Origin of the sequence: Streptomyces africanus (genome assembly GCF_002150735.1) — a bacterium.
GTDB lineage: Bacteria > Actinomycetota > Actinomycetes > Streptomycetales > Streptomycetaceae > Streptomyces > Streptomyces africanus.
The window spans coordinates 1-54,572 of record NZ_MUKA01000076.1 but is presented as its reverse complement, the minus strand read 5'-3'; the positions used below and the strand labels follow the sequence as shown (position 1 = coordinate 54,572).

Below are 54,572 nucleotides of genomic sequence, written 5' to 3'. Positions count from 1 at the left end.
CCCCTCCCCCTCCGCTCGCCCGAAAGGCATGCCACATGAAGGACATACGGCAGCCCGCACACCGCCGCAGACGCGGCCCCGGCCGCCTGGCCGGCCTGCTGATGGTGCTGCTCGTCATCCTGGGTCTGTCCGGCAGCACCGCGCTCGCCGCGCCCGGCGGCACGGCACAGCAGGCAGGCTCCACCGTCGGGGTCCCGGCCCGCGCCATGGACGCCGTCGCCGCGATGCAGCCCAGCTGGAACCTGGGCAACACCCTGGACGCGATTCCGGACGAGACGTCCTGGGGCAACCCCAAGGCCACCCGGGAGCTGTTCAGGACCGTCCGGGTGGAGGGCTTCCGCAGCGTCCGCATCCCGGTGACCTGGAGCGCACACCAGTCCGCCACCGCGCCCTACGCCGTCGACGACGCGTACATGAACCGCGTCAAGCAGGTGGTCGACTGGGCACAGGCCGAGAACCTCTACGTCGTGCTCAACGTCCACCACGACTCATGGCAGTGGATCTCCAAGATCTCCACCGACCACGACAACGTGCTCGCCCGCTACAACGCCCTGTGGACCCAGATCTCCGCCGCGTTCCGTGACGAGCCGCGCACCCTGCTCTTCGAGAGCGTCAACGAGCCGGGCTTCGACAACGCCACGGCCGCGCAGAAGACCCAGCTCCTGAACGAGCTGAACACCTCGTTCCACAAGGTCGTCCGCGCTTCGGGCGGCGCGAACGAGGACCGCCTGCTCGTCCTGACGACACAGAGCGGCACCCCGTCCCAGGACCTCATGGACGACCTGTACACCACGATCAAGTCGCTGAACGACCGCCGGCTGGTCGCCACCGTGCACTACTACAGCTGGTACCCGTTCAGCGTGAACGTCGCGGGCGGCACCCACTACGACGACGACGCCCGGAACGACCTCGACGACGCCTTCGCCCGCATGCGCGACACCTTCGTCGCCCGGGGTATCCCCGTCTACGTCGGCGAGTACGGCCTGCTCGGCTACCCCGACCACAACCATCCCTCCCGTGTGGAGCGGGGTGAGGCGATGAAGTACTACGAGCACCTCGGACACGCGGCACGCCTCGCCGGAGTCACCACCGCGCTGTGGGACCCCGGAACCTGGGCCTACCTGAACCGCGAGACCCAGAAGTGGACGGACCCCGTCCTGTTCGCCTGGATCAAGTCCAGCTGGACCACCCGTTCGGGCACGGCCTCCTTCGACAAGGTCTTCGTGCCGAAGTCGGAACCGATCACGGCCAAGGGGCTCACCCTGAATCCGAACGGCACCAAGTTCCGGGGCCTGTGGCACGGCGACACCAAGCTCGTCGAGGGCCGGGACTACACCCTCTTCGACAAGAAGCGGCTCGTCCTCACGGCCGGCGCGCTGACCCGGCTGACCGGCGACCGCGCGTACGGGGTCAACGCCACGCTCCAGGCCCGGTTCTCGAGCGGCCTGCCCTGGCCGATCGAGGTGGTCACCTACGACACCCCGGTGCTCTCCGACGCCACGGGCAAGACCGACGCGTTCACCATCCCCACCAAGTACCGGGGTGACGTGCTGGCCACCATGGAGGCCACGTACGCCGACGGCGGCAACGCGGGCCCGACCAGCTGGACTCCGTACCAGGAGTTCAACGTGGCCTTCTCGCCGGACTACCCGAAGGGCACGGTCATCCTGACCACCGCATTCCTCAAAGCCCTGCGTGACGGCGAACCGGCGACGCTGACCTTCCACTTCTACAGTGGCGCCAAGCTCACGTACAAGGTCACGAAGACCGGAGACTCGGTCACCGGTACCGCCGTCGAGGAATCCTGACCGACCGGCCCTCGCCCTGGTTGCCCACCTCCCCGGGCAACCAGGGCACTTCTCACACAGCGGTCCCTCACGCGCGGGTCCACTTCTGGCCCGCCTGGCCGTTGCAGGTCCACAGGACCAGCGGGGTTCCGTTGGTGGTGCCGGACCGGTCGGCGTCGAGGCAGAGGCCGGCGTGGGCGTTGCGGATCGTCCCGTCGGAGCCGACGGTCCATTTCTGGTTGTTTTGGCCGTTGCAGGGCCAGGTGATGACCCGGGTGCCGTTGGTGGTGCCCTGGTTGTAGGCGTCCAGGCACTTGTCGCCGAAGACGCGGATCTCGCCGCCGGCCCAGGTGGTCCACAGTTGGTTGGCGGCCGTGTGGCAGTCCCAGAGCAGCACGCCGGCTCCGGCGGCGGTGGAGGCGTTGTCGACGTCCATGCAACGGCCGGAGGCAGTGCCGCGCAACCGCGAGGTGGTGGCGGGCAGCGGGCCGCCCCCGCTCACCCGGAACACGGCCACACCGTGCGCGGGGACGTTCGCCGAGATCTGTCCGGAGGTGTTCGCCGTGCTGCCGCTCCACAGGTCGGTGAGGGTGAACGGCCCGCCGGAGAGGCCGACTTGCGCCGCTGTCGTGGTGACCGTCGCCGTGCCGTCGCCCCGGTTGAACAGGCCCACCGCGACCGAACCGTCGGACAGGGGTTTGGCGAACACCTCGGTGTTGCCGTCGTCACGCACCCTGCGCCCGCCCGCGCCCAGCGCATCCTGGTTCACCGCCAGCAGACGCGGGTTGCGCAGGATCGCGCTCACGTCGGCGGACATGGTGCGGATGTCGTTGCCGGCCATGAGCGGTGCGCTCAGCAGTGCCCAGAGGGCGAAGTGGGAGCGGGACTCGGTCAGGGACAGGCCGGGGCGGCCGACGACGAGCATGTCGGGGTCGTTCCAGTGTCCTGGTCCGGACTGCGCTGCGAGCGGTGCGGTGACGTCCAGGACGTTGCCGACGCCCATCGGGTAGCTGTTGGTGTTGCCGTTCTGCCAGATGTCGAGCAGGTCCTCGGTCGTCCGCCACAGGTCGGCGACCTCGCCCCAGTTGTACGTGGCGCCGGTGATGGCGTGGAAGCTGTTGGGGTTGATGCTGTAGACGATCGACCGTCCGGTGGCGCGCAGGGCGTCGCGCATCAGCTTGAACCGCGCGACCTGCTCGTCGCGGGTGCCGCTGGAGGAGCACCAGTCGTACTTGAGGTAGTCGACGCCCCATGAGGCGAAGGTGTTGGCGTCCTGGGTCTCGTGGCCCTTGCTGCCCGTCGATCCGGGATAGGCGCCGCTGGTCTGCGCGCAGGTGCGTTCGCCGGGTACCTGGTAGATACCGAACTTCAGGCCCTTGCTGTGGATGTAGTCCCCGAGGGCTTTCATTCCGCTGGGGAACTTGGTGGGGTTGGCGCGCAGGTTGCCCGCCGCGTCGCGTTGTGGGTCGAACCAGCAGTCGTCGACCACGACGTAGCGGTAGCCGGCGTCCTTCATGCCGGAGGAGACCATCGCGTCGGCGGCCTGGCGGACCTGCGCTTCGGTGATCCCGCAGCCGAAGCTGTTCCAGCTGTTCCAGCCCAGGGGCGGGGTGAGTGCCGGGCTGCCGGGTGCGGCCGAGGCGGTGGACGGAGCGGAGGCCGTCACCGACGCGGTGATGGTCAGCGCGGCGGCGGCGAGGAGACGGAGCAGTCGTCTGCCTGATCGTCTGGGCACCGTGGGGTCCTTTCGTCGGCAGGAGGTCGGCACAAGACAAGGGATGGCTGCTGTACAGCCGTCGATCTTCGGCAGGTGCATGACATTTCTGGTCACGCGAAATTTCGACCTGCTTTCGATCGTCGACGCCACGGATACTAGGGAGGTAGCCGGGCTTGTCAACTCCGACGACCGTGCGGGATTCCTTCCGGCATCCTCAGGGCAGACACCGAGTCAGCGAAAATTTCGGAGAGTTGCACGAATCATGCGAGACGTATTGACGGGAGCTCTGAACCCCCTAGCATCCAGGATGCTCACCCGTCGATAACCGTTCACCATCTCGAACAACAGAGGGAGCGACCCATGGATATGTCATGCCCTCGTCAACCCGTGGGGCGTCGCCGGGTGCTGGCCGCCGGCACCGGCCTGGTCACCGGTGCCCTCCTGCCGCTGGCCGCAGCCACCCGGAGCGCCGCGGCCGCCCCGGCCTACACCAACCCGGTCATCTGGCAGGACTTCGCGGACATCGACGTCATCCGCGTCGGCGCCACCTACTACGCCTCCGCTTCGACGATGCACTACTCACCGGGCGCCCCTGTCCTGCGTTCGTACGACCTGGTGAACTGGGAGATCGCCGGTCACTCGGTGCCCGTCCTCGACTTCGGCGCCAAGTACGACCTGAACGGCGCCCGAGGCTACGTCCGGGGCGTCTGGGCGTCGTCGCTCGCCTACCGGCCGAGCAACAGGACCTTCTACTGGCTCGGCCAGATCGACTTCGCCAGGACGTACATCTACACCGCCACCGACGTCGAGGGCCCGTGGAGCCGGCTCACGACCATCAGCACGCCCTACTACGACGCGGGGCTGCTCGTCGACACCGACGACACCCTCTACGTGGCGTACGGGAACACCACCATCAGCGTGGCCCAGCTCTCGCGCGACGGGCGCACCCAGGTCCGCACGCAGCAGGTGTTCAGCACACCGTCGAGCGTCGGCACCCTGGAGGGCTCCCGCTTCTACAAGATCAACGGGCAGTACTACATCTTCCTGACCCGACCGGCCAACGGCCAGTACATCCTGAAGTCGTCGAGCGGCCCCTTCGGTCCGTACACGATGCGGCAGGTCCTCCTCGACCTGCGCGGGCCGATTCCCGGCGGCGGCGTCCCGCACCAGGGTGGGTTGGTCCAGACGCAGAGCGGCGCCTGGTACTACATGGCCTTCGTGGACGCCTACCCCGGCGGCCGGATGCCCGCCCTGGCGCCGGTCACCTGGACTGCGGACGGCTGGCCCATGGTGCAACTGGTGAACGGCGCCTGGGGCACCTCGTATCCCAGTCCGGCCGTGCCCACTCCGCCCCGCCAGGTCACCCCCATGGTCGGTGTCGACACGTTCGACGGCACGACCCTCAAGCCGAGGTGGGAGTGGAACCACAACCCGGACAACTCCAAGTGGTCCGTCGGCGACGGACTGACCCTGCGGACCGCGACCGTCACCAACGACCTGTACTGGGCCCGCAACACCCTCACGCACCGCATCCAGGGGCCCACCTCCACCGCGACGGCCCTGCTCGACTTCTCGGCGATGCGGGACGGAGACCGGGCCGGACTCGCGCTGCTGCGTGACTCCTCCGCCTGGATCGGCGTCAAGCGCGACGGCGGCGCGACACGGGTGGTGATGGTCAACGGGCTGACCATGGACGGCAACTGGAGCACCACCGGCACCGGCACCGAGGTCGCGAGCGCGCCCGTCTCCGGCGGCCGCGTCTGGCTGCGCGCGAGCGCGGACATCCACCCCGGAGCGGCACGCCCCGGCACCTTCTCCTACAGCACGGACGGCACCCACTTCACCCGCCTCGGGCCCGCCTTCTCCCTGGGCAACGACTGGCGGTTCTTCATGGGCTACCGATTCGCCCTCTTCAACCACGCCACGCAGGCGCTCGGCGGCGCGGTCCGCGTCCCGCGGTTCGAGCTGTCGACGCCCTGATCCGATCCCACCGACCGCACCACCCAACCCCCCACCAACACGAGGAGAACCATGAACCCGCTGAAACGGCTCGGCCGTCGCCGAGCGTCGGTGTTAGCCCTGCTGGCCTTGGGCGCCCTGGTGACGCCCGGTGCCGCGACCGCCGCACCCGACGCGCCCGACGGCGTCCGGGCCTCCACGCTCGGGGCTCAAGCGGCCCAATCCGGACGGTACTTCGGGACCGCGGTGGCCGCCGGACGGCTCGGCGACGGCACGTACACCGGCATCCTGGGCCGCGAGTTCAACTCGGTCACACCCGAGAACGAGATGAAGTGGGACGCGACCGAGCGGTCCCGCGGACAGTTCACCTTCGGCGCCGCCGACCAGATCGTGAACGGCGCGACGTCCCGCGGACAGCGCGTGCGGGGCCACACGCTGGTGTGGCACTCCCAGTTGCCCGACTGGGTCAAGGGCATCAGGGACGCGAACACGCTGCGCGGCGTGATGAACAACCACATCACCACGGTGATGAACCGCTACAAGGGCCGGATCCACTCCTGGGACGTGGTCAACGAGGCCTTCGCCGACGGGGGCAGCGGCCAGATGCGCGGCTCGGTCTTCCGGGACGTGCTGGGCACCGGCTTCGTCGAGCAGGCCTTCCGCACCGCGCGGGCGGCCGACCCGGCGGCCAAGCTCTGCTACAACGACTACAACATCGAGAACTGGAACGACGCCAAGACCCAGGGCGTCTACCGCATGGTCCGCGACTTCAAGGCCCGCGGCGTGCCCATCGACTGCGTCGGCCTCCAGTCCCACTTCGGCGCCGGCGGTCCCCCCGGCAGCTTCCAGACGACGCTGTCGAACTTCGCCGCGCTCGGCGTGGACGTCCAGATCACCGAGCTGGACATCGCGCAGGCGCCGCCGAACGCGTACGCGAACACGGTCAGGTCCTGCATGAACGTGGCGCGCTGCACCGGCATCACCGTCTGGGGCATCCGCGACAGCGACTCCTGGCGCAGCGGGGAGAACCCGCTGCTGTTCGACCGCAACGGCAACAAGAAGCCCGCCTATCAGGCAACGCTCACCACGATGGGCGGCACGGCCGCGGCACAGCGGCCCGACACCCGTTCGGCCCGGTCCGCCGCGGCACTCCCCTCCTCCTTCCGCTGGAACTCGAGCGGATCCCTGATCTCCCCCAAGCCGGACGCGACCCACAGGATCGCCGGGATCAAGGACCCGTCGGTCGTCTACCACAACGGCAAGTACCACGTGTTCGCGAGCACCGCGAGCTCCTCCGGGTACAACCTCGTGTACCTGAACTTCAGTGACTGGTCGCAGGCGAATTCGGCCACGCACCACTACCTCGACCGCACCGCCATCGGCACCGGCTACCGGGCCGCGCCGCAGGTCTTCTACTACGCGCCGCAACGCCTGTGGTACCTCGTCTACCAGACGGGCAACGCCTCGTACTCCACCAACCCCGACATCAGCAATCCGAACGGGTGGAGCGCCCCGCGCAACTTCTACTCCTCGATGCCGGACATCATCAAGCAGAACATCGGCAACGGCTTCTGGGTCGACATGTGGGTGATCTGCGACAGCGCCAACTGCTACCTGTTCTCGTCCGACGACAACGGGCACCTGTACCGCTCCCAGACGACCGTCGGCCAGTTCCCGAACGGCTTCACCAACACCGTCATCGCGGCGCAGGACTCCAAGTACGCCATGTTCGAAGCGAGCAACGTCTACAAGGTGCAGGGCAGTAACCAGTATCTGCTGCTCGTCGAGGCCATCGCCTCGGACGGCCGGCGTTACTTCCGCTCCTGGACCTCGAACAGCCTCGCCGGCTCGTGGTCACCGCTGGCCGCGTCCGAGGGCAACCCCTTCGCCAAGTCGAACAACGTGGCGTTCCCCGCCGGTACCTGGACCCGGGACATCAGTCACGGTGAGATGATCCGCGCCGGCAACGACCAGACGCTCACGATCCCGGCCTGCAAGCTGCAGTACCTGTACCAGGGCAAGGATCCCAACGCCGGCGGTGACTACAACAGCCTGCCGTGGCGGCTGGGCCTGCTCACCCAGACCAACTCCACCTGCTGACCCGTTGACGACGTGGGCCCCGCCGCTCGTGCGGGGCCCATGGCTGGCAGAGCACGTTCTGCAGCGGCAGCATCTCCGTCGATCCTACCCGGTCGAGGCTATCAATCGTTAGCTCCCCCCGCCTACAGCTCGATCCCTGCTTTCTGGGCCACCCTCTTGACATCCCGACTCAGTCCCTCTGTGATGGCTAATAGCCAGTAGCCGACGTCAGGGGTCAACGTGTCGATCGGGTTCGAGACCGACGAGAGGGTCGCCGACATCGCGCGGCGCACCACGGAGTTCGTCCGGGACGTCGTACTGCCGGAGGAGCAGGCGTGCGACGGGAACGTCCATGACGGGCCGGAGCCGCTGCGGCGCCGGTTGCAGGAGGCGGCAAGGGCCGCAGGGGTGTTCGCTCCTCATGTGGGTGTGGAGTGGGGCGGGCTCGGGCTCGATCTCTGCGGCCAGGCAGCGGTGTTCGAGGCGGCCGGCTACTCGTTGCTCGGCCCTCTCGCGCTCAACTGCGCGGCGCCCGACGAGGGCAATACGCACCTGCTCGAAGTGGTCGCCACCGAGGAACAGAAGGAGCGGTATCTGCGCCCGCTGGCGGCCGGCGAGGTGCGCTCCTGTTTCGCGATGACCGAGCCGGCACCGGGCGCGGGGTCCGACCCTCGTGCGCTGGCCACCACGGCGACCAGGAGCGGGGACGGCTGGCGGCTCGACGGCCGCAAGTGGTTCATCAGCGGCGCCGACGGCGCCGGCTTCGCCATCTGCATGGCTCGCACGAGCGGCGCCCCGGGTGACGCGGGCGGCGCGACGATGTTCCTCGTCGACGCGGGCAACCCGGGCATGAAGGTCGTCCGGAACATCGACACCCTGGATCAGGGCCTGTTCGGCGGGCACAGCGAGGTCGTCTTCGACAACTGCGAGGTCGGCGACGGTGCCGTGCTGGGCGAGGTGGACCAGGGTTTCGCGTATGCGCAGGTGCGTCTGGGGCCCGCGCGTATGACGCACTGCATGCGCTGGCTCGGAGTGGCGCGCCGGGCGCAGGACATCGCCCTGGAGCGTGCCGTGGATCGCTCGGCCTTCGGTAAGCCGCTGGCCGAACTGGGGATGGTGCAGCAGCTGCTGGCCGACTCCGAGATCGACATCGAGACCGGTCGCGCGGTGCTGCTGCGGGCCTGCTGGGAACTGGACCAGGGGCGCTCGGCCGCCCAGCACACCTCGATCGCGAAGACGTACGTCTCCGAGGCGGTGAACCGCGTGGTCGACCGGGCCGTGCAGGTGTGCGGCGCACTCGGAATCTCCGGGGACGCCCCGCTGTCCCGGCTGTACCGGGAGGTGCGTCCGTTCCGGATCTACGACGGCCCGTCCGAGACCCACCGCTGGGCCATCGCCAAACGCGCGGTGCGGGCGGCGCGGGAGCGGAGGGCGGCGCGATGACCACGGCCGTGGCCGGCATCGACGGCTCCGCCCTGCAGAGCTACTTCGCCCAGCATGTGCCGGAGTGCTCGGGCCCGTTGCGGGTGGAGCTGCTGCACGGTGGTCGCTCCAACCTCACCTACGAGGTGACCGACGGGACGCACCGGTGGGTGCTGCGCCGGCCACCGCTGGGCGTGCTCACGCCGACCGCGCACGACATGGACCGCGAGTTCCGCGTCGTCGCAGCGCTCGGCGGCACCGGAGTGCCGGTGGCCCGCGCTGTGCTGTCGTGCACGGACCCAGGCGTGATCGGGGCGCCGTTCTGCGTCGTCGACTTCGTGGAGGGCGCCGTACTGCGCGATGGTGACGAGGTCGCCGCGCTGCCCCCGGCCGACGCACGGCGCAGCGCCGACGCGCTGGTCGACGCCCTGGTGGCACTGCACTCGGTCGACGTCCGCGCTGTCGGGCTCGACGGCTTCGGCCGTCCGGACGGCTATCTGGAGCGCCAGGTGCGGCGGTGGCGCAGCCAGTGGGACAAGGTCGCCACCCGTGCCCTGCCCGATGTCGAGGCGCTGCACCTCCGGCTCGCCCGCGCCCTGCCCGTGAGCGGCACGGCGACGATCGTGCACGGCGACTACCGCCTGGACAACACCATCCTGGAATCCGGTGACGTCGGGCGGATCGCCGCGATCGTCGACTGGGAGATGGCCACCCTCGGTGATCCTCTCGCCGACCTCGGGATGCTGCTCATGTACTGGGACCCGGTCTGCGAACCGGTGCTCGGGGCGCGCCACGTGCCCACGGCCAACCCGGGCTTCCCCTCGGGCCACGAGCTGGCCGAACGGTACGCCACGCGCTCCGGCCGGGACATCGAGGCGCTGGCCTTCTACCAGGCGCTGGGCTGCTTCAAGCTCGCGGTCATCGCCGAGGGCATCCACGCCCGCTATCGCGCGGGTCAGACCGTCGGCCCGGGCTTCGAGCGGGTCGGTTCCGCGGTCCCGGCGCTTCTGCGCTCGGGGCTGGAACTGCTCTCCTGACCGCGGCACTTGACCCACTCGGCCCGCGCCCCCGACACACCACCCGACGAGAACCGAGGAGGACCCGTGCGAGACCGGCTGTCCGGAATGATCGCCCTGGTGACCGGCGCGACCGGTGGCATAGGAGACGCCGTCGTACGCCGACTGGCCGCGGAGGGTGCCGCGGTGGCGGTGACCGACGTGGACGCCGACCGGTGTGAGGCACTCGCGAAGGAGCTGACCGACGACGGGGCGCGAGCGATCGGCCTGGCCCTCGACGTCCAGGACGAGGAGACGTGGCGCCGCGCGGTCGAGTCGGTGGTCGCCGAGCTGGGCGGGCTGTCCGTGCTCGTCAACAACGCGGGCATCGCCGAGATGCGAACGGTGGAGACGGAGACCCGCGAGTCCTGGGACAAGGTCATCGGCGTGACGCAGACCGGTGTCTGGCTCGGTATGAAGTACGGCGGGCCCGCGATCGAGCGCTCCGGTGGTGGCTCGATCGTCAACATCGCGTCGATCTTCGGTACGGTCGGCGGCTTCGGGAGCCAGTTCTCCTACCACGCGGCCAAGGGCGCGGTCCGGCTGATGACGAAGAACGCCGCGCTGCACTGGGCCACGCGCGGGGTGCGCGTCAACTCGGTCCACCCCGGCTTCATCGAGACGCCCCGCTCCCGCGACCTGTGGCGGGGCACGGCCCGGCACGCCGCGATGGTCGAGGGCACCCCGCTGGGGCGGCTGGGCCGGCCCGACGAGGTCGCGGGAGCGGTGGCGTTCCTCGCCTCACCCGACGCGAGTTTCGTCACCGGCTCCGAGCTGTACGTGGACGGGGGGTGGACGGCACGCTGACGGTCGGTTCCCCGCGCCCGCCCTTCGCCGGCGACATCACCGCACGCGCGTGTACTGGTCCACCCCGCCGACGGATGCCACGGTCACCCGGCCCTCGAGCACCAGCACATCCAGGTGCGCCGCCGTCTCGTTGACCGCGAGCATCTGGTTGAAGGCGTTCAGCTCGCCGAACGGCACCGCCCGGCGCGTCCAGCCGAGCTTGCGTGCCACCGCGTGGGCGTCGAGCGTGTCGTCGCCCAACGCCGTCAGGCTCTGGGCCAGCCGGTCGTCGTGATGGGCGAGCAGCTCGGCGACCCGGGTGTGCGTGCTGTCGGATACCGGGCCGTGCGCGGGCAGCAGGCGGGCGTCGGCGTACCGGTTCATCAGCCGCAGCGAGTCCAGGTAGTCGGCGAGTGGCCGGCCGCCCGGCTCGGACAGTTCGAAGCCGATGGACGGAGTGATGTGCGGCAGGACGTGGTCCCCGGAGAACAGCAAACCCCGCTGTTCGTCCAGGAAGACCACATGTCCCTTGGTATGTCCGGGAGTCGGTACGACGCGCAGCTCGCGGTCGCCGAAGCGGAGGGTCTCGGCGGCGAGCCAGCGGTCGGGGGCCTCCCACACGCTCGGGTCGAAGCCGCCGTGGTTCATCGCCCGGATGAGGTCGGCCAGTTCGCCGGCGCCGGCCCTGCGCAGGGTCTGAAGTGAGCTCACGGGTACGTCGCTGCGCAGCCGGCCGAGCTTCTCCAGACCCGGGCGTTCCCCGGCGCCGAGGTAGACGCGCGAGCCCAGCAGCCGGCGCAGTTCCACCGCCTGTGTGTAGTGGTCGCGGTGGATGTGGGTGACCAGGATGTGGCTGATGTCGCCGAGGTCGCGGTCGATGGCGGACAGGGCCTCCTCGAGCGCCTTGCGCGCCTCGGGGATCGCCCAGCCGCCGTCGATCATGACGATCCCGCCGTCGTCGGCGAGGTCCTCCAGGAGGTAGACGTTGACCGCGTGCAGGCCGTCGTTGGGAAGGGGCAGAGGAACGCGGTGCACCCCGGGCTGTACGGTCTGCACTCCGGCTGCGGCCCACGGGCCCTGGTCGAACCGCGTTGTCATGATCCTCCTTGTGGTGTGCGCCCCGGCATCATGCCCGTGGGCACGCGTGACGGCACGTCGTGCGGATGGTCGCCTCGTCAGGCGTGGTCGCCGGTGGTCCGGGCATGCAGTCTGACGGCCAGGTCCCGGGCCCCGCTCCGGTCGAGCTTGCCGACCTTGGTCTGCGGCAACTCCTGGATACCGTAGACGAATTCGGGCCATTTGGTCTTGGACAGACCTACGCTCTCCAGGTGCCCGGTCACCTCGGCCAGGCCGATGTCGCCGCCGTCCTCGGTGACGACGAGCAGTGCGACGCGTTCACCGAGCACGTCATCGGGAACCGCCGCGACACAGACCCTGGCCACGCGGGGGTAACTGGCGACGGCGCGTTCTATCTCGGTGATGTCGATGTTCCGGCCGCCTCGGATGATGATGTCCTTCTCGCGGCCCATGATGCTGATGGTGCCGTCTTCGTGGGTCATCAGCAGGTCGCCGGTGGGCAGGTAGCCGTCCTCCGTCAGGGCCGCCGGCGCCACCTCGCCGTCGCGGGCGTAGCCGAGGAAGAGGGAAGGCCCGCGCACCTGGGCCCGCCCGGTCACCCCTGGCCCGGCGGTCCGTCCGTCGGGGGTGAGGGCGCGGATGTCCGTGCCCGGGAAGGGGCGGCCGTCTCTGCCGAGCCGGATCTCCTCGGGGTCATCCGGGCTGGGCGAGGTGTGACCGAGGCACTCGGACATGCCGAAGACGCGCAGGATCTTGGTTCCCAGGGACTGCTCCGCCCGGGCCAGTGCTCCACGGTCCATCGGCCCACCGCCGACGGTGATCGACCGGACTCCGCGAAGGACACCGGATCCGGCCGCCTCGGCGCCCATCTGCAGCGCCATGGTCGGGACGCACATGGTCCAGCGGACATCGGCGTCGGCCATCCGCCGCAGCGCGACGGCCCTGTCCCACTTCCCCGTCATGACGAGCGGCCCGCGCAGCAGCAGGGAGAGGTAGACACCGAAGCAGTACGCCGCGGTCGACGACAGCGGCACGATCGCGGCGACGGCGTCGCCGGGTGACAGGCCGTTGACGGTAATGGTGCAGGTGGCGGCGTAGCGCAGGGCCGACTCGGACTGCACGACGCCTTTGGGCCGCCCGGTCGATCCGGAGGTGAGGCCGATCAGGGCGCCGCCCGACCAGCGTGACATGTCACGAGTGTGGGGCGTGGCCAGGCACGTCCAGCCGTCGAGCACCTGCTGCGGCCCGCCCGGCAACCGGTCGGCCACCGCCCATTCGTCCATCGCTGAGGGCTCGGCGACCACGGCGTCCGGGCGGATGTCCTCCCAGGCAGCGGAGAACTCGGCATGGGTGGTGTGCCGGTTGACGACCGCGATGACACCACCGCTCAAGCCGACGGCGAGGGTGGCGGCGACGGTACGCCATGAGTTGTCGGCCTGGACCATGACGGTGCCGCCAGCTCCGTCGGCCCTTCCGGTGGACAGCGCCGCGGCCATCTGCGTGGCCTCGTCGAGCAGCTGTCGTGCCGTATGGCTGCCCGCGTCGTCGATGACGGCGACGAAGTCCGCCTCGTGCGCCTTCTGTTGGAACTCCCGCACTACCTGTCGCATCCTGTCCCTCACTGCGCTGTGCCGAACGTCAACGTCAGGCGGCGAACATCTCCGCCTCGTGCCCCATGACCGCGATGCGGCGGCCCTTCATGTCGCCGACCTGTGCGACGGCCTCGGCCCACTCGGGGCTCGCCAGGGCCTTCCTCAGGTCCTCCGGGGAGTCGAAGCTGAGCACGGAGATCCCGTCCCAGCCTTCGGAGCGCGGCTCCAGCGCGGCGTCGATCTCGGTGTGCCGCCAGGCCCGAAGTCCTGGCAGTCGGTAGGTCAGCTCCGCGTGGTCGCCGCGCCACCACGTGATGAACTGCTCGTGCGTCCACTCCGGGGGCCGAGCTGCCAGCAGGACGAGGTTGTACATGACGGTCCTCCGTGCATGGTCGCGTACATGGTCGGTCGTGCGCTCAGGTGAAGCGGATCTCCGACGAGCGGCCGATCAGCAGGCGCTGCAGCCGGCCCTCGTCGTTCACCCGCCCGGCGGCGACGAAGGTCGCCTCGGGGACACCCGCGCGTCGGACCTCGCCGAGGAAGAGCTCGTCCTGGCCGAGCGTGGTCGCCGACAGGCGGTGGTGGGTGCGGGTGCCCTTCTCGCGCTGTTCGAGGTAGCCCACGAGCGCGGCCCGGTCGCCGGCGAAGTCGGTGGCCTTGCCGTCGCCGGTGGAGAAGAGGATGGACAGCGAGAAGTCGTCGCTGATCAGGTCGAGGATCCGGGACGGCTCGTCCCCGTCGAGGATCTCGAACCACGCGGTGAGGAAGGGGGCCGCGGCGGAGGTGTCGGTCATGCCCGGCTCCTGTCGTTCGCGACCTGCCCGGCCCAGTCGACGAGCTCGAAGGACGGGGTGAAGAAGGACTGGTAGCGGGCCAGGAGTCCGCCGGGCGAGATCACCGCGGCCGAGAGGAAGGAGCCGGTGTACCGCCCGCCGTCCGTCACCACTCCGTAGACCGTCTCGAGGTCGCCGTCCCTGCTGTACCGCAGGATCTCGTGCGACCGGTCCACGGCACCGCGGCCGGCGATGTACGCCGCGAAGTCCTCCCTGGACATGCCGACGACCTCCTTGCCCGGCAGGGCGATGAGGAAGCGGAAATCGGGTTCGAGCAACTGAAGCGTACGCTCCGGGTGCCGGCTGTCCATGCTGGCCATGTACGCGCGCAACGCCATGAGTGAGCCCTTTCGGTCGGCGGCGCTTCCCTGATGATCAACCTGAGCCAAGTTCAATTCAGTTAGGATGGTAATCCGGTGGAAACACGTCTGGCAATAGCACGAAGCCCCCGGCGGAATCCGCCGGGGGCTTGGAAGCCGGGACGCTCAGGGCGTCACGTGGCGACCATCCGCACGCAGGCATCCTCGATCAGTTCGCTGACGTCCGACAGCGGCGTCGGCCCCGACGGCCGGTACCACCGCCAGACGCTGACGATCAGCCCCAGCACGCTCGCGCCCAGCAACTGCGCGTCCCGCAGCGGGAACGCACCCTGGGACATGCCCTTCACCAGCAGGTTCGTCCAGTCCCGCTCGACGAGCTGGACCAGCTGGCGGGCCGCGACGCGCTCGGCCTCCTCGCGCTTGGACTTGCGCGGGCCGGAGAGCAGGTCCATGTGGTTCTGCAGGATGCGCATCTGCAGAACTTCCTGGTCGGAGACATCGTACGCCGCGCGCACGGCCGCCCGGAGCGCCTCCACCGGCTCCGCGACGTCCGCCGTCGCCTCCGTGAACTTGTCGTGGGAACGCTGCAGCTCCAGCCGCATGATGGTGAGCAGGCAGTGGGTCTTGGACTCGAAGTAGTGGTACAGGGCGGTCTGCCCGATGCCGACCCGCTCCGCCACCGTGGACCACTTGGTGGCCTCGAAGCCCGCCTCGCCGAAGTGGTCGACGGCGGCCGCCAGAATGGCAGCGCGCTTGGACCTCGGCCCCGCTTCCGGTTCAACGATCTTTGTCGCCATGACTGACCCGTCTCCTGGCTGCCGCCCACCTCGTGCGTACCCGAGAGTAGCCCCAAGCTGAACTCAGTTGCCAATCGACTTCCGGTCAGAGGCGCTCCAGCACGGTCGCATTGGCCATGCCGCCGCCCTCGCACATCGTCTGCAGACCGTAGCGTCCGCCGGTCCTGCGCAGTTGGTGGACGAGCGTGGTCATGAGCCGGGCGCCGGTGGCGCCGAGCGGATGCCCGAGCGCGATGGCGCCGCCGAAGGCGTTGACCCGCTCCGGGGCGGCGCCGATCTCCTTCTGCCAGGCGAGGACGACCGAGGCGAACGCCTCGTTGATCTCGACCAGGTCGATCTCGCCGATCGACAGCCCGGCCTTCTTCAAGGCCTTCTCGGTGGCGGGGACCGGGCCGGTCAGCATCTGGATCGGGTCGGAGCCGACCACGGTCATGGTGTGCACGCGGGCCAGCGGGGTCAGGGCGTGACGGCGTACCGCCTCCGCGGAGGCGATCAGCAGCGCGGCGGCGCCGTCGGAGATCTGGCTGGAGACGGCCGCGGTGAGCCGGCCGCCCTCGGTGAGGGTCTTCAGGCCTGCCATCTTCTCGAGGGTGGTGTCGGCGCGCGGCCCCTCGTCGGCTGCGAGCCCGAAGGCCGGGGTGATCTCGTCGTCGAAGGCGCCGTCGGCCTGGGCGGCGAGGGCCCGCTGGTGGCTGGTGAGCGCGAACCGTTCCATGTCGGTACGGGAGACGCCCCAGTTCTCGGCGATCAGCTCTGCCCCGCGGAACTGCGAGACCTCCTGGTCCCCGAAGCGCTCACGCCAGCCGTCCCCCGCGTACGGGCTGCCCATGCCGGCCTGCTCGCCGACGAACATCGGGCTGGCGATGGGCACCAGACTCATCACTTCCACCCCGCCCGCGACCACCAGGTCGGCGGCGCCGGAGCCGACCGCCTGCGCGGCGAAGTGCACGGCCTGCTGGGAGGAACCGCACTGGCGGTCGATGGTGGTGCCGGGGACGTGCTGCGGCAGCCCGGCCGACAGCCAGGCGGTGCGTGCGATGTTCCCGGTCTGTGCGCCGAGCTGGCTGACGCACCCGAAGTAGACGTCGTCGACGGCGTCCGGGTCGGCGCCGGTGCGTTCCAGCAGCGCACGCAGCACATGGGCGCCGAGATCGGCGGGGTGGACGCCGCTGAGTGCGCCCTTGCGGCGGCCGACGGGGGTGCGGACGGCTCCGACGATGAATGCTTCCGGCACGAGGAGCTCCCTCATTCGGGTAGGTGATCAGGGCGTGGGCGGGATGCGCGTGAAGTCGGGGGCGCGCTTGCCCAGGAAGGCGGCGACGCCCTCACGGCCGGCGTCGGAGACGGCCGCGGCGGCGAGCGCACGGGCCTCGCGGTCCAGGTGCGGCCCGAGGTCGGCGGTCAGTCCGGCGGCGACGAGCCGGCGCGTGGCCCCGAAGGCGGCGGTGGGTCCATCGCGCAGGGCCTCAGCCGTGCGCGCCGCCTCGGCGGCCAGTCGGTCGGGGGCCACGACCCGGCTCACCAGTCCGATCGACGCGGCTTCCGCCGCCGGTATGCGGCGGTTGGTCAGCAGCAGGTCCAGGGCCCGCTTGGGGCCGACGAGCCGGGGCAGGAACCAGCTGACTCCGGCGTCCGGTGAGTAGCCGATGCCGGTGTACGCGGCGGTGAACGAGGCGTCCTCGGCGGCGAGCGTCACATCGGCGGCCGCGGCCAGACCGATGCCCGCGCCCGCCACGGCACCCTGCACGGCGGCCACCATGGGCGCGTCGATCGCGGCGAACGTACGCAGGGCGTCGTGCAGCGCGTCGGTGACCGCGGTGAGGTGCTTCTCCAGTGCCTCGCCGGAGAACCGGGAGAACTCCCTGAGGTCGCCGCCGACGCAGAACGACTTTCCCTCCCCGGTGAGCAGCACGGCCCGTACGGCCGCACCCTCGCAGGCGCGGGCCGCGTCGAGCAGCCCGCGCGCCAGGTCCAGGTCGACGGCGTTGCCCGCCCCGCCCCGGCGCAGCCTGACATGGGCCAGACCATCGTCGTGGATCTCTGTGCCGACGCTCATCGCGCCGTCCAGCCGCCGTCGACGGTCAGCACCTGTCCGGTGCAGTACGAGGAGGCGCCCGAGGCGAGGAACAGCAGCGCGCCGTCGAGTTCGTGGCCGTCGCCGCCCCGCCCCAGCAGGGTGTTGCGCTCGACCCAGCGGCTGGAGCGCTCGTCGCCGAAGAGGTCCGCGGTCATCTCGGTGCGGAACCAGCCCGGGGCGAGCGCGTTGACGCGGATGCCGCTGCGGCCCCACTGTCCGGCCAGCTCCCGGGTCAGCCCGATCAGTCCGGCCTTGGACGCGGAGTAACTCGCGCCGCCCAGGGGCGCGGCGGTCACCAGCCCGAGGATGGAGGAGACGTTGATGATGCTCCTGCCTTCGGTGTCACCGGGTGCCTCGGCGGTGAGGCGGGCCAGGTGGTAGGGCGCGGTGAGGTTGACGCCGAGGACGTCGGCGAAGGCATCCGGCGATTCGTCCTCGGCGCGGGTCTCGCCCGAGCTGGCCGCGTTGTTGACCAGGATGTCGAGACGGCCGGTCGCGGACAGCGCGGTCTCCGCCAGCCGCGTACGGTCGGCGGCGAGCGAGACGTCGCAGGCCACGGGGTGGATACGCGCGTCGGAGTCGGCGAGTTCCTTCAGCCGGTCGATGCGGCGGGCCGCGGCGAACACGGTGGCGCCGGCCTCGGCGAGGACGGCGGCGAAGCGGGCGCCGAGCCCTGCGGAGGCGCCGGTGACCACGGCCGTCCTGCCCTGGAGCGAGAACAGCTCGGCGGCGGATGGCGGCGCGCTCACTCGTCCACCCCGATCGGCAGGGCGGTCGCGCCGCCGTCGAGCACCAGGGTCTGGCCGGTCATCCAGGAGGAGGCGTCGGAGGCCAGGAACAGCGCCGCGTTCGCCACGTCCTCCACCGTGCCGAGGCGCCGCAGCGGCAGCTTCGCGGTGAGGATCGGTTCGCGCACCTCCCATACCGCCCGCGCCAGTTCGGTCTTGATCAAACCGGGGGCGATGGCGTTCACCCGTGCCTTCGGCCCGAGTTCGTAGGCGAGCTGCCGGGTCATGTGCAGCATGGCGGCCTTGGTGGCGTTGTAGTAGCCGATGTGCGGGTCGACGATCAGCCCGCCGACGGAGGCGATGTTGACCACCGCTCCCCCGTGCTCGGCCATCCAGGCCCGCCAGGCGTACCGGGTCCAGGCGATCATGCCGTACTGGTTGACGCGTACGGTCTTCTCCGCGCGCGGCAGGTCCAGGTCGAGCAGATCGCCGTGGTACGGGTTGGTCGCCGCGTTGTTGACGAGGATGTCGACCCGGCCGAAGCGGGCCATGGTCTCGTCGACACAGGCTTCGGCCTGCTCGGGTTCGCCCGCGTTGGCCACGACCGTGTGCAGGTCGCCGTCGCCCTTGACGCGCAGCAACTCCTCGCGTGCCTCGGCGAGTCCGGCCGCCTTGCGGGCCGCGATCACCACGTGCGCGCCGGCCGCTCGGTAGGCGGTGGCGATGCCCAGCCCGATGCCGCGGGATCCGCCGGTGATGACGGCGACCTTGCCGTCGAGGGTGTTGGCGCTCACGCTGCCCCTGCCTTCGTGTCGGTCTTCTTGTACTTGGCGAGTTCCTGGCGGGCCACCGTCCGCAGATGCACTTCGTCGGGGCCGTCGGCGATGCGCAGCGCCCGCGTGATGGCGTACAGCCGGGCCAGTACGGTGTCGTCGCTGACCCCCGCCGCGCCGTGCGCCTGCACCGCGCGGTCGACCACCTGGTGGGCCACCTCCAGGGCCGCGACCTTGATCGCGGCGACCTCCATGCGGGCGGCGGCGTTGCCGACGGTGTCCATCAGCCAGGCGGACTTCAGGACGAGGAGGCGCAGTTGCTCGATCTCGATGCGGCTGCGGGCGATCCACTCGCGCACCACGCCCTGGTCGGCGAGCGGCCCGCCGAAGGCGGTGCGTTCGGTGACGCGCTCGCACATCAGCTGCAGGGCGCGCTCGGCGAAGCCGACGGCGCGCATCGCGTAGTGCATCCGCCCCGGGCCGAGCCGCCCCTGGGCCAGGGCGAAGCCCTCCCCCTCGCCCCGGAGGATGTTCTCCACCGGCACGCGGACGTCCTCGAAGAGCACGTCACCGTGTCCGAGCCGGTCGGTGTAGCCGAACATCGGCAGGTCGCGCAGGACCGTGACGCCGGGGGTGTCCCGGGGGATGAGCAGCATGCTCTGCTGCCGGTAGGCGGGCGCGTCCGGGTCGGTCTTGCCCATCAGGATGATCAGCTTGCAGTCCGGGTCGAGGATCCCGGAGGTGTACCACTTGCGGCCGTTGACGACGTAACTGTCGCCGTCCCGGGTGATACGGGTACGGATGTTGCGGGCGTCGGAGCTGGCGACCTCCGGCTCGGTCATGGCGAAACAGGAGCGGATCTCCGCCTCCAGCAGGGGCCGCAGCCAGCGTTCTTGCTGCTCGGGTGTGCCGTACAGCGCGAGCAGTTCCATGTTGCCGGTGTCGGGCGCCGAGCAGTTGAACACCTCGGGGCCGATGATCGAGCGGCCCGCCAGCTCCATGAGGGGCGCGTATTCGAGGTTGGTGAGCCCCGCGCCCCAGTCGCCGTGCGCCATGAAGAGGTTCCACAGCCCCTCGGCGCGCGCCTTCTCCTTCAGCTCGGCCATCACCGGCGGCAGGGCGTGCGGGTCGTCCGCCTCGGCCAGCTGCCGGTCGTAGACCGCTTCCGCGGGGAAGACGTGCTGCTCCATGAACGACCGCATGCGGTCCTGGAGTTCACTCGCGCGGGGTGAGAATCCGAAATCCACGAGGTGCTCCTCATGCTGTGGTGTGCCTGGCGGGTGCGGATCAGCCGAGGATGTCGCGCGCCGTGCGGATCATCGCGGCGATGGTGGGCGGCAGTCGCTCCTGGTCCGGGTCGTGGTGCTTGCCCTCACGGTGCCGGCGCAGGTTGTGGCCCATGATCGCGGCCATCTTCATGCGGCCGAGCGCCCGGAACCAGTCCATCGCGGGCAGCGCGGGCCGGCCGTCGAGATAGGCGTCCAGCAGTTCGGCCTCGCCGGGCAGGCCGGGCACGGCACGCCCCAGCTGGGGAAAGTTGCGGTGGTCGGCGAAGAGCAGGAACCAGCCGAGGTCGATGCGCGGGTCGCCGATGCTCCAGATCTCCCAGTCGACGACGGCCACCGCGCGCTCGTCGACGCACAGCACGTTGCCGAGCCGGAAGTCCCCGTGCAGCAGCACCGGGGGGAGGCCGTCGGGCACATCACGGGCAAGGCGTGCGAGCAACTCCTCTCCACCAGGGCGCAGTTCGGCGGGGACGGCGTGCAGGGTGCGGCTCCACCGTTCCAGCTCCCCCGCCGCGTCGAGCGGTTCGGGCGGATCGAGCCCGGGTGTGCGGGTGTCGGTGGCGTGCAGCCGCCGCAGCACGGCGGCGATCTCCAGCATCCGGGCACGGGCCGTCGCGGCAGGCACCTCGGGCTCGTCGAGGACCGGCTCGACGGCCTCCCCGGCCGCGAAGTCCATGGCGAACCACGCCGGTTGTGTCCCGTCGACGGCGGCGACGCCCGGCACCGGCACGGCGGACCCGGCCAGCGCGCCCAGCACCCGCGCCTGGCGCAGCACGTCATTGCGCCCGACGGGGCGCTGCCCCGGAGGAACCGCCTTGACGACGTACCGGGCGTCCCCCGCGGTGACGGAGTACGTCAGCCCCGAGTGTCCGCCCGGCAGCACCTTCAACTCGCCGACCGGGGCACCCGGATGGAGGCGGGTGAGCCGGTCACGCACCCGGACGGACAGCTCCGACCCCTGCGTGGCCGTCGTGCTCATCGGACGGGCTCCTTGGGCAGGCCGAGCACGCGTTCGGCGAGGATGTTGTGCTGGATCTCGTCGGTGCCGCCCGCGATGCTGTAGCCGGGGGCGCCGAGCAGGTGCTCGGTCCAGGCGTAGGTGCCCCACTCGCCCGTGTCCGCGACGAGGCGTGACCCCAGCAGCTCGGAGACCAGATCGCTGGTGCGCCGCATGGTCTCGGTGGCGTAGAGCTTGCCGACCGAGGCTTCCGCGCCGGGCTCTCGTCCGGCGACGAGGGCGGCGGTCACGCGCAGCCCGATGAGCCGCTGGACGAGCGTGCGGATGTGGAGGTCGGCGGCCCGCTGCTGCTCGCTGCCGGTGAGCGGGCGGGGCAGGTTCCCGGCGAGTTCCAGTGCCTGGTCGGCGTTGTCCAGGCCGAGGTTGCCGGAGTCGAGCCGTTCGGCGGCCAGCACACTGAGCGTCACCCGCCACCCCTCACCGACCGGTCCGAGCCGGTCGGTGTCGGGCACCACCACGCCGTCGAGGTAGACCTCGTTGAAGCTGGTGCCGCCGGTCATCTGCTGGATGGGCCGTACGGTCACGCCCGGCGCGTCCATGCGCACCAGGAAGACGGTGATGCCGGCGTGCTTGCGTACGTCCGGATCGGTACGGCACACCGCCACGCCCCAGGTCGCGACGCGCGCCCCGGAGGTCCACACCTTGTGCCCGGTCAGCACCCAGCGGTCGCCGTCACGCACCGCCCTGGTCCGCACGGCGGCGAGGTCGGAGCCGGCCTCGGTCTCCGAGAACAGCTGGCAGGCCAGTTCGTCGGTGCGCAGCATGGGCCGCAGCCAGCGTTCCTTCTGCTCCTCGGTGCCCCAGATGCCGATCGCGGGGGCGACGAGCTGCTGCGTCACCGGGAAGACCTCGGTGCGGTGCGGCACGTCGAAGGCCGCCTCTTCGGTGCGGTAGAGCTGCTCGTAGTACGCGGGCAGGCCACGCCCCCCGTACGTCTCCTGCCAGTTGAGCGCACCCCACCCCTGGTCGTAGCGGATGCGTTCCCACTCCTGGGTGCGGGCGGTGTGCTCGCGCTCCTGCTCCTCGGTCCAGTTCTCGAAGACGGCGACGGAGTCGGAGCCGCTGCCCCACTCGCCGTCGGCGGCGCGCGGCCGGGCGACGGTGGCGAGCCACTGCCTGGCCTGGGCACGGAACTCCTCGGGTTCCGGGATGGCACTCATCTCTTCCTCCACCTCCGTTCAGCGGGACAGCACGGTGCAGGCGCTCACGCCCGGGGCGCCGTACACGTGCGTGAAGCCGACCCTGGGCTCGCCCGGGACCTGGCGTTCACCGGCCCGTCCGCGCAGTTGCTGGACGATCTCGTAGACCTGGCGCAGCCCGGAGGCACCGATGGGCTCGCCGTTGGCGATGCAGCCACCGTCGGTGTTGACCGGCAGGCTCCCGCCGATCCCGGTGGCACCGGAGGCGACCAGGCGCTCCTGCTCGCCGTCCTCGCAGAACCCGCACTCGGCCATGTGCATGACCTCGGCGCCGCTCTCGGTGTCCTGGAGCTGGCAGACGTCGACGTCGCCCGGGTCGACCCCGGCCTCCTCGAAGGCGGCGGCCGAGGCGTCACGGCTGACGCTGGTGAGCGGGCCCCCGGGGATCCAGGGGCTGAACACCTCGAAGGAGCCGAAGCGCCGGGTGCGTACGGCCGCCGAGCGCAGGGTGACCGGCGTACCCTCCAGGCCGCGTGCGGCCTCGGGTGAGCACAGCACCAGGGCGGCCGCGCCCGCTCCCGGGGAGCAGAACATGTAGCGCGTCAGCGGATCGCTGACCATGCCGGAGTCGAGGATCTCGTCCGCGTCCACCGGCTTGCGGCGCCACGCCTCGGGGGTCAGGCCGCCGTTGCGGTACGCCTTCTCGGCGACCAGGGCGAGGGTCCGCGGCGTGATGCCGTAATCGTGCATGTAGCGCTGGATCTTCATGCCGAAGAACTGGGTCGTCACCATCAGCCCGTCGCTGCCGTACTCCGCCCCCAGCCCCCAGTCCTCCGGCCGCGGGTCGAAGGCGCCGCGCGGGTGTTTGTCGAAGCCGACGGCGAGGACGACGTCCGCCATGCCGGAGCGGATCGCGTTCACGGCCGAGATCAGCGCGCTGCCGCCGGTGGCGCAGCCGTTCTTGACGTTCACGAACGGCAGTCCGGTCAGGCCGAGTTGGGCCACCAGCGTGTCGGCGAGGCCGGCGCTGTCGCTGCCGCCGAACGCGGCCTGGACCCGCGACCACTCGATCCCGGCGTCCGCCAGCGCGGCGTTCACCGCGCCGATGGCCAGTTGCCGGCCGCTCGCCTCCGACCGGCCGAACGGGGTGCGTCCGGCGCCGCAGATCAGGACGTCGGTGCTCATGAGCCCTCCTCGCCGGCGCTCGTGGGCCTGGCCCGCGGAACGCCGTGCTCGGCGGTCACGGTGAGGGGCATGCCGATGCGGATGTCGTCGAGGTCCTCGACGTCCAGGACAGCGGCCACCCGCACGCCTTCCGCCAGCTCGACGTAGCCGAGCGCGAACGGTTCGAAGCCGCCGGGCGGGGGCTGATAGGGCGGCGACTTGGGGGCGTACCGCTGCACTGTCCAGGTCCACAGCGTGCCCGCGCCCGGGAGGAACTCCGGGTCGGCCGGTCCCCCGCAGCGCGGGCACGCGTCCTCCGCGGGGTAGGCCGTCACCGAGCAGCCGGAGCAGCGTGAGCCCTGGAGCCCGACGGTGACGGTCGGACTCCGCGGATCCGTGGCCATCCGGATCAGCGTCCCTGCCACTTGGGTTCACGCTTCTCCAGGAACGCCGACACGCCTTCGTTCGCGTCCTCGGAGTTGAGGGCCACGCCCACGGCGAGGTGCTCCATCACCATCAGCGACTGGGTGTCGGCGTCCAGGCTGCGGTCGATCGTCATCTTCGTCAGCCACATCGTGAAGGGGCTCTTGTCGACGAGGTCACCGATGAAGTCCTCGACCGTCGCGTCCAGCTTGTCGGCCGGCGCGGACTTGTTGATCAGCCCGAACTCGGCGGCCTCGACACCGGAGAGGAGCTTGCCGGTGAGCATCAGCTCCTTGGTCTTGCGGATGCCGATCATGCGCGGCACCCGGTAGATCGGGCCGGCCCCGCCGAACAGCGCGCGGCGGATGTGGAAGTCCCCGATCTTGGCGTCGTCCGCGGAGATGGCGAAGTCGCAGGAGATCATGATCTCGAAGCCGCCGGCGGTGACGTGGCCCTCCAGGACCGCGACCGAGGGGGTCTTCATCGAGTAGAGGCGGTCGCACACCTTCGCGGACTTCACCGCGACGTCGATCGCGTTCGACTTGCCGACGTACTCCGCCTTCAGGCTGTCGAGGTCGAAGCCCGAGCAGAAGGTGCCGCCGCGGCCGCGCACCACCAGGACCCGCAGCTCGGGGTCCTCGTCGACCTCGGTGATGATCTCGTCGAGCCGGTCCAGGATCGGCACGGTGACACAGTTCTTCTTCCACGGGCGATTGAGCCACACACGGGCGACGTGGCCGTCGCGCTCGAACTGGATCTCGTCTTCCACTGCCATCTTCCAACCCTCCAGGCCCGAACTGAACTGAATTCACTCCGAGTCTGGAAGGCATGAAGGGCCCTGTCAACCCTTGCGATCAACCAAACCGAATCTGATTCAGGTCCGAGAGGGACGGAGAACGCCGTCAGATGACGTTGACGGCGTCGAGGAAGCGGGCGGCGAGGTCGGTGTCGCCGGTGATCGTCACGTCGCTGTCGCGCCAGGAGGAGCGCTGCGTGCCCCAGTCGGGGAAGGCCAGCGCGGGGGCGGTGACGTGCGCGGCGACCGCGCCGCCGGCCGGAGCCAGGCCGCCTGCCTCGTCGAACCACCACGTCCCGCCGCCGGGGCCGGTGAGAGTCAGTGCGACGCGGGCGTCGAGCCCGGCGGCCGGCGCCTGCGCGACCTGATTGCTCAGTACGGCGATCATCCACGTGAGGACCGCGCGCATCCTGTCCGCATCGGTGGACGGCGTGGGCCGGCCGAGCGCCGGGGCCATGTCATGGCGCAGGTGCGTGTGGTGGTCGAAGACGAGCGCGCCGCCGATCAACAGGCCCAGGGGGTAGCGTCCGAGTTCGACGAGCGGTATGCGCAGCCGGGTGGCGGGGGTGCGTCGGATGAGGTCGAGGAGCGTGGTCGCTCGGCGGGTGGCGCGGGTGTACTCGGCCATGACCTGTGCCCGGCTCCAGTCGCGGCGCCGGTCGACAGGGCCTTCGTTGAGTCGTTCGAGGCTGGTGGCCCGCAGCGCCTCCCGAGAGGGGGGTGTGTAGAAGTTCCGTGCTGTCGCGCCGATGTGGGCGACGACGTCGGCGATGCGCCAGCCGGCCGCGGCGCTGGGCGCGGTCCATTCGTCGTCGGTGAGGCTGCTGGTGAAGTCCAGCATCTCGGCGCGTTCGGCGCGCAGCGCGGCGGCCAGGTTGTGCAGGTCGGCGGGGGCAGGCGCTTGCTCATGTCGTTGTCTTCTCTGGTTGCGGGGCGGGTCGGCGGATGGCCTGTACGGCCGTGTCGTAGAGGTGGACGATGTCGGCCTGTCCGCCCAGGCGCATCCACTCTTCTGTCGCTGCCTGGAGGCAGGTGATCGCCGCGGCCGCGATCGCGCGCGCCTGCAGGGCGCGGTGGTCACAGTCGGGCAGTCGCGGTTCGATCAGCGGTGCGAACAGGTCCTGCCAGCGGGCCTGCTTCTCGGCGTGCCCGGCGCGCAGGGATTCGTTGCCGAACAGCAGCGTGGTCATCTCGAGCCGGCGCTCGGCGGTGATGTCGATCTCCTGAAGCACCTGGAACGCCGCACGCAGCGACGTCCACGGGTCCTCGTCGGCCGGGCGCTCGGCGAGCCGCGCGGCTATCAACTCCCCCTGCTCGGACAGGCCGTTGAGCGCGAGGTCCTCTTTGCTGCGGAAGTAGTTGAACAGGGTCCGTTTGGAGACACCCGCCGCGGCGGCGATCTCCTCGAGTGTCGTGTCGTCGTACCCCTTGGCAGCGAACAGTTCGAGGGCGGTCCGGGCGAGCAGCGCGCGAACCACCGAGCGGGTCTGCTCGCGAAGAGGTGCGGGTTTCTTAGCCATGCACCGATGGTACATCTCTTCATTCGATGCACTCTCTTGCACTTAGTGCAAAGCAGTGCGTAGAGTGCATGGCATGAGCAAAATCGACTATCGCCGCCAGACCGTCATCGTCACCGGAGCGAGCTCCGGGCTCGGCGCGGAATTCGCGCGCCAGCTGGCCCGTCGGGGCGCGGATCTCGTCCTCGTCGCCCGCCGGGCGGACCGGCTCAAGGACCTGGCCGACGAACTCACCCGCGCCCACGGCGTCACGGTGACCGTCGTCGCCCGCGACCTCGGCCAGCCCGACGCCGGCCGCACCCTGCGCGCCGATCTGGAATCCCGTGGCATCCACGCCACCGGACTCGTCAACAACGCCGGCTTCGGCACCCACGACGCCTTCGCCGACGAGGATCCGGACCGCCTGCAGAGCATGATCGCGCTGAACGTCAGTGCCCTGGTCGACCTCAGCCGCGCCTACATCGGCCCGCTGACCTCCGCCGACACCGGCGTCCTGATCAACGTCGCGAGCCTGCTGGGCTTCCAGCCGACCCCGTACCTGAGCGTCTACGGCGCCACCAAGGCCTTCGTCCTCAGCTTCACCGAATCGCTGTGGGAGGAGACCCACGACACCGGTCTGCACGTCCTCGCCGTGTGCCCCGGCGCCACGAAGACCGAGTTCTACGACGCCGCCGGCAGTCAGTCGGCCGACTACGGCGCGAAGCGAGTCACCCCCGAGCACGTCGTCAAGATGGCCCTCGACACGCTCGACCGCCGCTCCGCGCCCCCGTCGGTGATCACCAACGGCCGCCCGCTCGCCCTCGCCGGCAGGTTCCTGCCGCGCCGCCTGATCGTCCGGTTCATGGGCCGGATGGCCCGCCGTTGACCGGCACCGCTCCTCCGTCACCCTCACCGGCGGCACGGTGCCGCCAACCGTCAGTCGCCGCGCCCCACTTGGTCCGCCCAGCGCTCAGCCATCATCATGACCGTCGTGTTGGTCGGCACGGCCGGGATGTCCGGCATGGTGGACGCGTCGACGACATACAGCGCGTCGACCCCGTGCACCTTGCCGGCCTGGTCCACCACCGCGGCCGGGGTGCCCTCCCCGCCCATCGCGCAGGTGCCCACCGCGTGGCAGTAGGTGTTCTTGCCCTGGAGGACGGCTCGGGTGAGGTCGGCGTCCGTGGCTGCCTCGGGGCCCGGCCACGTCTCGGCACGTACGTACTTCTCCAGGGGACCCGAGCCCATGATCTCCCGAACCTGCCGGATGCCGGCCACCATGCGCCGTACGTCGTCGGGGTGGTCGAACAGCCCCAACCGGATGCTCGGGTCGGCCTCAGAAGCGCGTGAGGTGATCTCCACCCTGCCCAACGAGTACGGGCGGACCACTGCGAGGGGCACGAGCATCACACCGGGCTCCATGGTGAACGGCAGCGCGTGCAGGTCGACTTCGCCTTCGCCGCCCGCTCCCGCCGAGGAGAACGCCAGGGCGGTCTGCAGCGGCGGCTTGAGCTCCCCGACCGCCTCCTCGTCCACGGCGTAGGTGAGGTACACCATGGGGTGGTCACGGAGGTTCCTGCCGACGCCTTCGAGGGGCTGGACCTCGGGGATGGACAGTTCTTCGAGCAACCGCCGCGGGCCGATGCCCGAGCGCATCAGGATGGCGGGGCTGCCGATGGCTCCGGCGGAGAGGACGACCACGTCGGCCTCGAGAGCGGTGCCGTCGGCGAGGATCACCGCACGGGCCGTCCCGTCCTCGGTGAACTCCACGCGGTCGACGGTCCGTCCGCCCAGTACGGTCAGGTTCTCGCGGTGGCGGGCCGGGCCGAGGTAGGCGATGGCCGAGCTCTGCCTGACGCCGTTCCTGCGGTTGAAGGGGATCGGGCCCGCGCCGCGCCGGCGGGCGCCGTTGATGTCCTGGTGGATGGGGTGACCGGCCTGCGCACAGGCCTCCAGGAACGCGGACATGACCGGGCGCAGCCCGTTGCCCTCGGTGAAGCGCTCGATGTGTACGGGGCCCCCGGTGCCGTGCAGTTCCCCGCCGACCGGGTCGTCCTCCAGCTTCTTCAGATACGGAAGGACCTGGTCCCAGGACCAGCGGTCGTTGCCCAGTCCGGTCCAGCGGGCGAAGTCCTCGGGAGTGGGCCGCAGGGCGTTGGCGCCGTTGACGGACGACGAGCCGCCGATGACCTTGCCGCGGAGGACGGGCACGATGCCCTGCTGGACGATCCCGAACATCGGGATGCTCTCGGCGTCGACGACGTGGTCGGCCGATTCGTAACCCCAGTCGTGGGTGGTGAACCCGAACTGGTCGGCGTCGAGCACCTCCGGGGCGGTCTCCTCCGGGGTGCGGTAGTCCTGACCCGCCTCGACCAGCGTGACGGTGTTCGAGGGGTGCTCGCTGAGCCGGGCGGCCAGGACAGCACCGGCGGAACCTCCGCCGCAGACCACTATGCGACGTGCCATGGTTACCTCTCTTCTTCTCTTCGTCGAGTGGAGATGAGGCTGTTCTTCGAGGGGGAAGCCGTTCCTCAGCCCAGGGGCGCGCCCGACAAGGCGATCGACTTCGGTTCGAGGAAGTCGTCGAGGCCTTCGGGGCCGTTCTCCCGGCCGATGCCCGACTTCTTGCTGCCGCCGAAGGGGGCGTTGATGTCGAGCGTGTAGGTGTTGATGCTGAAGGTTCCGGTGCGCACGCGGCGGGCGATCCTCAGGGCGGTTTCCTCGTCCTGCGTCCAGACCGTTCCGGAGAGTCCGTACGGCGAGTCGTTGGCGAGTTCGACGGCGTGGTCGGGGCCGTCGTGCGGGATGGCGACGACGACGGGGCCGAAGATCTCCTCCTGCGCGATGCGCATGTCGTTGGTGACGTCGGTGAAGAGGGTGGGTTCGAGGTACCAGCCGGTGCTCAGGCCTGCGGGGCGGCCTCCGCCGCAGGCCACGGTGGCGCCTTCCTTCCTGCCGAGGGCGATGTACTCCTCGACGCGCGCCCGGTGCGCCTCGGTGATCATCGGTCCGATCACGGTCGTGGGGTCGGCCGGGTCGCCGACGGGCAGGGCGCTCATGTGACGGGCCAGAGCCTCGGTGAACTCGGTGTAGCGGGAGCGCGGCAGCAGGATGCGGGTCTGGGCGGTGCAGATCTCGCCCTGCATGAAGGCGGCGCCGCAGCCGACGAGCCCAGGGACGACGGTGTCGATGTCGGCGTCCTCCAGCACGATCGCCGCCGATTTCCCGCCCAGTTCCAAGGTCACACGGCGGATGTCACGGCCGCAGGCCTCGGCGATACGGGCGCCGACAGCGGTGCTTCCGGTGAAGCTGACCTTGTCCACACCCGGGTGGGCGACCACGTACTCGCTCTCCGCGGCATCGGCGGCGAACAGGCCGATGACGCCCTCGGGAACGGCCGATGCGGCGACGACCTCGGCGAACACATGGCAGGCGAGCGGATCCTGCACCGGCGCCTTGACGATGACCGTGCAGCCGGCCATGAGGGCGGGAGCGATCTTCTGGAGGGTCAGCGGGAGCGGCCCGTTCCAGGCGGGGATGGCCACGACGACGCCGACGGGCTCGCGAACGACGAGGGTGCGGGCCGGCCCGTCGACCCGCTCCTCCTCGAAGACATGCCCCTCGGCCAACGTGGCGTAGAAGCGGAGGTAGTGGGAGGGGGCGACGGCGAAGTACCCCTCGGCGAAGCCGCGCGGGCAGCCGGTCTCCGCCATGGCCAGTCGGGCCAGTTCGGCCGCACGCGTGTCGAGGCGGTCGGCGAGGTCGCGCAGGGCCGCAGCGCGCTGCTCGACGCTCCACCTCGGCCAGGGGCCGGCGTCGAACGCCTGACGGGCCGCGGCCACGGCGGCGTCGACGTCCGCCGTGGAGGCCAGGGGGACGTCGCCGATGACCTCCTCGGTGCTGGGTGAGACGACCTGCGCGACACGATCGGTGGAGGGAGCGGTGAGCCGCCCTCCGATGAGAATGCGGTCGTAGTGGTGTGCCATGCGGGGACTGCCTCTCTGCGGAACGCGGAAACGCGGAAACACTGCGGAGGAGTGGAGCGCCGACCGTCCCCGGTCCGTCACAGCGGCCTCGCGGCCCGCGCGGCCAAGGCCTCAGCGGCCGCGCGCCCCTCCGCGACGGCATGCGCGATGCGGCGCGGTACGACGCAGTCGCCGACCGCGCGGACGGTCTGGTGGGCGGCCGGAGAGATGTCGGGGCGGCGAGGGCGGCGCTCGCCGACGGTGACCAGGACATCGGCGGCGAGGGACGTCTCCCGACCGTCCAGGACATGGCGCAGGCGCACGCCCTCGGCGGTCGTCGACGTCACGGTGCTCAGCGCGACGACGCGCAGGGGCGCACCGGTGAGCCGGTTCATCAGCTGCGTGCGGTTCTCCGGCGACAGGCCAGCCGCGAAACCGGCGCCGGGGGTGATGAGGATGACCTCCCTCGCGCCGGCCGCCAGCGCGCTCTCCACGGCACTGATGCCCTGCCACCAGCCGAAGCCGTCGTCGAGGACGGCGACGACGGGCGCGTCCGGTACGACGTCCGTGGAGCCGCGCAGGAAATCAGAGCTCGTGAGTGTGCACAGCTCACCGGGCACGGCGACGGGCTCTTCCTCCGCGCCGGCGGCGAGCACGATCTCGGCGTACGCCTCCAGGTCGTCCGGCCCCGGCGAGCTGCCCAGCAGCACTCGGACGCCGAAGTCGGCGAGTCGCTCGCGCTGGTAGTCGACGAACTTCTGCCACCCGGGACGGTGCGGGGCGAGGGAGGCGAGGCGTGCCTGACCACCGACGTGCTGTGCCGTGTCGAAGACGGTCACCTCGGTGCCGGAGCGGGCAAGCGCCAGCGCGCACTCCATGCCGGCGGGGCCAGCGCCCAGGACGGCGACAGGACCTCTGCGGCCGCCCGGCCGGGTCAGCAGCAGCGGAACGGCCGGGCGGGTCGCGGCTCCCGGCGGAGCGAGCTCGGGGTTCACCGAGCACGACCCGGTGGGCTCGAAGGTCCGGCAGCCCTCGTTGCAGCCGGTGCAGGGGCGTACGGATCGCTCGTCGCCCGCGATCACCTTGCGGGCGAAGTCGGGGTCGGCCATGAACGGCCGGGCCATCCCGACCAGATCGGCCCCCGAGTCCAGCGCCCGCTCGATATCGGCCACCGACCGGAAGCCCTGGCTGACCAGGAGCGGTAGTGCGAGCACCGAACGGAGCCGGGTCACGGACTCCAGCAGGGGCGGGCGGGTGGTGGCCATACCGGGGACGTAGGTGTTGCGGACGCCGGTGGTGACGTTGACGTACGCGAAGGGCGAGGCGGCGTACAGCAGTGGCAGCAGCTCGGTCAGGTCGTCCAGGCCGAGTCCGGAGTCCTCGCCGGGCTCCACCGACACCCGTACGCCGATGGGGAGTTCACCGATCTCGGTGCGGATGGCGTCGATCACCTGGGCGAGCAGGGTGATGCGGTCGCCGTACGCATCGTCGCGGGTGTTGGTGGCCCGGGAGAGGAACTGGGCGAGCAGGTAGCCGTGGCCGGCGTGCAGTTCCACGCCGTGGAAACCGGCCTGCACGCTGTTCGCCGCGGAGATCCGGAACGCGTCGACGACGCCGCGTACTTCTTCGGCGCTCAGCGGATGCGGCGCCGTCGCCTCGCGGGGCGAGCGGACGGCCGCGGCGGAGACCGGCGCGTAGTAGGTGCCGGCGCCCAGGGTCTCCCGGCCGAGGTGGACGAGTTGTGCGACGGCCACGGCGCCCTCATCCGTGATGACCTTGGCGCGGCGGCGTACGGCGTCCTTGATCTCAGGGCGCCACGCCTCGGTCAGATAGCGCTGCGGCAGCGTCGACTCGGGGGCCACGGCGGTGCCTCCGGTGATCACCATGCCGGCGCCGCCCTGGGCCAGCCGCCGCCAGTAGGCCGCGTCAGCCCCGGTGGGAGCGCCGTCGCTGACGGCGGCGGTGGCGTGGGCGGTGGCGACGAGGCGGTTGCGGAGGGTCAGACCGCCGAGGGTGAACGGTGCGGCGAGGGCGAGCGGGGGGTGTGGCGTCGGTGTCATACGGCTGCGGCTCTCTCCTTGTCCGTGCACCTGCCGAGTTGTCCGTGCACCTGTCGAGTCAGGCGGCGGAGGCCGTGGCGAGACCGATGAGTTCGGCGAGCCGGACCCGGTTCCGGTCCGACGTGCCGAAGAGGACCTCGGCGCTGCGCGCGCGGCGCACGTACAGGTGGGCCGGATGCTCCCAGGTGAAGCCGATGCCGCCGTGCAGTTGGACGTACTCGGCCGTCGCCAGACGGAAGGTCTCGGAGCAGACCACGGCGGCGGCACTGGCGGCCACCGGCAGCTGCGGCGAGGCGACGGCGACGCAGGCGGTCGCGTAGGAGGACGCGGAGCGTGCCGCCTCCAGCGCGACCAGCACGTCGGCCAGCCGGTGCTTGACGGCCTGGAAGGAACCGATGGGCCGCCCGAACTGGTGACGCTGTGCGGCGAATTCCACCGTGACGTCCAGCGCGTGTCCGCTGCCGCCGACCTGTTCGGCCGCCAGCGCGGCCCGCCCGGTGTCGAGGGTCGCCGCGACGGTGTCTTCGGTGCCCTCCGCCGTGCCCACCGTGGTGGCCGGTGTCCCCCGGAACTCCACCAGCGCCTGGCGCCGCGTCTCGTCCAGGACCCGGCGCGCGGTCCGCCGGCTGGTGTCCGGCGTGGGCTCACAGGCGAACAGTCTCGGCCCGGCAGGAGTGTGCGCCCTTACGAGGATCAGGTCCGCGCCGGCCCCGTCGAGTACGAAGTCCGCCTGACCGCGTAGCACCCAGCGCGAACCACTCTGCTCGGCCGTGACGCCGAGCCCGCCGGGCCCGCCGGGCTCGTCGGGCCCGGCGGGCGAAGCGGCGTCGAACCCGGCCACGGTCGCGGTCAGCGTGCCGTCGGCGATCCGCGGCAGATAGCGCTCGCACGCCGTGCGATCGCCGCTGTACAGCAGGGCGTGAGCGGCGAGGACCACCGTGGGCAGCAGCGGCGCGCAGTACAGGGCGCGCCCGGCTTCCTCCAGGGCTATGGCCAGCTCGGCGAACGTGAAGCCCGCCCCGCCGTACTCCTCGGGTACGGCCAGCCCGTGGACGCCGATCTCCCCCGCGAGCCGCGCCCAGAGCTGCTCGTCGTGTCCACGCGGGGTGGCCAGATGCTTGCGGACGTCCTCGGGACCACTTGTCCCGGTGTAGAAGTCCCGCAGGACGGCGCGCAGTTGCCGCTGTTCGTCGGTTTCGGACAGCGACTGGGGGTCGATCTCGGGGTGACGACGGCGCATGGGAGCTCCTCACAAAACTGAACTCAATTCATTGACCGTAGGCGCAGGGCATCCGGCCGGGCAAGACCTGTGCACGGGTTGATGCCGTTCAGACGGTGAACCGGCCGCCGTTGGCGAGCAGCACCGCGCCGACCAGGTTCGCCGCGGCATCGCTCGCCAGGAACAGCGCGATGTCGGCGATCTCCTCGGCGGTCGCGTACGGGCGCACCCTCGGGTCGGCGAAACCCGCGCGCAGCACCTCCGGCGTGCGCGCGGCCATTCCCGTTTCCGTCGGGCCCGGGGCCACCACGTTCACCCGGATCCCGGACGCGACGACCTCTTTGGCCACGGCCTGGCTCAGCGCGTGCACAGCGGCTTTGGAGGCGGCGTAGTGGGGATAGCCTACGGGTGTGTCGATGGCCGAGGACGAGCCGATCACCACGATCGCCCCGGCCTCGACGGGGCGCATGGCCCGCACCGCAGCCCGTAGCACATGGAACGTGCCGTCCAGGTTCGCCCGCATGACGCGCCGCCAGGCGGCGTCGTCGAGCGACCCCGTCACCTCGACCGGCCGCCCCTCGACCAGGGCGTCCGCGATACGCGCCTTGGCCTCGGGGTCGTCGACGCCGGCCGCGTGCACCAGGATGTCGAGCCGCCCGTGCCGCCGCAGTACGTCCTGGACCACGCCGTCGACCCGAGCCGCGTCCGCCACGTCGAGCGCGACCGCCCGAGCGGCGGGCAGCTCCTGCGCGACGGCCTCGGCCCCGTCGCCGTTCAGGTCCGCCAGGACGACGGCCCGCGCCCCTTCCGCCGCGAGCTTCCGGGCGACCGCCGCACCCATCCCGGAGCCGGCGCCCGTCACCATCGCGACCTTGCCCGCGAACCTGTCCGTCCGCACGTCTGTCCCGGTCAAGACGATCTCCCTCTCGCCGCACTTACCGTATTGAACTGACTTCACCTCTGTTACGGTGGCGGGCGGCTGCTGGACTGACAAGACCCGGGACGGTGAAGATGAGGGCACTGCGACTGACGGCATGGGGCGAACCCCCGGCCCCGGCCGAGGTCGAGCGGCCCGTCCCCCGCGGCGGCGAGGTACTGCTGCGCGTCGAAGCCACCGGCCTGTGCCACTCCGACCTGCACGTCATGGGAGCGGTCCCGGGGGCCCTCCCGTACCGGCTCCCGTTCACGCTCGGCCACGAGGTCGCCGGGCGGATCGCCGCCCTTGGGCCCGACGCCGGCGGTGTGCGGGCCGGTGACCGCGTGGTGGTCTACGGACCGTGGGGCTGCGGCGTCTGCGACCGGTGCGCGACGGGCCGGGACAACTACTGCGACCGGCGCGACACCCTCGCCTGGCACGGGGCGGGACTGGGCCGGGACGGCGGCATGGCCGAGTACGTACTCGTCCCGTCCGCCCGCCATCTGGTGCCGATCGACGACCTGTCCGCAGATCAGGCGGCTCCGCTCTCGGACGCGGGCCTGACGTCCTACCACGCCGTAGCCGGTCTCCGGCACGCACTCGGGGAGGGCACGACCACCGCCGTCATCGGCGTCGGAGGGCTGGGCCACCTGGCCGTGCAGATCCTGCGCGCGACCACCGGGAGCCGTGTGCTGGCGGTCGACGTACGGGAGGAGGCCCTGGCTCTCGCGGACCGCTCCGGCGCGGACTTCGGCACCCTGGTGCGGGCGGACACCGCCCAGGTTCTGAGGGCGCGGACCGGTGGCGCGGGAGTGGACGCCGTGCTCGACTTCGTCGGCACCGCACAGACGCTGGAACTCGGGGCCGGTGTCCTGCGGCCGGGCGGCGAACTCGCCGTCGTCGGCAGTGGAGGCGGCCGTCTGACGGTCTCCAAGCCGGGTGTTCTCCCGCCAGGCTTCAGGCTGTCCCTGCCCTTCTGGGGGACGCGCCCCGAACTCGCCGAGGTCGTCGCACTGGCTCGCTCGGGCGCGCTCCACGTCGAGACGGAGCGCTTCCCGCTGTCCGCCGCGCCGGAGGCGATCGACCGGCTCCGCCGGGGCCGGGTGCGCGGACGGGCCGTACTCGTCCCCGACTGACCGGGTGCGGACCCGACCGGCCGGGTTCGGTCATCTACGTATACGCGGAAGGGAAGTTCAGGATGCGCTTCGACGGAAGAGTCGCGATCGTCACCGGCGGGGCCCGGGGCATGGGCGCCTCGCACGCGCGCGGGCTGGCCGCGGAAGGCGCCCGGGTCGCCGTCTGCGACCTGCTGGACGACGAGGGAAAGACCCTGGCCGAGAGTCTTCCCGGGGCGCGGTACCACCACCTCGACGTCACCGACGAAGAGCAGTGGCAGACCGTCGTCCGCACCGTCGAGGACACCCTCGGTCCCGTGGACGTCCTGGTCAACAACGCGGGGATCGTTCACTTCGGCGGCGTGGAAGAGCAGTCGCCCGAGCATTTCCGCCGGATCCTCGACGTGAACGTGGTCGGCACCTTCCTCGGCATGCACACCGTCCTGCCCGGTATGCGAGGCCGCGGGCGCGGGGCGGTGGTCAACATCTCCTCGGCGGCCGGCCTCATGGGCTTCGCCGACGGCATCGGCTACGTGACGAGCAAGTGGGGGATCCGGGGAATGACCAAGGCCGCCGCGCTGGACATGGCGGGCACCGGGGTGCGTGTCAACTCCGTACACCCGGGCGTCATCCGCACGCCCATGGGCGACAGCGCCGCACCCGCGCTCTTCGCCGATCAGCCGGTGCCGCGTATCGGGGAGCCCGAGGAGGTCACGCGCATGGTGCTCTTCCTCGCCGGCGACGACGCCTCGTACACCACGGGCGGCGAGTTCCTGGTGGACGGCGGCCAGACCATCGGCCACGTCGGTCACGCCCGCGGCAAGGCAGCGGGTTAGCACGGGGCGGTGACCGCCGGGCTCCTGGCACCGGCGGTCACCGCGACGGACGTCTCAGCCCATCTTCGCGCCGACATCCTTGCGGACGGTGAGCAGGGCCCCGATCCCGATCACGCAGACCGTCATGACGAAGAACGCCGGGGAGAGCTGGTTCCCGGTCCGCTGGACCAGGAAGGTGGCGATGTACGGAGCGGTACCGCCCGCGAGGACGGTGCCGACGTTGTAGCCGATCGCCATGCCGGTGAACCGGACCCGGCGTTCGAACAGGTGCGGCCACAGACTGGCCGCCGGGACCTGCACGAACGCGCTGCTCACCATGAACAGCAGGTAGGCGACGCCGGCCAGGGCCAGGTTGTGCCGGTCCATCAGCATCATCGCGGGATAGGCGGTCACCAGGAATCCCAGCAACCCGCACAGCAGGATGCGACGAGAGCCGAACCGGGCGGCGAGCAGGCCGGCCGGCACCATGAGCAGCACGGTGACGAGCACGACACCCGCGCTCAGCCAGAGCACCTGCGTGGAGTCGTATCCCAGGTCGCTGGTGAGGTGGATGCCGATGTACGTCAGGCCGAGGAAAATGGCACCGCCCTGCGCCATGGACAGGCCGATGGACTGCAGCAGTGCCGCGCGGTGGGTGGACAGGACCTCCCGGATCGGGGCGGTGGGGATGTCGGCACGCCGTGCGGCCTCCTCGAATTCGGGGGTGTCCTCGATCCGCAGCCGGGCCCACAGGCAGAACAGGGTCAGCGGCACGGCCATGAGGAACGGCAGCCGCCAGCCCCAGTCGGCCATCTGGTCCTTCGTCGCGAGGGCGGAGATCACCCCGGCCGTGGCGGCCGCGAACATGAACCCGAGGTTGGACCCGATGGGCGTGACGGCACCGAGGAAGGCCCTGCGCCGGGGCGGCGCCGACTCGTAGATGTAGGTGTAGGCGCCGACCGACTCGCCTCCCGTGGAGATGCCCTGCATCAAGCGGCACAGAAGGAGCAGCACCGCGGCGCTGAAGCCGATCTGGCTGTAGGTCGGCAGCAGTCCGGTGGCGCTGCTGGCCACTCCCATGCACAGCACCGAGGAGACCAGCGCCTTGCGGCGCCCCCATCGGTCGCCGAGCCATCCGAAGAAGACGCCGCCGACCGGCCGCACCACCAGTCCGGTGGCGAACACCGCGAGCGTCGCCAGAAGTGCGGCCGCCGGCTCCTCGCTCGGGAAGAACTGCGGCGCGATCACCACGGCGAGATAGCCGTAGACGCTGAAGTCGTAGTACTCGATCAGGGTGCCGAGGCTGCCGGCGAGCATCGCGCGGCGCACCGTACGAGGTTCATACGCCGCCGACTCCGCCCCTGATGTGGCGGAACGCTGAGTAGCACTCATGCTCCGACTCTCCTTCCCGGCACGGTCCCGTACCTGCCGACGCCGGGGACGCTACAGAACTGAACTCAGTACAGCTAGCCCGATGCGGCGATTTTCTTGAGGCAAGACCGAGAACGGAGTGATGACTTTGAACTCGATTCGATTTACATCTAGGGCACCCCGCCGAGACGGACTCTTCCCGTCGAGTCAGCGCGCGCCGGCCAGCCGCAGGGCGAAGTCGCCGTACTGGTAGACGACCTGATCTTCCGTCAGGTCCGCGTCCTCGCGGTACCAGACAGGCACGCCCATCCCGAGATCCAGGATCGCGTAGGAGGTCAGCTTCACCGTGGTGATACTGAAACGCCCGGCCTGCACACCTTCGCTCAGCAACGTCCGGAATGCCTGCTCGTATGCGGCACGCCGCTGAAGGACCTCCGCACGGTGGGGCTCCTCCAGGCTGCGGATCTCCCGGGTCCCCACGAACGCTTCGAGGCGGTGCCGGGCGTGGTAGCGGACATGGGCCTCGGCGGCCCGGCGCAGCCGCTCCACCACGTCCTCACAGCCCGCGACGGCAGCGCGGTGGTTCCGCAGCAGGTCGTCCATCGTGCCCGTCATGATCTGGGTGAGCAGTTCCTGCTTGGACCCCACGTGCTTGTACAGGCTCGGCCCGCGCATCCCCACCGCTTCGCCGATGTCGGCCATCGTGGTGGCGGCGTACCCTCGCTCGGCGAACAGGACGAGGGCGGCGTTCCGGATCTCCACCGCACGCGGTCCCGGAGCCCGACCGGCCGCCGTACGGCCCCGGGCGGCTACCGCCGGCTGCTTGCCGCGCTGTGACGTCACGCTTCCCCGCCTTGTCCACTGGCCGGCGGCGCATAGCCGCATGCCCCGTCCACTTCGCCCAGCTCACCGTAAGCCATCCGAGGTCGCACCCGCCCCGGGAGGCCGCCGCGACGGACACCGACTGGCGAGGAGCTCGAGCCGGTCTTCGGAAGAGGTGCCGGGCTCGGCGGTATAGACAGTCAGGTCGTACACGGCGCGGTCCGACAGCGGCAGATCCATGGATCGGTACGCCAGCTCCAGTCGTCCGGCGTAGGGGTGCTGCAGCCGCTTGGTGCCGTGGTGGCGGATGCGGACGGGGTGTGCGGCCCAGTGGGTGCGGAACCGGGTGCTGAGCGTGGACAGTTCGCCGATGAGCTCACGCAGGGCCCGGTCGCGGGGTTCGCGACCGGCCTCGGCGCGTATCAGCGCGACAGTGGTCACGGCGGCGGCCTCCCAGTCGACGAACAGATCGGCTGAGCCCGGATCGAGGAAGAGGTAGCGGGCGATGTTCGGCCGGCCGCGCCGGTCGACGGTGTCGCTGTCGAACATCGGCGCGTGCAGAGCACGGAACAGCGCGTTGTGGGCGATGACATCCATGAGGCCGTTACGTACGAAGGCCGACGACTTCGTCATGGAGTCGAGCATCCACTGGACGGAGGGCGGCACCTCGACATCCCTGCGGCGCCGAGGTGCGCTCCGGGCGGGACCGGCTGCCCGGGCCAGGTCGAACAGGTACCTGCGCTCGTCCTCGTCCAGGTGCAGGGCCCGGGCCACCGCTTCCAGGACGGAGACGGACGCCCGCATGCGCCCCTGCTCGACCCGGGTGTAGTAGTCGGTGCTGATGGAAGACAGCTGCGCGACTTCCTCGCGCCGCAGCCCGGGCACCCGGCGTGGACCGCTGCTGGGCAGTCCGACCTGCTCCGGGGTGATCCTGGCTCGTCGGCCGACGAGGAAGTCCCGGATGTCGGCGCGGTTGGCGGCGAGGTGGTCGGGGCCGGGGTCCCCGCGATCCACGCCATCGGCGGATCGCCGCCCGGCAGTGCTCGGCGCTGCGTCGGCACGGCGGCCCGGGGTGTCGATCGGCCCGGGGCCGGCTTCACCCCGCATACGCCTGCGATGCTTCCCCTGGTCCCGGCCAGGTGCGGTCGAGGCGTTCCATGACCTCGTCGTCGAGTTGCAGGGACAGCGCACCGGAGTTGAGTTGGTCGCGGTGTGCTGCGATGCGCTGCTGCGTAGAGGCGCTCCGCTCGTGTGGCTCGCAGGTCGTTGCCGGGGGCATGGGGGTGGTCCTTGCGTACGGGTAACCGGCCACGTCCGACGGCCGGGCGACTGAGGGCGACGGCATCCAGGTAACAGGTGTCCCGGGCGGGCAACCAGTTACTGATGAACCATGCACTGGCAGTACATCCCTGAGCCCGAGCGGGCGGCGTGCGGCCGGGGTGTGGACAACTGTGCCGAAGTCCGCGAGTTCCTCACCTCGCGGAGACCCAGATCACCCTGCGGGTATCCGTGGACGGGCACTACAACATCGACCCCGGCGTCACGCGATCAGTGCGATGTCACAGGCGGGTGACGGCTCGGGGCTCGGCGGCCAGGCGCCACACCTCCGGCCCTGCGCAGTTCTTCGCGGCCCTGCGGACCGCTGCCCCGTACCGTGCATGTGCGGCCCTCAGTCGAAGATGTCCAGGATGTCCGGCCAGGAGCCGTCGTCCGCGGAGCGGGCCCGCATCGGGCGCGGCTCCGGGTAGGTTGCCGCCGCGGCCCTCGCGCGGACGATTTCCGGCCCGCCGCACGCCGCTACCGCGAAGGCGCCGAAAACCTTGGCGAACGCGGCCGGGTCGCGAAACTCCACGCCGAACGCCCGGCCGTCCAGCAGCGGCACCCACACCACCCGGTCGAACCGTTTCCATTCCAGCACCGGCTGATCGTCCGCCGTCGACCGCCCCTCCAGCCACAACCGCGCCACGTGCAGCAGGTTCACCTCTTCCATCGGCAGCCGCTTGCGCCGTACACGCAGTTCACGCGTCGTCAGCTCGACGCGCTGGTCCTTCCTCGGATACCAGACGAGGCCGATCCCGAACGGCACCCACAGCAGGATTCCGATCACCGGCCAGAACAGAGCGTCGCCCCACGTCCGGAGCACTCCGCCGTCCAACAGGTACAGGGCCCCGAAGACCAGAACCCACTTGGCCGTCATCCGCCAGAACCCAGTGCCCTGCCGGTAAAGGACCCGCCGCTCCCCCGTCATCGCCATACCCGCACATTATCTGCCGTCCCGCAGCTCCCCTGGTGTCTGCCTGTTGCGCGACGAAGAGAGAGCGTCCATTATCAGGAATCCTGTTATTTTAAAGTTGTAGCGAAGGGTGGGCCGAAGTATGCCACTGAGTCCCAGGATCCAGGCCAGAGGGATCCAACTGCTGCTCGGTCGGATGATGTCGCGGGTCCACAAGGACCTGCGCTTCGCGGACATCCCGAAGCGGACCGAAGCCGTCATCGTGGAGACCGGCGCCGGCCCGGTGCCCTGCACGGTCTACCGACCGCCGGCCGACACCGGAACTCCGGCCCCCGTGTACGTCAACTTCCACGGCGGCGGTTTCGTGGTCGCCCGCCCGGAGCAGGACGACCACATCTGCCGTTACATAGCCGCCATGGCCGGCTGTGTCGTGATCAACGTGGACTATGCCGTCGCCCCGCAGCGACGGTTTCCGGTGCCCGTCACCCAGGCGTACGACGTCACCGCGTGGGCCGCCGAGAACGGCCCCGGGGGCGGCTGGGACGGCTCGCGCATTGCCGTGGGCGGACACAGCGCCGGGGCAAATCTGACGGCCGCGGTCTGCCGTATGGCCCGGGACCGCGGCACCTTCTCGCCACGGCTTCAGATCATCGACTCCGCTCCGCTCGATCAGCTCGCCGACCCTGCCACCAAGCAGTCCCTCATCGCCAAGCCGCTGCTCAGCCCGCAGCTCATGCGGGTCTTCACGGCCGCCTACGTCCCCGACCCCGCCCACCGTGCCGATCCCCTCGTCTCGCCCGCACTGGCCGATGATCTCGCCGGGCTCCCTCCCGCCCTGGTCATCACCGCGGAGAACGACCGCCTGCGCGACGAGGGCGACGCCTACGCCAAGGCTCTGGAAGCCGCCGGCGTTCCGGTCATCCACCGAGTCTTCGACGGAGTCGATCACTACTTCACCCACACCGGTCCGGTACCGGCGGGGAAGGCGGCCATCGACATCATGGCAACCACCTTGCGCACCGCACTCAGCGTTTGATGCCCGGCCGGTCGAGCAGCCTTCAGCACCGCTGACCGGGGCGGCCGGGCCGCCCTGGCCGACCTCATCGGATGCCCGGCGGCCGGCGATCAGCATCAGTGAGAACCCGGCGAGGGTGGCGAACAGGACCGACGGGTGACCGTCCGCCAGGTAGCGGATCCAGCTGGCGACGCCGTCCGTGGCCGGCAGCTGGGGGCCGATGTGCACGACGTACATGCCGAACACCGCCAGCGCGCAGGCCAGGTGGGGTCCGGTCGGTGGGCACCCATGAGGAACTGGTGGCCCAGGACCGGCTGTACGCGCAACTGGCGGCCACTCAGCTCCTGGTGGGCGGCCGGTCCGCGCTGAGCGGCATCCGCAGCCGCACCCCGTAGCCGCCCTGCGCGGTGGGGCCCGCCTCCGGGGTCCCGGGTGGCGCTCATGACGCCGTGCCGGCCGAGGCGGCGTCGCGCAGGAACCCCGCGAAGGCCTGGGCGGCGGGCGTCAGGACGTGGTCGCTCATGCGGACCAGGAGGATACGGCGTACGGGGGCGGGGGGCTGGAGAGGCAGGACGCTGACGCCGGCTCGGGTGCCTTCGAGGGCGAGGGTGGGCGCGAGGGCGACGCCGATGCCCGCGGCGACCATGGCCTGGGCCTCCTGGTAGTCATGTGCCTCGTAGGCGATCTGCGGTTCAAAACCGGCCGCGTGACAGCTGCGGGCGAGGGCCTCGGCCACCGGGTGGTGGTCGGCACGGGTGATCCAGGGGTCGTCCGCGAAATCGGCCAGGGCGGCCGAAGAGCGGCCGGCGAGGGGGTGGTCCTTGCTGACGAGGAGGGCCGGCGGGTCGTCGGCGAGTGGGGCGACGACGATGTCCTCGCGGTCGATGCGGTTCCAGTCGTAGTCCCACATCAGGGACATCTCGATCTCGCGGTTCTCCAGCATCGCCCACAGGCCCGCGATGCGGGCGCTGCGCACGGTCAGCCGCACCTCGGGGTGCGCTTCCCGGAAGGCGATCACGGCCCGCGGGAGGAGGGAGGCGCCGACGGTGGGAAAGGTTCCGACCCGGAGAGTGCCCGCGCGCAGTCCCGCGAAGTCGGCGAGTTCGTTCTCCGCGGCCGTCAGTTCCCGCTCGATCCGCTCGCCGCGTTCGGCCAGGGCGCGGCCCGCGTCGGTGAGTGTGACGCCCCGCGCATGGCGTTCCAGCAGCGGCTGCCCGGCCTCCGCTTCCAGGCGGCTGACCTGCTGGGACACGGCTGACGGCGTGTAGTTGAGGGCCCGCGCGGTCGCGGTGACCGAGCCCCGGCGGGCGACTTCCGTGAAGAGCAGGATGCGCCGGACGTCCAGCACCACAGCACCTCCAGCCTTAACTACAGCTTAATAGCTGTGCAGATTTCCGAGATTGTACTTCACGCTCTTCGAGCCCAGTGTGGATCGCACCCCGCACGGAAGTGCCGTCGGGGTTGCCATGAGGAGTCTGTTGTGTTGCGTCTGCAGGGCGAGATGATCCGCGGCGGTACGAGCAAGTGCTGGATCTTCGACCACCACCAGGTGGCCGCGACCGGCGTGGACGCCGACACCCTGCTGCTCGCCGCCTACAACGCCGCCGACCCCCGCCAGATCGACGGCGTCGGCGGTGCCTCCTCCACCACCTCCAAGGCCGCGATCGTCCGGACGTCGGCCGAGCCGGGCGTCGACGTCGAGTACGCCTTCGCGCAGGTCGGCATCGGTGACGAGCGCGTGGAGTGGGCCAGCAACTGCGGCAACTGCGCCACGGCCGTCGCCCTCTACGCCGTCCACAACGGCCTGGTGCCGGTCACGTCGGAGGCCACCACGGTGCGGATGCGCAACGTCAACACCGGGGCCCGGCTCACCGGCACCATCCCCACCCCGGGGCGTACGGCTCCCGACGAGGGCACGGCCGCGGTGCCCGGCACCGCCGCACTCGGCGTGCCGGTCCTGCTCGGCTTCGAGGACCCGGCGGGTTCGACGACGGGCCGTACCCTGCCGACCGGCCGCGCCCTGGACACCCTGAGCGGACCCACCGGACGGGTCGAGGCGTCTCTGGTCGACGCCGGAGCCCCGGCCGCGCTGTTCGAGGCCAAGGCGTTCGGTCTGCAGGGCACCGAGTCCCTGGCGGAGTTCGCCGCGGCGTTGCCCGCACTCACCGTGCTGCGCCGTCAGGCGGCCCTCGCCATGGGCCTGGTCCAGGAGCACGATCCCGTCAGCCACGCCGTGCCGAAGGTCGGCGTGGTCGCCCGCCCCGCCCCCTACCGCACCTCCGACGGCACCCCGGTCGGAGAGGACGACTACGACCTGGCCGTACGCATGGTCTCCATGCACGCCCCCCACCCGGCGATCGGCCTCACCTCGGCCGTCGCCCTGGCCACCGCGGCCGCCACCCCCGGCACCCTCGCCCACCGCGTGGCCCGGCAGACCGCCGACGGCACGCTCCGCCTGGGCACCCCGGCCGGTGTCATCACCGCCCGAGCCGTCCCCGCGGCGGACGGCGCTTCCCCCACGGTGCTGCTGCACCGCGCCGCCCGCCGCATCGCCCGAGCCGAACTCCTCGTTCCCGTCCTGGAAGGACGCCCCGCATGAGCCGCAACGACGCCGCCCCGGGTCCCGTCGCCGCGCCGCCCGGCCGCATCCGCCGCGCACTGTCCCTGCTCTACGTCCAGTGCCTGATCGGCGTTCTCGCCGGGGCTGCGGTCGGCTGGCTGTGGCCGTCGTTCGGAGCCGATCTGAAACCCCTGGGCGACGGGTTCATCGCCCTGGTGCGCATGATGATCGCGCCGGTCATCTTCTGTACCGTCGTCCACGGCATCGCCTCCATGGGCAACGCGCGTGCCGTGGGCCGGGTCAGCCTCAAGGCGCTGATCTACTTCGAGGTCCTGACGACCGTCGCCATGGTGATCGGCCTGGTCGTCGTCAACATCGTCAGGCCCGGCAGCGGACTGCACGTCGACCCCTCCACCCTCTCCACCGAGGGCCTGCCGCCGGAAGCGACCCAGAGCCACGAGAGCGTCTCCGCGTTCGTCCTGTCCATCATTCCGGACACGCTGCCCAGCGCGCTGACCGGCCACGAGATCCTGCCGGTGCTGCTGATCTCGGTCCTGTTCGGCTTCGGGCTGAACGCCGCCGGCGAGGCGGGTGCGGGCATCACCCAGGGCGTCGAGAAGCTGTCCAAGGTCCTGTTCACGCTCATCCGCTGGGTCATGCGGCTGGCCCCGATCGGCGCCTTCGGCTCCATGGCCTTCACGATCGGCAGCTACGGTCTGGACACCCTGCGCCATCTCTCCCTGCTGGTCGGCTCCTTCTGGCTCACCGCCCTGTTCTTCGTCCTGGTCGTCCTCGGTACGGTCATGCGCATCAACGGCCTGCGCCTGCTGCCCTTCCTCCGCTACATCAAGGAGGAACTGCTGATCGTCCTGGGCACCTCGTCCAGCGAGCCGGTGCTGCCGCGCATGATGGCCAAACTCCAGCACGCGGGCGCCTCCAAGCCGGTCGTCGGCATCACGCTGCCCGCCGGGTACTCCTTCAACCTCGACGGCACCGCGATCTACCTGACCATGGGCTCGGTCTTCCTCGCCCAAGCCCTCGGCATCGACCTCAGCCTCACCCAGCAACTGACGATGCTCGCCGTCATGCTGCTCACCTCCAAGGGCGCCGCCGGCGTCACCGGCTCCGGCTTCATCGCCCTGGCAGCCACCCTCAGCGCCGTTCCGCACGTCCCCGTCGCCGCCCTGGCCCTCATCTTCGGCATCGACCGCTTCATGTCCGAGGCCCGCGCCCTGACCAGCGTGATCGGGAACGGTGTCGCCACCCTGGCGGTGGCCAAGTGGGAGGGACAGCTCGACGAGGACCGCGCCAAGGCGGTCCTCCGCGGCGATGTCCCGTACGCCTCTATCCCCGAGGACGAACACACCACCGAGCCGCAGGCCGGCCCCCTCCCCGGCGAGCGGCCCGCGGATGCCGACCCGAAGGCGGCGGCGGGAACGGACCGCGACCCCGTGCCCGCCGCCGGCTGACGCGCCCTCCCCCACGGCCGGTTCCGGAGCCCGCGCTCCGGGCCGGCCCCTTCTCGCACCGCAGCGTCACCGGTCACACCACACCGGGCCCCTCTTGCCTCCGACGGGACGGCACCGTACGCTCACCGCTCGTACCGACCGGCCGGTATGTCAGGCGCACGGGGCCGGTACGCGACCCGCGACCGTCGAAGGAGCCGCCGGAGATGAGCAGAATCAACCACCAGGTGCGTCTGGCCGCACGTCCCGTGGGCGAGCCGCGGCCCACCGACTGGGAGCACGTCGAGGAGCCGGCAGGGGAGCCGGGCGACGGGGAATTCCTGGTGCAGGTGCTCTGCCTGTCGATCGACCCGGCGATGCGCGGCTGGATGAACGCGGGCCGGTCCTACATCCGGCCGGTGGAGATCGGTGAGGTGATGCGCGCCGGAGCGGTGGGAAGGGTGATCGCCTCCCGGCATTCCGGGTTCGCGGTCGGCGACCACGTGTCGGGCTCGTTCGGCGTGCAGGAGTTCTGCGTGTCGGACGGCCGCGACGTGACCAAGGTCGACCCGGAGGCCGCCCCCTTGCCGACCTATCTCGGCACTCTCGGCATGTCGGGCCTGACGGCCTACTTCGGCCTGATCGACATCGGGCGTCCCGAGCCCGGTCAGACCGTCGTCGTCTCCGGAGCGGCGGGGGCGGTCGGCAGTGTCGTCGGGCAGATCGCCAAGATCCTGGGCTGCCGGGTCATCGGCATCGCCGGCGGCGAGTCCAAGTGCCGGCTGGTGGTCGACGAGTTCGGCTTCGACGCCGCGATCGACTACCAGAAGGAGGACATCCGCAAGGCGCTGCGCGAGCACGCCCCCGACGGCGTCGACGTGTACTTCGACAACGTCGGCGGTGAGGTTCTGGACGCCGTGCTGCTGCGGCTGGCGCGCGGTGCCCGCATCGTCGTGTGCGGCGCGATCTCCCAGTACAACAGCACGGCACCGCAAGGCCCCGGCAACTACCTGTCGCTGCTGGTGAACCGCGCCTCCATGACGGGCATGGTGGTGTTCGACTACGCCGACCGGTACGCCGAAGGCATCGCTCAACTGGCCGCATGGCGCGCAGAGGGCCGGCTGACGTCCCTGGAGGACGTGGTGTCCGGCGGCGTGGCGGCGTTCCCCGACACCCTGATGCGGCTCTTCCGTGGCGAGAACCACGGCAAGCTCGTGCTGAAGATCGCGGACTGACCGGGCGCAGGGAGGGAGGAATCCGGTGAAAGCACTGAGCTACCACGGACGTCACGACATCCGCTACGGGGACGTCCCCGAGCCCGCCGTCACCAACCCCACCGATGCGGTCGTCCAGGTGACCACGGCCGGCATCTGCGGCAGCGACCTGCACATCTACCACGGCAACCCGTTCAGCCCGGAGCTGGGCTACACACCGGGACACGAGTGCGTCGGTGTGGTGGCCGACACCGGCGACCAGGTCACCCGGTTCAAGCCCGGCGACCGGGTTCTGGTGCCGGCCTCGGTCGGCTGTGCCGAGTGCCGGTCGTGCGCGGCCGGATTCACCGCCCGGTGCGAACGCGCCAAGTCCAGCACGGAACTCTGCTACGGGGTGAGCCCGCAGCTTCAGGGCAGCCAGGCCCAGGCCCTCGCGGTGCCGTACGCCGACGTCAATCTGGTGCACCTGCCCGAGGACATCTCCGACGAGGCCGCAGTCGTCCTGACGGACAACGCCCCCACGGCCTGGTACGGCTGCCGCCGTGCCCGCATCCGGCCCGGTGAGACGGTCCTGGTCGTCGGGCTCGGTCCGGTCGGTCTCATGGCCGCCCAGGGCGCCTTCGCGATGGGCGCCGCGCGGGTGCTGGGCGCGGACCTGGTCGCGGAACGCCGGGCTTTCGCCGCCACCCTGGGTGTCGAGCCGGTCGAGGGCGAGGACGCGCGGACGGCCGTTCGGGAGATGACCGGCGGACGCGGGCCGGACGCCGTGGTGGAGGCCGTGGGCTCGGACGCCACCATCGAACTCGCCCTCAAGGCCGTCCGGCAGGCCGGCCGGGTCAGCGTCATCGGGGTCAGCCAGAGCAAGGCGTTCCCTTTCCACATGGGGCTGGCGCAGGTCAAGGAACTGGAGTTCGCCATCGGACTGTGCTCGGTGCACTACGAACTCCCTCCCCTGATCGCCCTGACCCGTGCCGGCCGGATCAAGCCGGAGGTGGTCGTCTCCCACCGCTTCGCCCTCTCGGAAGGCCCGGCGGCGTACGAACTGTTCGCGGACCGCTCCGACGGCGTGCGCAAGATCCTCCTCGATCCCACCCGCTGACCGCGGGTGAGCTGCCCATGCGCGGCTGACGTCGTACGGTCTTGTCACCACGCCTCACCAGGAGACAGGAAGGCTGATGATCTTCATCACCGCCAAGTTCCGGGTCCGTCCCGAGCATGCCGACCGGTGGCCGGACATCACCGCCGACTTCACCGAAGCCACGCGCCGAGAGCCCGGCTGCCTCTGGTTCGACTGGTCGCGAAGCCTGACGGACCCCACGGAGTACGTCCTGGTCGAGGCCTTCCGCGATGACGAAGCAGGCGCCGCTCACGTGCAGTCGGCGCACTTCAGGACCGCGCAGCAGACCTTGCCGCCCCATCTGGCCGAGACACCCCGCATCGTGAACGCGAACGTTCCGCAGGACGACTGGTCGCTCCTGGGCGAGATGGCCGTCGACGAGCAGGGGTAAGACAGTCTGCTGGTGTGGTCGGCTCATGGCCGAAATGTGACCTACGGCAGACTTACAGGCATTCCAACCAGTCGGTATGGTGCGCCGCCTGAAGCATCCTTTCCCGTTCACCGCACGGATCCGTGCCGCAGTGGAAGGCCAGGCGATGACATACGCAGACGAGAACCGGTACCCGACCTCAGCACCTACGGGATGGCCGGAGTCGTACGGGCACGACGCACCGCGATACGACGCGTACGGGTGGCAAGCCCCTTGGGACGCCCCCTACTCCCCCTACGCGTACGAGACCCATCGCGAAGACGCCGACCTCGCCGCCCTCCGCTCGGCCTACCGCCTGCTCCGGAGGACCTCCACGCTCACCGCGCTCGGGTCCTTCGTGGTGTATGTCGTGTTGTCCTGCTACGCGCCCGCCCTGATGGGATCGAAGGTCACCGGAGAGCTGAGCCTGGGCATGGCCTTGGGCGTCCTCCAACTCGTCGTCACCTTCGCGGCGGTCTTCTGGTACGGGCGCAGCGCACGACGCTCTGTGGATCCGTTGGCCCGCGCCGTCAGGGAGGAGCGGGCGGTCCCCGCCGGCCGGCACGCGGGGACGGCGAGATGAACGATTTCGACTCCGGGACACAGGCCCTCGTCCTGGTCCTGTTCACCACGCTGGTCACCGTCACGCTCCTGATGTGCGTCATGGCGGGACCGGACCGCGACGACCTGGCGAACTTCTACACCGGCTACCTGTCGCTCACCCCGCTCAAGAACGGCCTGGCGATCGCGGGCGACTACATCTCCGCCGCCACGGTGCTGAGCACCACCGGAATCATCGCGCTCACCGGGTACGACGGCTACGTCCTCGCCGTCAGCACCGCCCTGTCCCTGGTGCTGCTGATGTTCCTGCTGGCCGAACCCCTGCGCAACGCGGGCAGGTTCACCATGGGCGACGTCCTGGCCCGCAACATGCCCGGACGGGCCGTGCGTATCGCGGCCTGCCTGGTGACACTCTCGGCCACCCTTCCTTTCCTGGTCGTCCAGCTCTCCGGGGCCGGGTCGCTGCTCACCTTCATCCTTGACATCCCGCACGCGGCGGGCGCCAGGACTGCGTCCATCGTCATCGTCGGCACACTGATGATCATCTATGCGGCGATCGGAGGGATGCGGGGCACCGCGCTCATTCAGATGATCAAGATCGTGCTCCTGCTCGGCACCAGCATCGTCGTCGCCGCTCTCGTGCTCAAACGCTTCGACTGGAGCCCCGGCGACATCCTCAGGGCCGCCCAGCACGGCAGCGGCGCGGGCCCCGCCTACCTTCAGCAGGGTCTGCAGCTCGGCACTTCCACCGGTGGCCGGCTTGACTTCGTCAGTCTCCAGATCACCGTCATCCTCGGCGTGGCCTGCCTGCCGCACATCACGATGCGCCTGTACTCCGCACAGGACGTACCGGCCGTGCGTCGCTCCATGTCTTGGGCGGTCGGCACGGTCACCACGTTCTGCCTGCTCGTGATCGTCATGGGTACGGGCGCGGCGGCCCTGGTGGGATCGCGGTACATCACCGCGGCCGACCCGCACGGCAGGACTTCGGTGCTCATGCTGCCCCAGGTGCTCGGCGGGGCGCCCGGCTCGGCGGGCGCGACGATCCTGTACTCGGCCGTGGCAGGCATGGTGTTCATCACCCTGCTGTCGTCCGTCGCGGGGATGACCCTGGCCGCGGCTTCGTCACTCGCCCACGACCTGTTCGCCCATGCGGTGCGGCGGGGACAGGCCGAGCCGCGTACCGAGATGACGGTGGCGGCGTGGACGAGCGTGGCCGTGGGGATCGTCGCCATCGGGCTCGCCACCGTGGTGCAGAACTGGGACGTCGGCGTGCTGACCACGCTGGCCATCTGCATCGGGGCTTCGGCGGTGGCACCCGCGCTCACCTACTCCCTGTTCTGGCGAGGGTTCACGCGCACCGGCCTGCTCGCCACCCTCTACGGCGGCGCCGCCTGCGCGTTGCTGCTCATGGTCTTCTCCAGGGCCGTTTCGGGCACGCCGTCCGCCGTCTTCCCGCATGCCGACTTCGACCTGTTCCCCATGCAGTCCACCGGGCTGGTCTCCATCCCGTTCGGCTACCTCGCGGGCTGGCTGGGCAGCCGTCTGGACCACCGTCGCCGGGCCGCCGACAGCCATGTGCAGCGGCGCCTGTACGAGGAGAGCGAGGCACGGCTGCTCGCCGCGGCCGAATGACCACGGCGGCGCGGGCGGGCCGGCTCCGGGCGGCCTCCCGCGCCGGCCGCGGCCCGAGACGGTCAGACGGGCGTGCCGGTCAGCGGTTGTTCGGTCCACACGGTCTTGCCGTCGCGGGTGTAGCGGGTACCCCAGCGTTCGGTCATCTGGGCCACCAGGAACAGGCCGCGCCCGCCCTCGTCGGTCGTACGGGCGTGGCGCAGGTGTGGTGAGGTGTGGCTGGTGTCGCTGACCTCGCACACCAGACACTGCTCACGGATCAGCCGTAGGGTCGCGGGGCCGCCGGCGTAGCGATAGACGTTGGTGACCAGTTCGCTGGCGACCAACTCGGTGGTGAACGCCAAGTGCTCCAGCCCCCACTCGGTCAGCTTGGCCGAGATCAAAGCCCTGGCCTGGCCGGCGCTGGCAGGCTCCGGCGGCAGACGCCAGGAGGCGACATGGTCCGGTGGCAGCATGCGGGTGCGGGCGATCAGCAGGACGACGTCGTCCCTGGGCCGTGAGGGCACCAGTGCGTCGACCACCGCTTGGCAGGTGCGCTCCAGCGCGCCCGCGGGGCGGGCGAGCGCCGCACACAGCTTCGTCAGGCCGATGTCGGCATCGAGGTGGCGCTCACCGATGATTCCGTTGGTGTACAGGCACAGCAGGCTTCCCTCGGCCAGTTCGATGTCCCGGGCCTCGAAGGGCAGGCCGCCCAGGCCGAGCGGTGGGCCGGCGGGCAGGTCGAGCAGGGCCACCTGGCCGTCCGGAGCGGTCACCACCGGCGGCGGATGACCGGCGCGGGCCACGGAGCAGCGTCCGGAGACCGGGTCGTACACGGCGTACAGGCACGTGGCGCCGACGACCTGCTCGCCCACGGGCCGTTCGCCGACTGCTTCCTGTTCGGCCGCCAGCAGGTCGACCAGGTCGTCGAGGCGGGAGAGGACCTCGTCCGGTTCCAGGTCGAGGCTGGCGAGCGTGTGGACGGCGGTGCGCAGCCGGCCCATGGTGGCGGCGGCATGGATGCCGCGTCCCACGACGTCGCCGACGACGAGGGCGACCCGGGCCCCGGACAGGGGAATGACGTCGAACCAGTCGCCGCCCAGACCCGGGCCCGCGCTGGCCGGCAGGTACCGCAGGGCCACCTCGACGGCCGGCTGGTCCGGAACGGAACGGGGCAGAAGGCTGCTCTGCAGGGTGAACGCGGTCTGCTGCTGCTGGGTGAAGCGCCGGGCGTTGTCGATGGCGACGGCGGCGCGCGAGGCGAGTTCCTGAGCGAGGGTGAGATCGTCCGCCTCGAAGGCGTCGGGGCGGCGCGAGCGCCACAGGGTCATCACGCCGAGCACCAGGCCACGCGCGGCCAGAGGTACCACGATCAGGGAGTGGGCGCTCAGGTCCGGAGCCTGGGCCCCCTGACGGCCTGCCGCCGAGACCCAGCCGGGCGGGAGAACCGGCTCCAGGACGGGCCGGCCCTCGGTCAGGCATCCGGCCTGCGGTGTGTCGGGCCCGAACTCCACGGGCTTGCCCTCGGGGTGGGGCGGACCGGGTTGCTGGGCACCGACGCTGCAGGTCCCCAGCCGGACCACGGGCCCTGCCCCGGCGCGCGTCGGTTCCTCACCGCGCGTCACCGCCTGAAGCAGGTCCACCGACGCATGGTCGGCGAGGTGAGGCACCATCACTTCGGCCAGTTCCCGGGCGGTCTCGGCCACGTCGAGCGTGGTTCCGATACGGCTGCCCACCTGGTCGAGGAGCGCGAGCCGACGCTGGGCCCGATGGCGGTCGGTGATGTCCTCGATCATCTCGGCCACGCCCAGGACGCGGCCGGAGGGATCCTCCATCCGGAAGGACGAGACCAACGCGACCCGCTCTCGTGCCGGATCCTGCTCCAGGCGAACGAACTGCTCGGAGTAGACCAGGGGTCTGCCGGTCTGCATCACCTGGCGCACACGGTCCACGGCCTTGCGCGCGTCGTCGGAGAGGAGCATCCGGCCGGTGGACATTCCCCGGAAGTCCGCTGCCGGGACGCCGCTGAACCGTTCGATGGCCCGGTTGACCCGGAGAATCCTCTGGTCGGGGCCGTGGACGACCAAGCCGATCGGGCACTGGCGGTACAGACCGTCGAGAACCGCGCGGTCCCTTTGCCATTCGAGGACGTCATCCGCGGGTGCCCCCGCAAGAAACCACTCACGGCCCCGGTCACCGCGTGACAGCTCGTGGGCCCTGAGCCCCAGCTCCACGAGCTGCCCGTCGCGGTGGCGCAGTGTGAGTACGCCGAACCAGCCGCCGGCTCTCCTGCACTTCGCCGCGGCCTCGGTGACGGCCGGCAGATCACGAGGATCGACGAGGACCTCGCACGCGTGACGACCGATCACGGCTGTGTCCGGATGGCCGAGCAGCTCCTGAGCCCGCCGGTTCCAGCCGACCACTACGCCCCGGTCGTCGAGCACCACCAGGGCGGCGAGGTGCAGGGCGAACGGATCGTCGTGGCTTTCGCTGAGCTCCGTCGGCTTCTCCACCGCTGGACACCACCGTGTGCTCGGTCGCCGATGTTTCCTGCTGACCTTGTAAGCCTATGGAAGCCCGCTCACTTCGCCAGCGGGCCGAACTCCTTGCGGGTGTCCACCGGCTTGCCGAACAGCCTCCACCGCTCGCCCTTGAACCGCATCAGCTGCATCGTCTCGATCGGGAAGGCGTCATCGGGTCCGGTGGAGAGGGTGACACCGGGGAGCAGCATGTCCACCTTGACGTCCGCGAGGTTGCGCACCGCGTCCCGCAGCCCCTCCCTGGTCGGGCACCTCATCGCGTCCAGGGCCTTGTGCAGGCTGGAGGCGGCGGCCCAGCCGTAGGCATTGAACTGGTTGGCCGGGTCGGAGCCGGGGGCGTACTTGCGCAGCGCTTCCCGGTACGTCTTCATCTCCGCGTCGTCCGCCCACCGCGGGTCGGCGGGGTCCTTGAAGTAGGTCGCCGAGACCACGCCCTGGACATTCTTGAACCCGACGGGCTTCAGCACGGTGGCGGACGAGGACACGTTGTTCACGATGTGCAGCGGGTTCCACCGGGTGTTCTTGGCATCGGCGGCGAGGGCCTGGCTGCCGAACTTCGGCGTGGTGACGTCGAGCAGCACATCCGCCTCGGACCGGGCGAGGCTCGTCATCTGCGCCGAGACGGAGGGGTCGGTGACCTCGTAGCTCTCCTCGGCGACCACCTTGATGCCGCTGCCGGCGACGGCCTTCTTGAACCCGCCCAGCAGGTCCTTGCCGAAGTCGTCGTTCTGGTAGAGGACGGCGACCTCGGCCTTCGGCTTCTTCTCCTTGAGGTATTTGGCGTACACGCGTGCCTCGGCGACGTAGTTGGGCTGCCAGCCGGTGGTCCACGGGTGCTTGTGGTCCGTACCCCAGACGGAGGCGCCGGTGGCGACGAAAGGCTGCGGCACCTTCCGCTTGTCGAGGTAGTCCCACACGGCGGCCGTGGACGGGGTGCCCAGGGTCTGGAAGACGGCGAAGACCTTCTCCTGCTCGACGAGTCTGCGGGCCTCCTCGACCGCCTTGGGCGGCTGGTAGCCGTCGTCGCGNNCGGCCGTCGATGCCGCCCTCGTCGTTGACGTGCTTGAAGTAGGCGCTCACGCCCTTGCTGATCGTGCCGTACGCGGAGGCCGGTCCCGACAGGGGGTAGATGCCGCCCAGCTTGATGCTCTTGTCGGTGATGCCGGTGGTCTGCTGGCCCCGGCACGCGCCGTCGGCGGCGGCGTCCTTGTCGTCCTGCCCGCGCTGGCTGGTGCAGGCGGTGGCGAGGAGCAGGGC

48 protein-coding genes and 2 pseudogenes are annotated in these 54,572 nt (G+C 70.7%); 17 read left to right on the top strand and 33 right to left on the bottom strand.

The window, feature by feature from the left end; translation table 11 throughout:
* Nucleotides 1-35: 35 nt before the first annotated feature.
* On the top strand, nucleotides 36-1,808 hold the full coding sequence (locus CCL05_RS12465) for a cellulase family glycosylhydrolase (protein ID WP_086560571.1): 1,773 nt from the start codon (nucleotides 36-38) through the stop codon (nucleotides 1,806-1,808).
* Between the two features lie 67 nt (nucleotides 1,809-1,875).
* Here CCL05_RS12465 and CCL05_RS12460 read toward each other — a convergent pair whose 3' ends face one another.
* The gene (locus tag CCL05_RS12460) at nucleotides 1,876-3,522 is read right to left on the bottom strand and encodes a glycoside hydrolase family 27 protein (protein ID WP_086560570.1); all 1,647 of its coding nucleotides are present in this window, start codon (nucleotides 3,520-3,522) and stop codon (nucleotides 1,876-1,878) included.
* Between the two features lie 348 nt (nucleotides 3,523-3,870).
* On the opposite strand from CCL05_RS12460, the gene CCL05_RS12455 reads away from it, so the two are divergent.
* From CCL05_RS12455 to CCL05_RS12435, 5 genes are all read left to right on the top strand, one after another.
* Entirely contained in the window at nucleotides 3,871-5,484 is a 1,614-nt protein-coding gene (locus tag CCL05_RS12455; protein WP_086560569.1) for a glycoside hydrolase family 43 protein, read from the top strand.
* Nucleotides 5,485-5,535: 51 nt separating this feature from the next.
* Entirely contained in the window at nucleotides 5,536-7,563 is a 2,028-nt protein-coding gene (locus CCL05_RS12450; protein ID WP_086560568.1) for a glycoside hydrolase, read from the top strand.
* Nucleotides 7,564-7,782: 219 nt separating this feature from the next.
* A complete protein-coding gene (locus CCL05_RS12445; RefSeq protein WP_086560567.1) occupies nucleotides 7,783-8,985 on the top strand; it encodes an acyl-CoA dehydrogenase family protein in 1,203 nt (400 codons plus the stop codon).
* Nucleotides 8,982-10,001 (top strand): phosphotransferase family protein, encoded by a 1,020-nt coding sequence (locus tag CCL05_RS12440; RefSeq protein ID WP_086560566.1) that lies wholly within the window; start codon nucleotides 8,982-8,984, stop codon nucleotides 9,999-10,001. Before CCL05_RS12445 ends, CCL05_RS12440 begins: the two co-directional genes overlap by 4 nt.
* 66 nt (nucleotides 10,002-10,067) lie before the next feature.
* On the top strand, nucleotides 10,068-10,826 hold the full coding sequence (locus CCL05_RS12435) for an SDR family NAD(P)-dependent oxidoreductase (protein WP_086560565.1): 759 nt from the start codon (nucleotides 10,068-10,070) through the stop codon (nucleotides 10,824-10,826).
* Nucleotides 10,827-10,862: 36 nt separating this feature from the next.
* On the opposite strand, the gene CCL05_RS12430 is transcribed toward CCL05_RS12435, so the two are convergent.
* The 18 genes from CCL05_RS12430 to CCL05_RS12345 form a co-directional block, all read right to left on the bottom strand.
* Nucleotides 10,863-11,903 carry an MBL fold metallo-hydrolase gene (locus CCL05_RS12430; RefSeq protein WP_086560564.1) on the bottom strand — a complete coding sequence of 347 codons (1,041 nt, stop codon included), beginning with the start codon at nucleotides 11,901-11,903 and terminating at the stop codon, nucleotides 10,863-10,865.
* Between the two features lie 77 nt (nucleotides 11,904-11,980).
* Nucleotides 11,981-13,492, bottom strand: a complete 1,512-nt coding sequence (locus CCL05_RS12425; RefSeq protein WP_086560563.1) for a class I adenylate-forming enzyme family protein — start codon at nucleotides 13,490-13,492, stop codon at nucleotides 11,981-11,983.
* A gap of 34 nt (nucleotides 13,493-13,526) precedes the next feature.
* Nucleotides 13,527-13,847: an EthD family reductase gene (locus CCL05_RS12420; protein WP_086560562.1), complete on the bottom strand. Its 321-nt coding sequence runs from the start codon at nucleotides 13,845-13,847 to the stop codon at nucleotides 13,527-13,529.
* Between the two features lie 43 nt (nucleotides 13,848-13,890).
* The gene (locus tag CCL05_RS12415; protein ID WP_086560561.1) at nucleotides 13,891-14,268 is read right to left on the bottom strand and encodes a hypothetical protein; all 378 of its coding nucleotides are present in this window, start codon (nucleotides 14,266-14,268) and stop codon (nucleotides 13,891-13,893) included.
* Nucleotides 14,265-14,645 (bottom strand): nuclear transport factor 2 family protein, encoded by a 381-nt coding sequence (locus tag CCL05_RS12410; RefSeq protein ID WP_086560560.1) that lies wholly within the window; start codon nucleotides 14,643-14,645, stop codon nucleotides 14,265-14,267. The genes CCL05_RS12415 and CCL05_RS12410 overlap by 4 nt, the downstream gene beginning before the upstream one ends.
* Nucleotides 14,646-14,800: 155 nt before the next feature.
* Nucleotides 14,801-15,424 carry a TetR/AcrR family transcriptional regulator gene (locus tag CCL05_RS12405; protein ID WP_086560559.1) on the bottom strand — a complete coding sequence of 208 codons (624 nt, stop codon included), beginning with the start codon at nucleotides 15,422-15,424 and terminating at the stop codon, nucleotides 14,801-14,803.
* Between the two features lie 85 nt (nucleotides 15,425-15,509).
* Nucleotides 15,510-16,658 carry an acetyl-CoA C-acetyltransferase gene (locus CCL05_RS12400; RefSeq protein WP_086560558.1) on the bottom strand — a complete coding sequence of 383 codons (1,149 nt, stop codon included), beginning with the start codon at nucleotides 16,656-16,658 and terminating at the stop codon, nucleotides 15,510-15,512.
* Between the two features lie 27 nt (nucleotides 16,659-16,685).
* On the bottom strand, nucleotides 16,686-17,480 hold the full coding sequence (locus CCL05_RS12395) for an enoyl-CoA hydratase-related protein (RefSeq protein WP_086560557.1): 795 nt from the start codon (nucleotides 17,478-17,480) through the stop codon (nucleotides 16,686-16,688).
* Nucleotides 17,477-18,250, bottom strand: a complete 774-nt coding sequence (locus CCL05_RS12390; RefSeq protein WP_086560556.1) for an SDR family NAD(P)-dependent oxidoreductase — start codon at nucleotides 18,248-18,250, stop codon at nucleotides 17,477-17,479. Before CCL05_RS12390 ends, CCL05_RS12395 begins: the two co-directional genes overlap by 4 nt.
* A complete protein-coding gene (locus CCL05_RS12385; protein ID WP_086560555.1) occupies nucleotides 18,247-19,023 on the bottom strand; it encodes an SDR family oxidoreductase in 777 nt (258 codons plus the stop codon). Before CCL05_RS12385 ends, CCL05_RS12390 begins: the two co-directional genes overlap by 4 nt.
* The gene (locus CCL05_RS12380) at nucleotides 19,020-20,249 is read right to left on the bottom strand and encodes an acyl-CoA dehydrogenase family protein (protein ID WP_086560554.1); all 1,230 of its coding nucleotides are present in this window, start codon (nucleotides 20,247-20,249) and stop codon (nucleotides 19,020-19,022) included. Before CCL05_RS12380 ends, CCL05_RS12385 begins: the two co-directional genes overlap by 4 nt.
* 40 nt (nucleotides 20,250-20,289) lie before the next feature.
* The gene (locus tag CCL05_RS12375; protein ID WP_086560553.1) at nucleotides 20,290-21,267 is read right to left on the bottom strand and encodes a phosphotransferase family protein; all 978 of its coding nucleotides are present in this window, start codon (nucleotides 21,265-21,267) and stop codon (nucleotides 20,290-20,292) included.
* Nucleotides 21,264-22,466: an acyl-CoA dehydrogenase family protein gene (locus CCL05_RS12370; RefSeq protein WP_086560552.1), complete on the bottom strand. Its 1,203-nt coding sequence runs from the start codon at nucleotides 22,464-22,466 to the stop codon at nucleotides 21,264-21,266. Before CCL05_RS12370 ends, CCL05_RS12375 begins: the two co-directional genes overlap by 4 nt.
* Before the next feature lie 18 nt (nucleotides 22,467-22,484).
* Nucleotides 22,485-23,630, bottom strand: coding sequence for a thiolase family protein (locus tag CCL05_RS12365; RefSeq protein ID WP_086560551.1), 1,146 nt, complete (start codon nucleotides 23,628-23,630; stop codon nucleotides 22,485-22,487).
* A complete protein-coding gene (locus CCL05_RS12360; RefSeq protein WP_086560576.1) occupies nucleotides 23,627-24,013 on the bottom strand; it encodes a Zn-ribbon domain-containing OB-fold protein in 387 nt (128 codons plus the stop codon). The genes CCL05_RS12365 and CCL05_RS12360 overlap by 4 nt, the downstream gene beginning before the upstream one ends.
* 5 nt (nucleotides 24,014-24,018) lie before the next feature.
* Entirely contained in the window at nucleotides 24,019-24,807 is a 789-nt protein-coding gene (locus CCL05_RS12355; RefSeq protein WP_003995133.1) for an enoyl-CoA hydratase/isomerase family protein, read from the bottom strand.
* A 127-nt stretch (nucleotides 24,808-24,934) separates the two neighbouring features.
* Nucleotides 24,935-25,690: a maleylpyruvate isomerase N-terminal domain-containing protein gene (locus CCL05_RS12350; protein ID WP_279629935.1), complete on the bottom strand. Its 756-nt coding sequence runs from the start codon at nucleotides 25,688-25,690 to the stop codon at nucleotides 24,935-24,937.
* Between the two features lie 43 nt (nucleotides 25,691-25,733).
* Nucleotides 25,734-26,348 (bottom strand): TetR/AcrR family transcriptional regulator, encoded by a 615-nt coding sequence (locus CCL05_RS12345; protein WP_086560575.1) that lies wholly within the window; start codon nucleotides 26,346-26,348, stop codon nucleotides 25,734-25,736.
* A gap of 73 nt (nucleotides 26,349-26,421) precedes the next feature.
* Between CCL05_RS12345 and CCL05_RS12340 the strand changes: the two genes are divergently transcribed.
* On the top strand, nucleotides 26,422-27,210 hold the full coding sequence (locus CCL05_RS12340) for an SDR family NAD(P)-dependent oxidoreductase (protein WP_086560549.1): 789 nt from the start codon (nucleotides 26,422-26,424) through the stop codon (nucleotides 27,208-27,210).
* A gap of 50 nt (nucleotides 27,211-27,260) precedes the next feature.
* Here the strand turns inward: CCL05_RS12340 and CCL05_RS12335 are convergent, their stop codons facing one another.
* From CCL05_RS12335 to CCL05_RS12315, 5 genes are all read right to left on the bottom strand, one after another.
* Entirely contained in the window at nucleotides 27,261-28,790 is a 1,530-nt protein-coding gene (locus CCL05_RS12335; RefSeq protein ID WP_086560548.1) for a GMC family oxidoreductase, read from the bottom strand.
* A gap of 65 nt (nucleotides 28,791-28,855) precedes the next feature.
* A complete protein-coding gene (locus CCL05_RS12330) occupies nucleotides 28,856-30,310 on the bottom strand; it encodes an aldehyde dehydrogenase (protein WP_086560547.1) in 1,455 nt (484 codons plus the stop codon).
* A 77-nt stretch (nucleotides 30,311-30,387) separates the two neighbouring features.
* Nucleotides 30,388-32,349: an oxidoreductase gene (locus CCL05_RS12325; RefSeq protein ID WP_086560546.1), complete on the bottom strand. Its 1,962-nt coding sequence runs from the start codon at nucleotides 32,347-32,349 to the stop codon at nucleotides 30,388-30,390.
* 58 nt (nucleotides 32,350-32,407) lie between these two features.
* A complete protein-coding gene (locus CCL05_RS12320) occupies nucleotides 32,408-33,589 on the bottom strand; it encodes an acyl-CoA dehydrogenase family protein (protein ID WP_086560545.1) in 1,182 nt (393 codons plus the stop codon).
* A gap of 88 nt (nucleotides 33,590-33,677) precedes the next feature.
* Nucleotides 33,678-34,481, bottom strand: a complete 804-nt coding sequence (locus CCL05_RS12315; RefSeq protein ID WP_208641464.1) for an SDR family NAD(P)-dependent oxidoreductase — start codon at nucleotides 34,479-34,481, stop codon at nucleotides 33,678-33,680.
* Nucleotides 34,482-34,579: 98 nt separating this feature from the next.
* Here CCL05_RS12315 and CCL05_RS12310 point away from each other — a divergent pair, with 98 nt between their 5' ends.
* Both CCL05_RS12310 and CCL05_RS12305 read left to right on the top strand, forming a co-directional pair.
* Nucleotides 34,580-35,620 (top strand): NAD(P)-dependent alcohol dehydrogenase, encoded by a 1,041-nt coding sequence (locus CCL05_RS12310; RefSeq protein ID WP_086560544.1) that lies wholly within the window; start codon nucleotides 34,580-34,582, stop codon nucleotides 35,618-35,620.
* Nucleotides 35,621-35,682: 62 nt separating this feature from the next.
* The gene (locus tag CCL05_RS12305) at nucleotides 35,683-36,435 is read left to right on the top strand and encodes an SDR family oxidoreductase (protein WP_086560543.1); all 753 of its coding nucleotides are present in this window, start codon (nucleotides 35,683-35,685) and stop codon (nucleotides 36,433-36,435) included.
* Nucleotides 36,436-36,489: 54 nt separating this feature from the next.
* Here CCL05_RS12305 and CCL05_RS12300 read toward each other — a convergent pair whose 3' ends face one another.
* The 5 genes from CCL05_RS12300 to CCL05_RS12285 form a co-directional block, all read right to left on the bottom strand.
* Nucleotides 36,490-37,806, bottom strand: a complete 1,317-nt coding sequence (locus CCL05_RS12300) for an MFS transporter (protein ID WP_086560542.1) — start codon at nucleotides 37,804-37,806, stop codon at nucleotides 36,490-36,492.
* Between the two features lie 186 nt (nucleotides 37,807-37,992).
* Nucleotides 37,993-38,628 carry a TetR/AcrR family transcriptional regulator gene (locus CCL05_RS12295; RefSeq protein WP_086560541.1) on the bottom strand — a complete coding sequence of 212 codons (636 nt, stop codon included), beginning with the start codon at nucleotides 38,626-38,628 and terminating at the stop codon, nucleotides 37,993-37,995.
* A 63-nt stretch (nucleotides 38,629-38,691) separates the two neighbouring features.
* A complete protein-coding gene (locus tag CCL05_RS12290; RefSeq protein WP_244204254.1) occupies nucleotides 38,692-39,621 on the bottom strand; it encodes a helix-turn-helix domain-containing protein in 930 nt (309 codons plus the stop codon).
* Between the two features lie 82 nt (nucleotides 39,622-39,703).
* Complete coding sequence (locus tag CCL05_RS44480) at nucleotides 39,704-39,886, bottom strand: hypothetical protein (RefSeq protein WP_143589874.1); 183 nt, start codon at nucleotides 39,884-39,886, stop codon at nucleotides 39,704-39,706.
* Between the two features lie 390 nt (nucleotides 39,887-40,276).
* Nucleotides 40,277-40,861: a hypothetical protein gene (locus CCL05_RS12285; protein ID WP_086560539.1), complete on the bottom strand. Its 585-nt coding sequence runs from the start codon at nucleotides 40,859-40,861 to the stop codon at nucleotides 40,277-40,279.
* A gap of 121 nt (nucleotides 40,862-40,982) precedes the next feature.
* Between CCL05_RS12285 and CCL05_RS12280 the strand changes: the two genes are divergently transcribed.
* Entirely contained in the window at nucleotides 40,983-41,876 is an 894-nt protein-coding gene (locus CCL05_RS12280; RefSeq protein ID WP_086560538.1) for an alpha/beta hydrolase, read from the top strand.
* Between the two features lie 75 nt (nucleotides 41,877-41,951).
* Here CCL05_RS12280 and CCL05_RS47460 read toward each other — a convergent pair.
* Together CCL05_RS47460 and CCL05_RS12275 are read right to left on the bottom strand one after the other, a co-directional pair.
* Nucleotides 41,952-42,128: pseudogene (locus CCL05_RS47460) on the bottom strand (DUF418 domain-containing protein); the annotation flags it as partial.
* A 166-nt stretch (nucleotides 42,129-42,294) separates the two neighbouring features.
* The gene (locus tag CCL05_RS12275; RefSeq protein ID WP_086560573.1) at nucleotides 42,295-43,203 is read right to left on the bottom strand and encodes a LysR family transcriptional regulator; all 909 of its coding nucleotides are present in this window, start codon (nucleotides 43,201-43,203) and stop codon (nucleotides 42,295-42,297) included.
* Between the two features lie 132 nt (nucleotides 43,204-43,335).
* Between CCL05_RS12275 and CCL05_RS12270 the strand changes: the two genes are divergently transcribed.
* The 7 genes from CCL05_RS12270 to CCL05_RS12240 all read left to right on the top strand — a co-directional run bounded on the left by CCL05_RS12270 (nucleotide 43,336) and on the right by CCL05_RS12240 (nucleotide 50,796).
* Complete coding sequence (locus tag CCL05_RS12270) at nucleotides 43,336-44,454, top strand: PrpF domain-containing protein (protein ID WP_086560537.1); 1,119 nt, start codon at nucleotides 43,336-43,338, stop codon at nucleotides 44,452-44,454.
* Nucleotides 44,451-45,884, top strand: coding sequence for a C4-dicarboxylate transporter DctA (gene dctA, locus CCL05_RS12265; RefSeq protein WP_086560536.1), 1,434 nt, complete (start codon nucleotides 44,451-44,453; stop codon nucleotides 45,882-45,884). Before CCL05_RS12270 ends, dctA begins: the two co-directional genes overlap by 4 nt.
* A 203-nt stretch (nucleotides 45,885-46,087) precedes the next feature.
* Entirely contained in the window at nucleotides 46,088-47,095 is a 1,008-nt protein-coding gene (locus CCL05_RS12260) for an NADP-dependent oxidoreductase (RefSeq protein ID WP_208641462.1), read from the top strand.
* 25 nt (nucleotides 47,096-47,120) lie between these two features.
* A complete protein-coding gene (locus CCL05_RS12255) occupies nucleotides 47,121-48,173 on the top strand; it encodes an alcohol dehydrogenase catalytic domain-containing protein (protein ID WP_086560535.1) in 1,053 nt (350 codons plus the stop codon).
* A 76-nt stretch (nucleotides 48,174-48,249) separates the two neighbouring features.
* Nucleotides 48,250-48,582 carry a putative quinol monooxygenase gene (locus CCL05_RS12250; RefSeq protein ID WP_086560534.1) on the top strand — a complete coding sequence of 111 codons (333 nt, stop codon included), beginning with the start codon at nucleotides 48,250-48,252 and terminating at the stop codon, nucleotides 48,580-48,582.
* 145 nt (nucleotides 48,583-48,727) lie between these two features.
* Nucleotides 48,728-49,183, top strand: a complete 456-nt coding sequence (locus CCL05_RS12245; RefSeq protein WP_086560533.1) for a DUF485 domain-containing protein — start codon at nucleotides 48,728-48,730, stop codon at nucleotides 49,181-49,183.
* A complete protein-coding gene (locus CCL05_RS12240; RefSeq protein ID WP_086560532.1) occupies nucleotides 49,180-50,796 on the top strand; it encodes a sodium/solute symporter in 1,617 nt (538 codons plus the stop codon). Before CCL05_RS12245 ends, CCL05_RS12240 begins: the two co-directional genes overlap by 4 nt.
* 62 nt (nucleotides 50,797-50,858) lie before the next feature.
* Here the strand turns inward: CCL05_RS12240 and CCL05_RS12235 are convergent, their stop codons facing one another.
* The gene (locus CCL05_RS12235) at nucleotides 50,859-53,288 is read right to left on the bottom strand and encodes a SpoIIE family protein phosphatase (RefSeq protein ID WP_086560531.1); all 2,430 of its coding nucleotides are present in this window, start codon (nucleotides 53,286-53,288) and stop codon (nucleotides 50,859-50,861) included.
* 68 nt (nucleotides 53,289-53,356) lie between these two features.
* Nucleotides 53,357-54,286: pseudogene (locus tag CCL05_RS12230) on the bottom strand (ABC transporter substrate-binding protein); the annotation flags it as partial.
* Nucleotides 54,287-54,572 lie beyond the last annotated feature (286 nt).

Excerpts from the sequence above, each read along its gene's own strand:
- CCL05_RS12465 (WP_086560571.1), top strand. The coding sequence starts at position 36 with ATGAAGGACATACGGCAGCCCGCACACCGCCGCAGACGCGGCCCCGGC.
- CCL05_RS12455 (WP_086560569.1), top strand. The coding sequence starts at position 3,871 with ATGTCATGCCCTCGTCAACCCGTGGGGCGTCGCCGGGTGCTGGCCGCC.
- CCL05_RS12450 (WP_086560568.1), top strand. The coding sequence starts at position 5,536 with ATGAACCCGCTGAAACGGCTCGGCCGTCGCCGAGCGTCGGTGTTAGCC.
- CCL05_RS12440 (WP_086560566.1), top strand. The coding sequence starts at position 8,982 with ATGACCACGGCCGTGGCCGGCATCGACGGCTCCGCCCTGCAGAGCTAC.
- CCL05_RS12430 (WP_086560564.1), bottom strand. The coding sequence starts at position 11,903 with ATGACAACGCGGTTCGACCAGGGCCCGTGGGCCGCAGCCGGAGTGCAG.
- CCL05_RS12425 (WP_086560563.1), bottom strand. The coding sequence starts at position 13,492 with ATGCGACAGGTAGTGCGGGAGTTCCAACAGAAGGCGCACGAGGCGGAC.
- CCL05_RS12420 (WP_086560562.1), bottom strand. The coding sequence starts at position 13,847 with ATGTACAACCTCGTCCTGCTGGCAGCTCGGCCCCCGGAGTGGACGCAC.
- CCL05_RS12415 (WP_086560561.1), bottom strand. The coding sequence starts at position 14,268 with ATGACCGACACCTCCGCCGCGGCCCCCTTCCTCACCGCGTGGTTCGAG.
- CCL05_RS12410 (WP_086560560.1), bottom strand. The coding sequence starts at position 14,645 with ATGGCGTTGCGCGCGTACATGGCCAGCATGGACAGCCGGCACCCGGAG.
- CCL05_RS12405 (WP_086560559.1), bottom strand. The coding sequence starts at position 15,424 with ATGGCGACAAAGATCGTTGAACCGGAAGCGGGGCCGAGGTCCAAGCGC.
- CCL05_RS12395 (WP_086560557.1), bottom strand. The coding sequence starts at position 17,480 with ATGAGCGTCGGCACAGAGATCCACGACGATGGTCTGGCCCATGTCAGG.
- CCL05_RS12375 (WP_086560553.1), bottom strand. The coding sequence starts at position 21,267 with ATGAGCACGACGGCCACGCAGGGGTCGGAGCTGTCCGTCCGGGTGCGT.
- CCL05_RS12370 (WP_086560552.1), bottom strand. The coding sequence starts at position 22,466 with ATGAGTGCCATCCCGGAACCCGAGGAGTTCCGTGCCCAGGCCAGGCAG.
- CCL05_RS12365 (WP_086560551.1), bottom strand. The coding sequence starts at position 23,630 with ATGAGCACCGACGTCCTGATCTGCGGCGCCGGACGCACCCCGTTCGGC.
- CCL05_RS12360 (WP_086560576.1), bottom strand. The coding sequence starts at position 24,013 with ATGGCCACGGATCCGCGGAGTCCGACCGTCACCGTCGGGCTCCAGGGC.
- CCL05_RS12355 (WP_003995133.1), bottom strand. The coding sequence starts at position 24,807 with ATGGCAGTGGAAGACGAGATCCAGTTCGAGCGCGACGGCCACGTCGCC.
- CCL05_RS12345 (WP_086560575.1), bottom strand. The coding sequence starts at position 26,348 with ATGGCTAAGAAACCCGCACCTCTTCGCGAGCAGACCCGCTCGGTGGTT.
- CCL05_RS12340 (WP_086560549.1), top strand. The coding sequence starts at position 26,422 with ATGAGCAAAATCGACTATCGCCGCCAGACCGTCATCGTCACCGGAGCG.
- CCL05_RS12335 (WP_086560548.1), bottom strand. The coding sequence starts at position 28,790 with ATGGCACGTCGCATAGTGGTCTGCGGCGGAGGTTCCGCCGGTGCTGTC.
- CCL05_RS12330 (WP_086560547.1), bottom strand. The coding sequence starts at position 30,310 with ATGGCACACCACTACGACCGCATTCTCATCGGAGGGCGGCTCACCGCT.
- CCL05_RS12325 (WP_086560546.1), bottom strand. The coding sequence starts at position 32,349 with ATGACACCGACGCCACACCCCCCGCTCGCCCTCGCCGCACCGTTCACC.
- CCL05_RS12320 (WP_086560545.1), bottom strand. The coding sequence starts at position 33,589 with ATGCGCCGTCGTCACCCCGAGATCGACCCCCAGTCGCTGTCCGAAACC.
- CCL05_RS12310 (WP_086560544.1), top strand. The coding sequence starts at position 34,580 with ATGAGGGCACTGCGACTGACGGCATGGGGCGAACCCCCGGCCCCGGCC.
- CCL05_RS12305 (WP_086560543.1), top strand. The coding sequence starts at position 35,683 with ATGCGCTTCGACGGAAGAGTCGCGATCGTCACCGGCGGGGCCCGGGGC.
- CCL05_RS12300 (WP_086560542.1), bottom strand. The coding sequence starts at position 37,806 with ATGAGTGCTACTCAGCGTTCCGCCACATCAGGGGCGGAGTCGGCGGCG.
- CCL05_RS44480 (WP_143589874.1), bottom strand. The coding sequence starts at position 39,886 with ATGCCCCCGGCAACGACCTGCGAGCCACACGAGCGGAGCGCCTCTACG.
- CCL05_RS12285 (WP_086560539.1), bottom strand. The coding sequence starts at position 40,861 with ATGGCGATGACGGGGGAGCGGCGGGTCCTTTACCGGCAGGGCACTGGG.
- CCL05_RS12280 (WP_086560538.1), top strand. The coding sequence starts at position 40,983 with ATGCCACTGAGTCCCAGGATCCAGGCCAGAGGGATCCAACTGCTGCTC.
- dctA (WP_086560536.1), top strand. The coding sequence starts at position 44,451 with ATGAGCCGCAACGACGCCGCCCCGGGTCCCGTCGCCGCGCCGCCCGGC.
- CCL05_RS12260 (WP_208641462.1), top strand. The coding sequence starts at position 46,088 with ATGAGCAGAATCAACCACCAGGTGCGTCTGGCCGCACGTCCCGTGGGC.
- CCL05_RS12250 (WP_086560534.1), top strand. The coding sequence starts at position 48,250 with ATGATCTTCATCACCGCCAAGTTCCGGGTCCGTCCCGAGCATGCCGAC.
- CCL05_RS12245 (WP_086560533.1), top strand. The coding sequence starts at position 48,728 with ATGACATACGCAGACGAGAACCGGTACCCGACCTCAGCACCTACGGGA.
- CCL05_RS12240 (WP_086560532.1), top strand. The coding sequence starts at position 49,180 with ATGAACGATTTCGACTCCGGGACACAGGCCCTCGTCCTGGTCCTGTTC.